Below are 57,671 nucleotides of genomic sequence, written 5' to 3'. Positions count from 1 at the left end.
ATGCGGAGCGGTCCGGTTTCGGATGACCTGGGCGCCCGCCTGTTCTGAATGAATTTTCAATGTGGTCTAACCAATATTGATTATGGCATTCCAATTTGACTGGCGCAATAGTCCTTGTAACAGGCTCTCCTGTAGGCTTTTGTTTTTAAGCCACAAACTGGTATGCGCAGAGATTGACATGGTTAGACCAAAATGAGAGTATCGCTGAAATTGGTAAGCCACTGTTTGCTTTGAACGCTGCTTTTCTATACAGTGGATAGACCAATTTAAAGCTAAAAAAGAGGGTTTTATGGCAGATCGTCAGATTCGATCATCAGCCTCAACTGTGGATACAGCAGCAACGAATTCAGCAAACAAGGCAGCAAAAGTAGCAAGAAAAGCAGTGCGTTCAGAATTGTTGGAACCGGCGTCAGCGCCGGAGCGGTCCTATCAGCGTCTGGCGGAACAGATTGCGGATCTGATCCTGCAAGGCGAGTTCAAGGCGGGCGAGCGCCTGCCGTCGGAGCGCAGCCTGGCGGACCGGTTCGAAATCAGCCGCACCTCGGTGCGCGAGGCGATCATCGCACTGGAAGTGCAGGGACTGGTGGAAGTGCGCGGCGGGTCGGGTATTTATGTCTGCGACGCGGCAACCAAGCCGGTGGGGTTCATCCCCGATGGTGGCGCCGGACCGTTCGAACTGTTGCGGGCACGCTGGGTGATCGAGTCGGAAGTGGCGGCATTGGCGGCGCAGAATCGCACCGACGCCGACATCGACAAGATCTACACGCAACTGGCGGCAATGGGGCGCAATTTCAACGACAAGCTGGCCAATGAAGCGGATGACCGGTTGTTCCACATCCGCATCGCCGAAGCCAGCGGTAACAGCGTGATGGCGCAAGTCGTCACGGCATTGTGGGATCAGTTGCGCGGCGTGTTGTGGAAGAAGCTGGAAGAGCATTTCCATACACCGCAGTTGCGCGAAGCTTCGCTGGAAGAACACCAGAAAGTTTTCGACGCGCTGGTGGCGCGCGATCCGGTCGCAGCACGCGATGCGATGCGCGAGCATCTTGAGCGCGTGATGAATGAATTCAAGAAGGCATGGCGTTAGGATTTTTTCCCGCGTCATGCTGAAAAAGAGCGTCCCGCAGAGGACGTCACACATGACGGAGACGGCAATGAAAACAATCGGCATCAGCACAACTCTGTGCATCCAGGCGTACATCCCGGTGTGCGCTTTCCCGCCCTTCACATAGGACGCGGCCTGAACTGATCAGCGCCGCGGCAGCGGCGTTCTCCCGTTATCACCACATGGCATGCAGCCGGTCGCTTCGTTGCGCGGCGCTGCGGCGGGGGCGTTGTTGCGTCTTCGATTTGTGCGTTTCAAAGATGTCAGTTGTCACACAAGGTTTTGAATCCGGTGTTGCCCCGCAGGGCCGGAATCAATTTAGGGCGGAGTCATACCAATACCGCAATCATCCGAGTAGAAGAAGAGGAGAAGAAATGAAACTACGACGCAGTTTGGCAATGGGAGGACTGGCAATTGTCGCGGCAGGCGCATCGGTGCAGGCATCTGCACAGAGCAGCGTGACGATCTACGGCGCGATCGACGATGCGCTGGTCTACACCAACAATCAAGGCGGTCTGCACAATCTGTATCTGCGCACCGGCAACCTGAACGCCAGCAAGATCGGCTTCAAGGGCGCGGAAGATCTGGGCGGCGGTTCGCAAGCCGTGTTTACACTGGAAAATGGTTTTGACGTCAATAACGGTGCTTTGAGCCAGGCCAACACCTTGTTTAACCGCCAGTCTTTCGTCGGTCTGGTCAATAACACCTACGGCAGCGTACTCATGGGGCGTCAGTACACGCCGTACTTCCAGTACGTCGGCGCCATCGGCCCGACCAGCGTGCTGACCGGCGCGACCGGCGCCCACCCTGGCGACGTTGATGGTCTGGATACCACCGTACGCATCAGCAATGCGGTCACGTACATCTCGCCGACTTTCGGCGGCGGTGCACAGATCAGCGCCTTGTACGGTTTCGGCGAAACGGCCGGTTCCACTTCTGTCGGCAACACCTACAGTCTGGCAGGCAAGTATGACGTCGGCCCATGGAATTTCGCACTGGGTTATCAACGTCTGAAGAATGGTTCCGGCCCTGCCACCGCCTGGAACTCGACGGCGTCCGGCAGCTTTGCTACTTCGGCAATCAACAACGGCTATGCGTCTTCCGACAACGTGGTGATGATCGCCGGCGCGATGCGCTACAACACCGGCAACTGGATGTTCGGCGCCAACTACGCCAACGCACAATACAAGCCAGGCAACGGCTCGCTGTTCTCGCAAAAAGCCACCTTCGATACGCTGGGTGTCATCACGACCTATCAGGCGACCCCGGCATGGATGCTGGCGGCAGGCTATAGCTACACCCGTGAGCGCGCCGCCAACGGCATCAACGATCCGGCCAAGTATCACCAGATCGCGCTGGAAGAAACCTACTCGCTGTCCAAGCGTTCGGCGTTCTATCTGCTGCAAGCGTACCAGCTGGCCCGCGGTCAGACGCTGGGTAAAGCCGGCGCAGGCAATATCGTCAACGCTGTCGCAGTGGTCGGCGATTCGCAAAACGGTTCGCCATCGTCAGGACGCAATCAGGCTGTGATCATGGCGGGTTTCCGTCATTTTTTCTAAATCAGTAAAACGTGTAAGACGCAAGTCAGCATCCCTGAAGCAGCTTGAGGTTAACATCCGGCCGGGCACCGCCCCGCCCGGATGTTTTTTTACGCAGCCTTGCCGGTTTTGCGCCATTCGCTGACGCGCGCCCGCAGCTCACGCCGGATCACCTTGCCGGTGGTCGTCATCGGCAATTCATCAACGAAGAAAATTTCACGCGGATATTCATGCGCGGCCAGGCGCACCTTGACGTGTTCCTGGATCTCGCGCTTGAGCTTGTCGTCGCCGGCGAATCCTTCATTGAGCACGATGATCGCGACCACGATTTCGGTACGCTGGGCGTCGGGCGAGCCGATCACCGCCACCATCTTCACCGCCGGATGCTGAAGGATGTTGTCTTCGATTTCGCCGGGGCCGATGCGGTAGCCGGCTGAGGTGATGACGTCGTCGTCGCGGCCGACGAAGCGGATGTAGCCGTCTTCATCCATGCAACCGGTGTCGCCGGTCAGCAGCCAGTCGCCGACGAACTTGTCCTGCGTGGCTTGCGGATTATTCCAGTACTGCAAAAACATCACGGGGTCGGGACGCTGCACGGCGATGTTGCCGTCGCTGCCGGGCGGCAGCACCTGGCCTTGCGCATCCACGATGGCAAGCGTGTGCCCGATGGCGGCGCGGCCGATGGCGCCGGGTTTGCAATCCATGATGGTGGCGCAGGACGACACCGTCATGTTGCACTCGGTCTGGCCGTAGAACTCGTTGATCGTCAGGCCGAAGGTCTTGCGGCCCCAGTCGAGCAATTCCGTGCCCAAGGACTCGCCGCCGCTGGCGACGGAACGCAGTTGATAGCGCCAACGCTTTTCCGGCTCGGCGACGGTGCGCATCATCTTCAATGCGGTCGGCGGCAGGAAGGTATTGCGCACGCCGTAGTCCTGCAGCAACTGAAAGGCCGCTTCGCCGGTGAATTTTTCAAAGCGATGCGCCACCAGCGGCACGCCGTGATGCCAGGCCGGCAGGAAGACGTCGAGCAATCCGCCGATCCACGCCCAGTCGGCCGGCGTCCACAGCAGGTCGCCTTCCAGCGTTTACCGGAATACAAAAAACAACACTAAAAATTGTCAATAGAATGATTTTTAATTTATTTCTTAATGGAAATTAATTGCCCGATTTTTCTATTTTAGCTACGTTCCTTATTTTTTTGTCAGTGTTTTGAGTGAGTGCTTGCTTTATTTCAGTCAATTTTTTTGATTGATTAGGTGCCGGGACTCTTTTCACTTTCTTCTTGGTGATTTTTGCCTTAGCGTGCTGGCTTGCCCAGATTTTTACAAACTCCTCCATCGAAATGCCTAGGCCGTCACACCAAAGTGACCATTCAGCGAAGTCAAGGCGCCGTTCAGCATTTTCTATTTTGCTAATGAAATTCTGGCGAACTCCCAATTTATCTGCCAAGTCACTTTGTCTTAGTCCAGCCTTTTCCCTCACTGCGCGAAGCAGCTCTAAGCCAATCTGATATCTCAAGGAATACTGTTTTTCATCCATCGGCGCTCCCTAATTTGCGCCGTTAGCATGAAGATGTTTTTCTTATATCCAAAATTAGGATGTCCTAAAATCGGATATACCAAGTTAGAATGCGTCTTGGTATAACATTTATTTAGAAAGAGCAGCGGTGAGTATTCGGAAGAAGGGCCTAATTCGTATAGGTTTTTAACAGTAGTAACATGAAATTCCGTCTCTAAATGAAACAGTACGGAGAAGTAGGATGTCTGCAACAGAGAGGGATATTCAACGTATGACACTAGAGGAATTTGAGATTCTTCTCGGCGAGCGTGTTAAACGCTACCGCATTAATAAGCTGCAGAAAGACCAGGAGACGCTTGCGGTCAATGCCGGAATCAGTACGAGGACACTTCGGAATCTTGAGACGGGGCAGGGAAGCTCGCTACGTACTGTTCTTGCCGTTATGTGGGCGATGGACTTGCTCCCTTCGCTAATTTCGGTAGTGCCAGATATGTCAATCCCAAGACAACTTGCTCGCCAACCAAAGCAACGACAGCGTGTGTACAGGCCTCGCAAAAAGAATCTATCAGATGGTTGAGACAAAGGAAATGTGTATCCGGAAGGAGCCTGAGAGCATTCATGATAGTCTTTATGGACGAAAACTCCATCGTCGACTTTAGCTCCATTAGAACTACACCATGAGCAATCTTATTTTGCAGCCAAAATCTTCTTTGAACGATGCTCCAGAAGAATCTGCGAGGCCGTTGATTTTTGAATACCAAATCGACGGCGAGCCCGAGTATGGCGTATCGGGAACGGGATTCTTATGTTTGGTTGACGACGAAATATTGTTTGTAACTGCTAGACATGCTGTGGACGTTGGACACGAGGAATTACGAATTCCTATTAGTCGAGGTTCTCAGGATGTCGTTGCCATAAATGAGCGATTTGATGTGAGGTTGCTCGACGGTGTTGATGCGGAATTTCTCGATATCACTTTTTTCACTCTCAAGACGTCTGCAACGCAAAAATATGACCTTCATAAAAGTGCTGTGCAGGTTCTTAGAGAAACGTCATTTGCGCAGATGTTAGAAATATGGGAGGCGAAGGGCCTCTCTCCAGTCAATATTCCGCTAACTGCCTACGGATACCCTAAATGTCATACGTATGTAGGTGAGACTATTTCAACCACTCTTCGTAACGGGCGAATGAAATTTCAAGGGCCATCGTCGTTACTAGGGAGTTATCAGGTTACTTGGGACACTGAATGGGTGGCTGAACCAGATGGCATGAGCGGTTCCCCGGTATTCATGCAAGGAGATTGGCTAAAAGAAGGCAAAGGCTCTAAGCATATTTTCGTTGGAATTATGACGAACTGCAGTAATGGCATCGGACATTTCTTGTCTGGCGACTATTTGGTGGAATTGGCCAAAAGGGCTCTCGCTCGATAGGATAGGGACCCAATAATTTCTGAGCACCAAACATACCTATTTACATGAGATTTGCTATCGGTTATTCCGATTTTTTATCGCTGTCGTGGGACATATTCTCGATTTGTGGGTTGAGCGCATCGATACTATTTGGCACGTCGAACTGCCCCTTGGCAACCCCTAAAAGAATGCCCGGCGTGCGACTCGTTCCTGATGTGATGCGCAGCAGCCTATTCGCCTGTGCGGTGGCATAGCCGCTATGTTTGCCACTAATTCGCACTCTTGACCGATATATTCGAAGTACGCTGATAGTGCCGGTGCCAAGTCCTTCACTGCGGTCGCCATTTGCCCCAACTCCCACCTAAGCTCGTCGAAGGAAATCTGAGCAGTCTGTGCGATTTTTGCTAGGTCAGGCGCATCAATCTCATCGGCAAGGAACTTGTTGCCACAGGCCATCGCCATTTGTGGAAGTAGCTTCTCTCCATAGACTCGAGTCGAGACTAGGTCGTAAAGCCGCGCCGGTATGAGCCTGATGGAAAGAGATATTTTTACCATGAGCATCGGAATTTCCAATTAACAGATTGAACAGCGCCCAACGAACGATATACATCTTTGCAGCACCACCATCGACAAACTCTGGCAATAGTCCGAATAGCTTCTCAAAACTAACGCCATGCCGCTTAGGGGGGAGGTCCGTGATGGCCAGAGGTGCATTCATACTTTAACCATCCGGGTAGTCCAAGCGCTTGGCAGCCGTCGATGACATGACGGCGCTCCACGCGTCCCGGTTGCAGAACGTCGGCGCCAGGAGCCCATCGCCTATCGAAGCGCTCAATGAGCAGTACCGGCTCCGGAGTCCGGCGGATATTCACTGGAGCCACTGGAAGGCCGACGGCTGCAGCCAGGGACATACAATAGTGCTCGTTCGCGACTAGGAAAGGTGTTCTCGAATTGCGTGTCTCCGGCTTAAGGATGTGCGTTGAAGTCAGCGAGCCAGACACGAGATAGAGCTCATTGTCATGAAGGACGACTTGCAGTTTGTCCTGAACGCCGGCGAGGCACTGATACCAAGCTCCGTCCCATTGAGCCAGAGGGACGCGGTCTCGGCAGCGAATTCGCTCAGTCAGCTCCTGGTCACTGACTTTCTTGTGGAATGCCTCCAGAGCGCTTGGCAAGGCTGAATTACTTCCATGGAATTGAAAGCTGGCGGCGCCGGCCGGCTCATGTCCGAAAATGTGCGCCAGCGTGTAGACGTTGGCTGGTGATAGCTTGTGATAGCCGCATGCCGCCACGCGTGCATCCCCCTCAGGAAGTATATTCACGATGAAGTTCGTGGTTTCCCTGGAAGTGATGCTTTCGCCGCTCAGCGCAAAATATGGAGATAAAGGAAAGGCGTCGTTTGCCAGTTGCCAATTCACATAGTAATAAAAGTCAAATTTGGAATCAAGAATGTCGCAACGGATGTTCCCGATTGCTTGGCCATAGCTGGCGACTAGCAGTTGGAGCGTGGAAGTCACAATCGATACCTACTCTTTGATGAAAACGTGACTACTCTTCGCCATAAGCGCGCCGAATTTTGTCTATTGCAATCTGAACGCCGGTTTTAACGACTGGCTCAGTGACTTCAAATGGATTCATTGAGCTGCCCAACCCAGCTACTGCCGGCTTTGGGATAAATACAACTTCGTAGCCCAGACCTTCAAGAAGTGCCATCAGCGTTGTGACCATATAGTCGTCCTCTCCGCTAAGCGCGCCAGCAATCGTGAGCGGTTCCAGTCCAGACCTTTCACAGAGTTCTTGTCCTGAAATTTGGTATTTTTCGATGGAATTGAGCAGAAAATCCGAGATGTCAGAAAGTGATTCCATACGTCGCTAACCGATTGACTGCGAGATGCCGGAATTACGCTCCCAAAAATCTAGCCCCGCATATTCTTCTGCCCCCTTCTGGTACGACCATGCAAACAGGTCTACAGCAATCGAAACATCTCCAATTGCGAAAAAAGAGGTCATTGCAGCCTGATAGTCCTCAATGGCGATGCCAGCAAAAGTCAGAGGCACGTATTTAACCTTGAACAGTGGAAAGTTGGCTGCCACGCGGCTCGTACGCCTGTTCCCGTGTATGAATGCTTGGAGGTAGGCGGTATGCAACCACAGGAAGAACGACGCTTCTATTGGATTAGTGATGGCTGCAGCCTTGGTACACATCAAATCCAGCAACTCATCCAGCTTTGCCACGTCATTGAGCGGTCGATACGTAGAGGCATCTACCTGTGTCATGACGCTCCTGATGGCCCCCAAATGGCACGATGGCAGAAGGCCAGCCATTGCATAGGTATGTGCTTGTCTGATGAAACTGCTGTGCAGGGGTGAATATGCGGCGTCAAGCCAAGCGTATCTGATGGCGTGTAGATTTTGCTTCAACATAACCACATTGTGCTCTCGGTCATAGTCAGTTTTATTGAATAGCGCGTTCGCATCTTCCACCGAAAGAGAGACGCCATCGAGGAGCGACGACGCCCAGGCGAATTTTCGAAAGAAATTCCATGCGGTGGCTCCGGCGCTTTCGGATGGCATGACCGAAGCTCGCTCTCGTCCCAGTTTGGCCAAGTCTGATGCCAAGCTACCAGGCATTAGACAACTGCTATTTGGCACATAGCATTCCAAGTCGCCGAGTCGGTATTCGGTCACAGGCCTCTGTTGCCAAGGTTCTTTCAGGTATAAAAACATTTCCTTCGCTTCGCGCGACCACGCAGGTGAATCGTGATTTTGTGTTGCGGCCTTACTCTGCTTCATTGGTCTATCCTTAAGTGCCCCTAATGCGGTCCAAATCGAATCCTGCATAGCGTTCTGCGGATTGACGATAAGCCCATGCGAATAGGTCCGCTGCTATCGAAATGTCTCCGAACTCGTAATAGCCAAGCATTGCCTTCGTATAAATCGCGCTGTCCAAATGGACGAACGTAAGGGGAGGCAGGTCCGCGCGTAGCAAGGGGATATTTAGAGCAGCACGGCTCGTGCGCTGATTGCCACCTTCAAATGCCTGTAGATAAGCCAAGTGAAGCCAAAGGAAAAATGCAGCCTCAATCGGATTCTTTATGGCGACCGCTTTCCGAATAACCAGGTCCATTATTTCGCTTAACTGCTCGGGGTCGCTTAGCGGTGTGTAAGTCGATTCATGAATTTTGACTTGGTGCCGGCGATAGGTGCCAGTTTCGTCAGATTTCAGCAATCCAAACATATGTTCTCCCTGGATGCGCTGAATAGCCTCGCTACTCAGCTCAAGACTGTAGTCGCCCCAGATGAGGGTATCGAATGCGACCCTGTGATTCACAATCATGCGAGTGTCGCTAGTATTAGGTTGCACGCCACTGGTGAAAAGTTCATAGGCATCGCATCGGCTATAGCGGTTGCCTTCCAGGCGTGCAGAGCCCCAGATGAAGTCCATCATGAATAGGCGATATAGCGAGTCCCGGTCTGTCCCCCGGCTGCGAACTGACGCAAGTCCGACCTCAAGAAGCTCTTGGCTCAATTCCAATGGAAGCAGGTGACTATGGTTTGGGCAGTAGCCGTCTACTCTTTGGCGGTCGTAGGTGACCGGTGGCCGAAAATCGAGGGATTTACTTAATCGTTCAAACAGCGCTTTCGACGTTGGCGACCACATCAAGTCACTTTGCCAGGAAGATTCTTCGCATAACAGACGAGCACCTTTTTTTAGACTCAATCGTATTATCGTCCGCAGACCTAAATCCACCGCCGCCCGCATGTCCTTCAATCCATAGGCGTTCATGACATCGACCACGAGTTCGTCGTCTATTTCAATGTTTGTGTACATGTGCTTCAGGCGTTACCAACAGTCTGGCGTATCTGGCTCAGCGTTCTCTCGGAGTTAACAGCGCGGCTTTTGAATTCTTCCGCTTTCTTTAGTAATCTCGCGATGCTGAGCCAGTAGGCGGCACCCAATTCGCCATCTTGTAGCTGCAATTCATGCAACTTTCGTAGGGCAATATCAAGGTCAATTTTCTCGTCATCCACTGACAATGGCACCTCGGATTGGTCTTGCTCGTGTGAATAGTCGCCAACCTGCACGCGTGACCTTGGTAGTACCAAAACAAAATAGAATCCGTCGTTCGAGATTGCTAAGACGCTTAGCTCCAGTCCCGTAGTCATCGCCTCAATTTGCGAAAGGTACGGGTCCACTGTGCCGTCTTCTATGGCAATTACGTGTTGCGGAAGTAAGTCTGCACGCGAAGCCAATTCTTCTTCGGTCCAACCTTTGTATTTGCGAACCTTTTTTAGGAAAGGAACGAGGTCAAAAAATGTCATGCGTTAGAGCATGCACGTCTTCTGAGAATGAAGGAAGCAATAACAATTTTTGGGACTTTTTATAAGCGGAATCATCGTTCCCGTAATCATCAAAAATTCAAATTACCGGAAAGCCTTTTCCCGTTATTGCGAAAATATGATGTGGCGTTTTTGCCACCAAATATTTTGACAGAGGGCACTGACATTTCAAGTGCAACAAAGCGTTTTTCGACGTTCAGTGTGACGTACAATTTAATCGGGCTGCGACTACCGCATGCGGTTCGCCATCACGGCTTTGAAAAAAGCGGAATACTCAATATTCGTAGTAAATGCCGAATACACATCAAACATTGTATGAACGAATTTACTGTGCAAGGTCCTGACACTCTTAGCGTGCTACTGCTGGCATATCGAAAGGAAGCACGGATGACCCAAAGCGAGGCTGCTAGGCGCCTCGGCATCAATCAGCAGGCGCTTTCTGCTCTGGAACGCAATCCGGGGGCGGTCAGCACTGAGAGGGTACTTAAGCTGTTGAACGTACTTGGTGTTGAAGTCGTCGTGCGCGCCAAGACGGAGAGACCAAAAGGCGTGTCGACATTTCCCGGTGGCCCTGCCTGGTAGGGCGATAAGCGCCTACCGATAGCTGTACCGATTCAACTGTGGTGCATCGAGAATCAGGTCGGAGACAAGGGTAAGTGGGTCAAGCCCATCTGCCTTGGCTCGTACCCATGCAAGCCAGTCCAAGTGCTCGGCCGTTAAATTTCCTTTTTGCAGCTCTTGCTGCTCGAATGCATCTGCAAATGCACGTAGTTTTTTTGCACGTTCCCAGTTTGTAGCGGACGCCTCTAGGTTCCTGAGGCGCTCAAGTTCTTCCTCTCGTCGTTTTGTGATGAGCTCGAATTTTTCCTTGGCGCGTTGATGTTCTAGTTGGCGCCGCTTGAGCTCTTGTTCGTTCGCATATTTATCTCGGGCGACCAATACAATCCCGAGCGCCAAGTCCGGTATTCGTTGCTCGAGCCGTGCTCGCGGAGTATCTTTCCAGGTCTTTGTTGGCCAGCGCCCAACTTCTAGCGTCAATATTCCAGAGGGCGTGAAATCGTAGTATGGAATATTGGGCGGCTTTGCATAAATGTTCGTGCGCACTTGGGCCGAGTATTTTTCGCGGGCCTTCTGTTCTTCGGGGGTTACTTCGTGCACAGTTCGCTTTACGCTCTCTTTGAGCAGAAACTCCACATCAACGCCGTTCTCCTTACAGCGCATCAGCGTCTTTCCGTCATTAGAATCGACTCTGACTTCGAAGCCTAATCTCTCCACCGCAGACAACAGCGCATCGCTAAGAAGCAGCGCACGGTTGAGTGCGGACTCCGTAACACTAATATTCAAAACCTCTCTTGGCGCTGACCGAACTCCACGTTCGCTCCAGCCTGTCTTCTGGTTTAATCTTTTTTTTGCAGCGAGAACTAGAAGATGGGATAGTTTCTGGGGTAACTCAGCCAACACGATTTTGCCTACCATTTCGCGCGGTTGGCTAGCCACCTCATTGACCAATTTCAAAGAAACGATACTTTCGTCTGCATCTTCGCAATAGATGCCTTTTCCAGCATCTAAATTTACAGTGCCAATCTTTTTTTGCATGTGAGTTTCTGTCCGATAGGAAAGGTGCATTTTCTCTGCAAATTACCCCTTCGAGAATCAAAATCGGTTTTTCCAGCTATTTCCGAAATATATAGCTTGCGCTCCTAGTTTAGGCGCGACTTTTCAGCGGAATTTACCTCCTGAGATGTAAGTCTAAAAGTGCATCTTCGTACGCGCCGCCAATCGCTCCGCGGTCACGTTGCGCTCCTCGTGTTTCATCCCTTCTTTGATTTCGGACTTGAAGTGGCCACCGCAGATGTAGGCATCGTACTCTAGTCCACAAATTGAGGCATACGGATTTCTTGCCTCTTCACTTGCAATTGATTTCTAGGTTAGTTGTAAATTTGTAATTGATTTTGCATTTGTGATATCGAGGGCTGACAGAACCATGGAATAGTAATGAAAGTGGGTTTGATTCAATATTCTATGAAAACCATCTTTTTGCATCAGAAAATTTGACCGTATGGCAAATATTTCAAGAAATATTGCACATTTTTGGCTAAAAATAATTACGCAAAATCCCGTAGAACGGTAAAGTTCAATTAAGTTGTAATCTCGACATTGGGCGTCGACGTGGGGACGTTGATGCAAATTCGCAAGGGGACCTTCGCTAATGACAGTGCATGTTGATGAGCATCAACCTGGTAAGCATTTCGAAAACTTATTGGGGCGTCGAAATGTTGACGCAAGGATAAAAAAATGTAGTGTCCACGAGGAGGGCTTGCCTACCGTCTCAGCGCATTTCTTATATCCCGCCTTCAAAGCGGGAAAGCCTTCCGTCTTGGAGCTGGTAAAAATGCTCATGAGGGAAATTACGGGATTTTGCGCGACGAAGCAACAGCGTCGTAGGGCCAAAGAGAAGGACGGGCTTAGTACGTACGATGCTCGCGAGACAGAAGACTTGGCTGACTGGGCAAAAGCTCTGTTCATCAAAGCCAAGGAGTCGAGTAGTCGCTCAGGGGAGGGGGGCGAACTCCTGCTTTACGTTTTCATTGAGCATTATCTGAAAGCGCCGTTAGTGTTGTCGAAGATGCGTCTTAAGACATCTCCTTCTATGCCGGTCCATGGGGCCGACGGCGTTCATGCGATGTGGGATAAAGACGGCGAGCGACTAACTATGTTTTTCGGAGAGTCTAAAATCCACGAGACTTTCGCAGGTGCGATGTCAGACGCAGCTGAATCTATAGGTTGGCTCGCCAAGAATACAAACGGGCGAATGGACAATGAGCTTCAACTCACTACTGGAAATATCGATTTGGATGGTTTCCCCGAAGAGCTGCGAGAGTACCTTCTACGTTTTCTTCATCCCTATGATACCGACGAAGGAAACCGCCGTAGCGACAGATTTGCAATTCTGATTGGCTATGACTATGTCGCCTACACAAAATTAGCAAAAAAGAGTCCAGAAGAAGCGGAAGAGTATTTCAAAGAGCTTTATCGTAAAAGCCTGAGTCAGAAGCTACGTACGGCACAATCTCACTTGGAAAAGCACGAGATTTCATTGGCTTCCGTCGATTTATTTTTCCTTCCTATGCCAGATGTACAGTCGTTCCGTGATGAATTTAATAGAGAGCTTCATGGGTAACTTCAATCTACAGTTGGCTCAGCGTGTAGCGAGCAACCAGCAATTTCAGATTGCCTACGAGATTCTGCAAAAGGAAAGTCTAGCGTCTCTTTCGGGGCGCAGTCCCAGCATTGACAACGGGGAGAGGAATAAACTGTTGCGCTCTGCTCTCATTCTGGCGCAGTCTGGAAGCAAGGAATATTCGACATTGTCTCAAGATATCGTATATGCCCTCGCAACGCTGCCCTTGGAGAGTAGTCAACGAGCCGTATGCGAACATATCTTGGCGATGTTGGGAAATTTTCCTGCGAGCGATTTCCTAAAAGGGAATGATGTTGCGCATAACAAGTTGCCTTGGAATCTCCAGCTTAGTGAGCAGGTGCGGAGAGACGAGAATTATGTCACGGTCCTCGGCAAAGACATTTTGCTGACTGACTTCCAGGCCGATGTATGGGATGAACTCAAACAGCAACAATTTCTGAGCATCGCGGCGCCCACATCCGCCGGCAAGTCTTTCCTGATTCAACTCTACTTGAAAGCAAAGCTTGATAAGTCGGACCGGTTGTTGGACATCGCGTATGTTGTTCCGACGCGTTCGCTTATTCATGAGGTGCAGGCGTCCTTAACCAAGGCGTTCAAGGATTTCGAGAATGCTCCGGTAATAAGTAGTGTTCCACGTGCAGACGAAAGATTGGCGCCGACTCAGTCGCGCATATTTGTGTTCACCCAGGAGCGACTGAGAACCGCTATGGACGAGACCGAGTTGGAGTTAGATTGTCTGATAGTGGACGAGGCACAGCAGATTGCAGATGGCTCGCGCGGCATGCTCTTACTATCGTGTCTCGAAGATGTAAATTCCCGCGCACCCGATGCACAAATTCTATTCATCACTCCAGGCTCCCGAAGCGGCGCTTCTATTGGCGCGCTTATGGGATTGGGTGAGCTCCCGTCTGTAGAGACTACACTGCGTCCAGTTCGACAGAATTTAATCTATGTGAATTTCAAGAGCGCTAAAAAAAAGCAGCATCTCCAGCTAACATTGCATCGCGAAAACCAAGAGCCCTTAGCCTTGGAGACAATCGAATTGGAGGGGGCGCCGGTTTCAAACGCCGGCGCGCGCTTTCTGACAGCAGTGATGAATCTAGGAGATGAGGGACAGAATCTTGTCTATGCATCCGGAAAGGCTGCCGCCGAAAGTATGGCGGAGGCAATAGCAGCAGCCTTAAATCGCCAAGGCGATGTTACTAAGCCGACCGACGCTCTCATTGAGCTCTCAGAGTTTGTTAAAAAACACGTTCATCCTCAATATGCACTTGTGGAGTCTATCAAGTCAGGTGTTGCTTATCACTACGGCAGTATGCCAACCACACTCACGAAGGCAATTGAAGAATATTTTTCCAACGGTGCTCTTAAATATTTGGTTTGCACATCGACTTTGCTGCAAGGAGTAAATCTACCTGCGCGAAACATCTTCATTCGCAATCCCAAGAAAGGAATGGGCAAGCCAATGGGGCCAGACGACTTCTGGAACTTGGCTGGGCGAGCGGGAAGACTGTCTAAGGACACCCATGGGAATGTGTTCCTGATTGAATACAAGAAATGGGATAGACAGCCAGTTGAAGAGCCAAGGCAGAAGGAGGTCACACCGTCTTTGAGTAAAGCTTTTACTACCTCGCACATAGAAGTAATCGAGTTCATACGCGACGAAGACCATGTTTCGGGTGTCAAAGATACTAACTTCGCAGAGAGCGTATTTGCACGGCTATTCATCGACGCAAAAGAAGGTCTGATGGAGCAGACGATTGAACGTGCCACCATGGGGATTGCATTGGAAAGCGCCGATGCAATAAGTGGTGCAATCAGAGAGCATCTGAGCAAAGTCACCCTGCCCCCTGAATTATTGAAGCGGAATGCATCTGTATCGCCTCTGCGACAGCAGGCAATGTTTGACGTTTTGTTAGCTGCGGTGAAAAAAGCGAGAACACGTCAGCTTGTGCCTCTTCATCCGCTGCAGTCTGGCGACGTCAAAGAACGTCTCGAGTTCATCATGGACTTGATTCACCGCCATTTGGAAGGCAAGGAAACTAATCAACAGAATTACTTTGGCTGGTTCGCATTAAGTTGGATGCGCGGGCAATCTTTAAGGGACATGATTGAAAAACAAATTCAATATGAGCGCAGAAAGGCAGAGAACGACGGGGTCGAGGAGCCGGAGCCGGGGAAAACAATTATCAAGGTGCTGGATGATGTGGAGACTAAACTGAGGTTTCACTACGTGCGCTACATAGGTTGCTACATTGACCTACTGAAGTATGCCGTCGAACTTGTGTCTCCAGACCGTGATTTTGACGTGCCAGCCATTCCGCTATTTTTGGAGCTCGGTGCATGCAGTGGAACGATGATTGGATGTATGGAGTTAGGACTATCTCGGATTGCGGCAAGGGAGCTAACAGACCTGCTCGGTAAAAATGACCTGGATGCTGTTGCGATTAAACAAAGGCTCAAAAATCTAAAGGGCGCGAGCTTAAGGTTGTCTCCCATTATCATTAGCGAGATTAAGCGAATCGGCTTAGAAACTGCTACTTTTTAGTGTGAGCGGGCGTATCGATATTTCCCGAAGGCCCGGCTTGGTAGACTTATGTCTGCTTTCATAGAATCACTCTGGCAATCATGTCGCCACCTGCTTGATGTCCTAAACATCATTTATCGAGCTACAATTTAATCGGGCTGTTGCAAGAGCATTTTGGAGAGGGCATAGTCGGCGGCGAGGGCCTTCACCTTGTCGGACAACGGATTCAACCGATGGTGCTCCGAACCGGTCGAAAGACTAGCTAACGAGAGGTTGCGGCTAACCCGTCCTTTTTATGACTATGTGATGGACTACTTAAAAAAAACCGACCAGCAGGTCGGCTTCAGTAATCTCGTTACTTCACAATTCCCCTATCACCAAAGCCCAAAGGCTCTATCTCCAAGGTAACCAATCTTTCTAAATGCGACTGCTTGCAGCGGAATGAATCCAAAGCTGTCTGTAACCAAGCACCATCCATACGCTCGAGCCATGTCATTCCTACGGCATCGCAGTCCTTAAGCGTTGCGTAATAGGCGTTCAAGTGCTCAGATGAGCGAGGATTTAGCATTACATCAACTGAGATTTCGTCGTGACCAATATCTCTAATCTTGACCCAAGCAATATCTCCGGTAGATAGGGGGAAATCAAAAGTGTAAGAATCGTCTTTGTCATGCGAAGGCCAACGATTGTCCCCGGGGCGAAGAGAAAACAGTCTGCGCTGCAGCGCTTCGTTGACTGCAGCGACCATGAGATTTCTCCAAGCCTTATCTCGCTTGGACTTGTACTCGATGTCAAATGAGCGCAAACATATTGTTTCGCGCATTTCAGGAACATCGTCTACTTCAAAGTAAAAGCCACTTTCGATTGCGTATCCCAGTGCATTGAGACGCTCGGTCAGTCGCTCTTCGTCAATGAAGAAAAACATCGGGTCACGACCTTGTACTTTAATTTCTTGAAGCAAGGCGGCATTCGTATTGAAGCCGAACGCATAAGCTAGGGCTTCCGAGAGATGAGCGGATTTGCACTCATCAAACCATTTGGTCAGGTCAGTTTTTACGGCCTTCACGGCCTGAGTAGTGAGTGGGATGCTCGGCATAGATACCTCAATCAGAATACGGCCGGCGTTCGTCGATTACGCACCGACCTCGGATTGAAGGTCAGAATATTCAGAAATGCTTCGCCTGTTTAACTCGACGACAAGTTTGGTCCAGGCAACCTGAGTGGAAGATTAGTCACTCACAATGTCGGTGTCAAGTAGCTTTGAGAGGTAATTCCGTCGCACGCCATATGGTTATCCCCCGCCTGTGGGGATAAGCCTGTGGATAACCCCACTGACGAGTTCTAAGGGGCTGTTGGGAGTTGACTCGAGCCTATATTGCTAAACTTTTAGGCAGAACATTTAGGCGAATTTCTTTTGATATGTATCGAAACGGCGCCCGCGATATCGGTATGGAACGTTCGTCCTAGAAGTCGCGCGCGGTTACCCAAACATTCTGCTAAGACATCTCAAAAAATGTAAAGCTATTTTCAAAAAGTTCATGCTTATGGTTTACATTAGAACTGTAGTTCGCCAATAACAAATATCAGATAGGGGAATTAACATGCGTAGACGGGCTTTCCTTACCGCCTTATCCGTAGGTTTAACCGCAGCTATGGCTTCCCGTGCTACGGTTATTCTTGGGCCTATATCAAAGGCTTTTGTAGCTAATCCTCAACACATTGCGCAGACGTGCCCCAATTGGTGCTGGGCTGCATCTGCAGCCATGATTTTTGCTGCGGGCGGTCACCCCATCAACCAGATGAATATCGTTCAAGCTACATATGGCAGTTTGGTATGTGCGACTGCGAATACGTTTAGCATCACTCAAGTGTTAAGCAAGCCCTGGGTCGATGCAAATGGCAAGTATTTTAGCCCTATCATTACTTCAGGGTATGACGCATTTGCTGGTGTTTTGCATATCAACAACGACTTCATTATTCAGGAGCTCACGAGCAATCGTCCCATCCTTTATTGCAACAAATCACATGCGATGGTCCTTGTTTCAGTTGATTTCGTTTCCACGCCAATGGGGCCAAAAATCCTCAGCGCAGGTGTACTCGACCCTTGGCCGCAAAGCCCGATATATCATCAGCTAACTCCTCAAGAATTATTTCCGGTGCATCAAGGCGGACAGATGACTTATTTAGCAAGCGTTATGGTTTGACCCATGGAGCAGGGTTACCAACATGGTTGACTTGCTAGCCCCTAGCCCCTTCCGCGAATGAAGCTAGTATGATTAGGAGAACGTGCTCACATGTTCTCGACCAAGTAGCTCAAGATATCCTTGGTACGTTGATATCCCGCCATCGTCAGTCGTCCCAGTCTTCTATGGTCGTCCGCCTCATCTTGACCAAGCGCTTATGGACAGGCTGGGCCCAAGAGAAGATTGAAGTAGAAAACCGATGTTTTTCGCCTAGGAACAATGCGCCGCACATGTACTTGACGCCCTGCCAGAAGGGCGGCTCGAAGTCCAGATGAAGCGGATACTCTGGCGGATATTTTCTACGCTCCATAAATGCCATAAATTTCAGCCCGATACTGAGAACTGTCAGCCCGAAACCGATACCGAAAGAGGTGACTAGCAACGCTGGAATATGGGGTTGGAATTTCAGTATTTCTTTCCAGTCATAAAGATAGTAGATGAGGCCCCCTGAGATGGGAGTGCCAATAATCATATTCGCCATCAAGAGAAGCATGAAAGCGGCGGCTAGCCGCTCTCCAATGCTGGCTTTCGAATAATGGTTGATGGTCAACGAATAATCGGGAGTGAAGAGCATCTGTCGTTCTTAAATTTTTAGCTGCCCTGCAAAGCGAAAATAATCGTAACCAATTTCCACATAAAAATGTTTTTCATATGGAAATTATAGAGAGTATTTTTAATAGACTGATGATTCTCTCTGGTAGGTGCGTGCATTGTCATTACTCGAGAAAAATGGCACATCTAAAGACTCAAACAGAAGGGAAATTCGAGGCGCTTTGGAAATGGATTTCATCTCAACCGGACCTCACCACTATTGACCTATCGAAAGTCCGTGAGAGAGCGGAAATGATGGGGCTACCGGTGCATTCCATCGTGATACAGAATGCAGGCACATTTCGTCATACACCGGCCATCGTGCTGTCTACAGGGGAACATACAGGTTGCTTTCCGCTTCATAAGATAGGAGCTGACCCCGAGTGGGCTACTAACCAGGAACATGCAAATCGTGAGGCCGCTCTATGGGAGAAGATGGAGTGGTTTTCTCCCCTGTGGGTGTCTCGAGGTGATATCGGGCCACTCTTGAAGGAGGCTTCGCACCGTAGCCGTGAGGACGCTCTTCGAAGCTTCGAATATCACATGTCGACTATCTATAACGTCCCTTTTCAGGCGGTTTGCATTGCGCAGCTTCTACCCAAGTCGCGCACGCTGTCAGAATTTGCGCCGTTAATTCGGGAAGCTTACCTTGGCTTTTATAGCGGAAGTCGGGCATCAAGCATTGCCGCGCTAATTCCAATTTTTGAAGGTGCCATTAAACGTATCGCCGGCGCCGGGGATGAGGCTAAAATACTGCACGAAATCGATAGGGTCGTGGACCGCGCTATTGCACTTGCTGCCAAAATTCATTTTTATGACCAATGGGTTCCTGGCCCTTACCTACAACTCGAATATTTGTTCAGCCAAGATGAGAGAGTTTTTATTTTTGAGACTTTCCGACGATGGTTGAAATCTTCGTTTTTCCAAGAGACCAAAAAGTATGACGGCCTAACTTGGTTGAACCGTCATCTCTTTGCTCATGGGATGTCGTCCAAATGGCAGGATGGAGCCAATTTTAGCCGGTTGGTCGTCGCGATTTCCACTCTTGGTGTAATCGAATCTTGGCACGACAATTCAAACCAGGTGTCACTATTCTTTCCATCTATGGATAAGGATGGTGAGCTTTTATGGCAGCAGGCCTTGTTGCGCGGTCATTTGCAGGCGACGTTGGCAGTACATGAAATCAAGAAATTCCATGAGGAGGGGCGCCTGGTCCCGGACTTGGCAACAGACGATGGCGTCACGCTTCGCGCAGCAATCTTAGCGGAAGACTGCATTAAGGATGTTGTCCGACCATTGAGAGATGCGGGATGGTCCGTGAACGTCGGGGAGCCTGATGAAAGGGCTCTGTATATCCTCGTTAGCGCAACGAGCGCTGAGGAAAAACTCGATGTGGCGCTCCTGTATTGTTGCGCTAGCGACGATGAGCTTTACAAAGAACTTTCATCAAAGGTCGATGCCATTGTGTACCGCGGTCCACCCTATAAGCAGGAGCAATTCGCCCGCGGCATGAGTATTCACGTCGGACCTGCGGCGGGATGGAAGCCACCTCGACCAAATAGGGAGCCAAGGAAAATGCGTGGCCCACGAGAGATACTCAAAAATTTGCGCAAGACGACTGGACAGCTGCTAGTCAAGGCTTGTTCCATATTCAAAAAAACACAACCATGACGTGGTCTTTCGTATGAATGCCGGTATGACTTGCGAGTCCTCAGTTTCTTCAGGCATCGAGATAGGTCTATCGCCTTCGTTCCTTCTTGCGGATTTCTTTCAGTCGTATGGCCGCGCGCTCCACGGTCACCTTCTGTTCCTTGTGCTTCATGCTCTTCCACTCCTTGATTTCAGATTTGGAGCGGCCACACCCAGTGCAGACATCGTGCTTTAGATAACAAAATGAGACACAAGGGCTTTTAACTTCTTTACTCACCTTGGATTCCTGGATGTTTCGATTGAGATATCCACAGACATGCTAGCGGAAGATAGTTTTTCAATAGTAGTACCAGAGTTTGCACAAAAATTAAGTGATTTTGACTCAGGCAAGTGAGAGTAAAGTCGCAGAGGAGGCACGTCGAATTATCCATAAGCTTTTCCATTCAAAGCAAGGATAACCAGACCCTGATAGCTCATGTAAAGAGCTGAGCAAGACATATACTGGCTCTCTAAGAAGGTGAGGCGACAGTGGCTGGATTGTCGAAATTGGGCGGAGTGACGTTGGCAATTCCTATAATGATTAAAAAATATGCGCAATCCGGACTTTGCGCAAAATGGGGGAAATGTGTTATCGCGAATTTTTTCGTATGCACCAAAATTTTTGACAGGTGGTGTCGATGCTAAAGCTGACAAAGAGGCCACGTCCTGGGCGGCGCAGAACCACACGCGCAGCTTGTATCGTTACGGCTTCATTGGGAGACAGCTGGTACGGGGAACCGAGAAACCTGTTCTCTTCGCACTAGCTGTTGCAGCAGTTTGTGGCGCTGTAGCGGGTGGAGCTGCAGCGCTGGCATGTTTCTATCACTGGAAGATTCCAGCGCCGACGAAGGGAGATTTTGATGTGCCGGCATTTATGGGCGTTGCTTGGACCGTTCAGGCTACGCTGCTGGCTTTGGTCTACCCAATCGTGCTTGCTTTTATCGCCTTGCTGTTGCAGAGAAAAGTCCATGCGACTTCGCTACTCAGGGTCTATTTTCTGGAGTCGGGAATTGTTCCCGCTGGAGCTAGTTCAGTTGGCCTTCTGATAGTCATGGGGGCTACTTACTACCTGTCCCCTTATTACCCGCCCAATCTCTTGGGGAATCCGTTTGCGTTTGTCATACTTTTCCATGCGATATGGCTGATGTTGAATATCGGGCTGACGGGGATGTTTCTCGGCCTGACAATTCGCTTTATCCAAGACGGACAACAACGAAATGCTTATGTGAAGGCGGCCGTCGATATTGCGCTCCGTGCGGAACTAAAGATGGCGTTGAAGCAGCATCTTTTAATAAAGGCGGCCCAAGATGATTGGAGGCTGCCAGGGATAGAGTCCGATGATAAGGCGCTGCCTTACGTATTCAACTTTGCGATATCCAGAGAGCCTGTTTCGGTGTCAAAAAAGCTGAAGGGGAATTCCTCATTGGACGATGTTCAGCTTAATCTCCTCCGTTACGTTGCTAAGCGATGGCATAAACGGGCACTAGCGGTAACGACCAGAGACCCGCAACGCAGAGCAGCCCTTTTGTTTCCTGCGCAGTTTGGTGACGTCCGTTCGGATAGCGTGCCATTGTGTATCATCGAAAACGGCCCCGCGTTAAAGCGTCACGAGCGTTGGTTGGTAAGGTTGGCGTATTCATATCGTTCGTCGTCTCAGAGTGGAAATGGTCTTTCAACCAAGGCGATGCTTGAGGAGTTTGGTGCGGACGTTCTCTTGGCCGCAGAACAGAGACGTTTCGACGCAGCGGAGAGCGGCATGAGACAGCTAGTCAAACTGCACAAGACGCTTCTACACGCATGCGCTGTTGAAATCGAAGGCCAATATCTCAGTGCTGCCACCATTGGTATCGCACCTGGTTCATTCCGCAATGAGAGTTTTGACCAAACGTGGCTGCAACCATACAGAGATTTAAGCCGGGTAGCTGTGAGCTATCTGGACGAAGACGAACGTCTCTTCAGATTTTTGTCGTACGTTTCTGGAAGCATCGCGAGCGAAGTATCACCAACGCCAGAACAGCTATCCATTAATGCTCAGCTTGTTGGAACTCACCTGTTTTATCACCTGGAAAAATGGTGGAAAAAGAAAATTGACGCAGCATTTTCTTTTGATAAGGAAAAATTCGTTGGACTACTCCCGGCGCCAGAGCGGGCTACATATGACCGCGCGCTGCTTGCATTCATAAGTCATTGGGGGAATCTCCGAATTTATCTTCCTAAAGAAAGTGAGAAAACCGATGCACAGAAATGGAGCGAAATACGGGGTAGGGCACTTGTCTACGCTCGTCACATAGAAAACAGCGCGACATTGTTCGTGAAGGCGATTTCTCGGCAAGATGAGACTGCCGCTGACCGCTTGTTGGACAGCTTTCTGAAATGGTGGGGAACGCGCGAAACGCATTTCGAGGTCAGAAATCTGCTGCTTAATGTGCGGTTCGCGGGAGCCAACATCGAGCTTGCGACCAAATCGTGGGAGGAAATGATAGAGGCGTTCAGAGATGGCGATTCTTCAATATCGGTTGATTTCGCCTCATCAGCTATGAGTATTGGCTTGAAGCGTTATTGGGAGGACGTTCGGCTCTTCCTAATTGCTTATTTACTCGAAAGCGCAGGTAAATCGCCTCTCGCAGGATGTCGTGAGTTGCGATATGTATCTACTCTACTTACCAGAACTCCGCAGTTTCGCGGAGGGAATGTTGGCGCAAGTTCATTAAATCAGCTCGATGAAATACTGAACGGAATTCTACGAACCTCATTTGCGTCTGTTCGTAGGGGCTCCAGAATAGATGCGTTCGCGGAGGAGCTATCGCATCTCGAGTCTGATGTTGAGGTAACTAGCTGGACGTATATGCGGTCAGGTGTGCCGAGCACTTATGAATCGATGACGCATGCCCATGCTGTATTACTCGTTGCTGCAGCAAAGATAAAGAGAAATCTCTTTTCGTCTTGTAAGACGTTTATAGAGGGTTACTGGGATGATGTAGATAAGCTGGCAGATATGGAGAAGTTTCTCGACACGCTGCGTCGTAAGATATTGTCTTCATCCTTTGTTGAAAATACCCCGGCCGTCATGCAGCTTCAAAATCTGCTCAATACTGATTTGAGAGTCAGGACGGCGCGTAGGGTGATTTCGACCGCTCTAAAAAACCTGAAGAAAACAGCGTTACGCGAGCGGAGTTTGGCTCTGCAGTCCCTCCCTCTGGACGATGTACGGGTAAATCGTATGCGTCACCAGTGTTCTGAGATTCTTTTTGATACTTCATTGCTACCGTCGGTCGTTAAGAGCCTTACCTTCTCTACCAAGGTGAATGCAGTCGCTATTTCAAGTGAGGACCACTGCTCGCGGAGACCACTACAAGCCAGGATTGGCTATGACGATAATTCGGATATCGCAGAGCAGGCCGCTAATACCATTCGCCACGATGTGTTCAAAGACTTGTTTGCGAAATTGATTGGGGACGCGGCTCTTAAATCATTTGGCCTGGATTTGGAAAATTATGATGTCGGTTGCGTCGAGAGCAAAAATTTTCTAATAGCGGTCGACACTGAATGTCAGCGGTTTCGTTCTAGGGGCGATGTTCCTTTGATTCTTTGCGGCCAATCGGCCGAGTCCTATCTCCTAGATGAAAGTGCTTGGTGGATGGGAACTTGCCCATTGCCAGCAGGATTCTCATTGAAGAGATTGGAGGACCCAGCAAGAAAAGACTTGCGTGGAACCTTCAATGACGTAGAGATTTTTGACTTTCCAACCCCGAATGGTGCTTGTTATGTCGTCGCGTCGTCAATGGTGAGGGGAATCGTTGTACAGGGACGCGATGCTAGTAGCGCCCTGACGATGGAGCTATCGGAGGAAGATGTCAATTTGCTGAAGATGAAGTTTACGCTGGTCGTCGGCTTTTCTCAGCGATAGTCGTCTTAGCTAGTCTACATTTTACTTCGGTAGCTTTTAATCTGAACCTGCAAGGTTAATATACCCTGTGGCGTACGCTTTTCTGACGACCTCCTACTTAGAAGAATTTAAGGTCAACATGGCCCACATTTACACCGAGACCATTTCTCTATTAGAGACCACTAAAACCTAGGGTTGCACGGAAGTTAAATAACGTATAGTTTCTCAGGTTACGGGAAATAACTAAAAAACACATGTATCAAACCGCATTCGCAGTCTTCGGCGGTACAAGTTTGCAGAACCTCCTATGCATGAGTTCTTCAAATCCCTAGAATTCAAAAATGCCGTGGAAACGGTACCAGGAGCTAAGGATTGCATTATCGGGGCATTCAAAAATTTGGTTTGAAAGATAAAGATTCAAAGTCTACAGAATCCGCAATTCAAGCTTAACCAAAAGTGTGGCTTTCAAATTCGATTCTAGGTAGCTGCAGAAGACCTTGCACGTGAAGCGGAAGCTACTTAAAAAATAAAGAATATGACAAAAAAAATCACCGGGGCCGAATACCCTCTCGCAAAAATTTTCAGTTCCGATTTCGATTATGTAATTCCGAGTTATCAACGGCCATATGCGTGGACTCCCACACAAGCTGGCGAGCTATTTTCTGACCTTTACGATTTTTATACAAAAGAAGACAAGGAAGATAGCTATTTCCTTGGAAGTATCGTTCTCATCAAGCAAGAGGACAAGCCCGCCGCCGAAGTAATTGACGGTCAGCAGCGTTTGACCACGTTGACCATTTTGTTAGCGTTGCTGACACACCGAGCAGCTGGGCCGATTAGGGATGCTTTTCATCGGTATCTCAGCGAGCCAGGTAATCCACTGGAAGGTCTTGCCCAGAAGCCACGCTTGACCTTGCGTGAGAGGGATACGGGTTTCTTTAAACGTTATATCCAAGAGGTTGCGTTTGACGAATTGGCATCTTTGGACCCAGCAAAACTGGAAAACGAATCGCAGCGGAATATTCGCGCAAACGCAATTCTTTTCCAACAAAAGCTTGACGCGGCCTTTGGTGCCAATGTCGAAGCGACTACACAGTTTGGAAGTTTCTTGGTCCAACGCTGCTTTTTAGTGGCGGTCTCAACACCTAGCCAACAGTCTGCTTTCCGTGTGTTTTCCGTTCTCAATAGTCGTGGCCTAGACCTGTTACCTACGGACATTATTAAGTCTAATGTCGTAGGCAAGGTAGCACCCGCTCGCCGAGATGAGTACAACGACATTTGGGAAGAGCTGGAAGTTGAAACGGGGCGTGATGGTTTTGCCGAGGTATTCGCTCACATCAGAATGATTTATGCGAAAGATAAGGCCCGCCGCGCATTGTTGGAGGAGTTCCGCGAGCGAGTCATTGATAAAGTGCCCTCAGCCGAAGAATTGGTGGATAAGGTCATTGAACCTTATGCACAAGCATATTTGGTCGCCAAGCATGCGCAATTCGTTTCCACTGAGAATGCTGCCGAAATCAATGCATTGCTAAAATGGCTGAACCGAATCGACAATTCTGATTGGCTTCCAAGCGCCATGAGTTTCTTGGCAAAGTATGACTCCAATACCGCTTACGTGAGATGGTTTGTCAAGCGCTTGGAACGCTTGGCAGCGTATATGCATGTGTGCGGTCTGGATGTTAACCAACGTATCGAGCGCTATGCGGCGGTTCTACGAGAGCTCGAGTCACCATCCACTCGGGAAGCTCCGTTGACTTCGGTTGAGTTGAATGAGGCCGAAAAGAAGAGATTCTTGAGGGAGCTAGACGGGAATGTTTACGAGCTTACAGCTCGGCGCCGAAATTATGTCATTTTGCGCTTGGATTCATTTCTGTCAGACGGGGCAGCTATTTATGACCCGTCGATTCTCACAATCGAGCATGTCTTACCTCAAACCGTTAAGACCGACTCCCCTTGGGCAACAAATTGGTCAACTATTATCGACCGTCTTAAGTGGGTGCATCGCATCGCTAATCTGGTGCCATTGAACCAACGGCGCAATTCTCAAGCACAAAACTACGACTTTGAACGCAAGAAGAAAGCGTACTTCACAGGAAAGAAAGCAGTATCGTCATACGCTTTGACTACGCAGGTACTGAACGTGCAGGAATGGACGCCGTCTGTGGTCGAACAGCGCCAAGCGGACTTACTTGATGTCCTGGCAACCGGCTGGAACCTGAAATAAGCATTGATTGAGATGTTTGAATTAAAAGAGCTTTCGTTGAAGGCTCTTTTTTGCTTCATCCAATGATGTAAAAAAGGATTCCGTAAGCTGTATCGTCTATCGACATTGTTAATATGGAGGACGCGTGGCGAGACTAGGATTTGACCGTAGAACAGGGCTGGTATATGAGGGAAGAGACGGCCCTATCTATCCCGTTTGGCCGACACCAGTTCTTGTTCAGGCCACATTGATTGAGAGCATTGGTGATATCCAAAAGGTGCCAGAAGACTTTGATAACTCTGCTTTTCATTTGATGTTTGTCGACCAATCGTTTGACCCAGCAAGTCGAATTCGTCGAGGACGTTTGTTCCAGAAATTCGGTAACATGGGCTGGGAAAGTGTACAAGTAGAGACACATCCGGCGCTCAACTCGGATATGCAACAAGTCTCCGACAGAACGGGACGCGTTAGTAAGGAATTGAGCATCTTCATAGAATGCACGAATCTGCTCCAGCAGCGAAACCGTGGCGAAGGCATGCAACTTGTCTTGGGTCAGCAGAGTAGCTATTCACTATGGCGAATTCTTCAAACCGAGCGCATCGCCACAAGCGATGTATTGGTTACTTTACGAGCTGAATCAGCATTCAGAATTATCCCGCAACTCGACAAGTCGAGAATTCATCCGGATTATCTTAAAGGTGTTGAGACTGCGCTGGAGCGTGTCCTCAACTCGGCGTACCGTGAGTTACCGCAATCAGTCGTGGACCAATGCCGCAATGCTGCAGTTATGGTCGTCTCGCGTTGGATGCAGGTCGAAACTGGCGCTACTACCCCTGTCGAGCAGGACTTGGGGCATTGGATTCGAGCCGTGAAAAACCATTTCGGCGACCACGAAATGATAGCCCTTCGTTCCGCGCTTGAATCGATAAACCGGTTGCATCCGAGAGGTAAAGACAACGAGGCAAACAAGTATCAGTTGCGCCAGGTGGAAGAATCAGATGCCGAATATGCTGTGCATACTTTAGGTTTCATTCTCCGTGAAATGAAGTGGGCAATTTAGCGAGCGTAGGTACCTATCTGCACTTGCTTTTCTTTAATAGGCGCACATCTTCAATTTCCATTCTCGCTATATTTTTTGGTAGGTTTCGGTCCATCGGTTGATGGCAATTGCGATACAACCTCTGTATCTGGCAGTTCGAGATAGCGTCTTTTCCCGCTGGTTCCGTGTGACCCTATCTATCAGGAGTGTGATGTTTTTGGATAGAAGCACAAAAACGATTTAAGGGGAATGCGCATGCGTACGTACTGCAACTTAGAAAGACAATTTGTCGAAAGAAAAACTTACGATACCGACGAAATTGTTCGTGCAAAAATCAATGGCACCCGAGTTGGATGGATTCAGTTGTTGGAGAATGCAGCTTCAATAGTTATTGCACCTGCGAATGTCGGCAAGACTACTGAGATGACACAGCAAGCTCTGGTCCTACGGCAAGACGGGCATAAATCATCTTTTCTAGCACTACGAAGGCTCGCATCTGTCGGAACTTTATTAGATGCCTTGGAAGGTGACAATCGAAAATCGTTTGTCGAATGGGCCGCATCCCGAGAAGACACGTTAACTCTATTCGTCGACTCTTTAGACGAGGCCGCCGCGCATGAGCGCGAAAACATTGATTACCTAATAGAGAAGGTAATAAAAGAGTTGGCGCTGGGGCGGGAGCGTGTGAAATGGGTGATATCAACGCGTCCAGCTATTCTTACTACAAGCCTCCTTCTAAAACTGTCGTCGTTATTAGGGACGCAACAGGCAACCCAGCAGCGCTCAGAAAAATTAGCTAATAGCAGCCTCAAAGAGATTTCAGGGGAAGATACTTCTCTCACAACTACGGTTGATGTGGCGGAGAGAGCGCGGCTGAAAGTATTCCAAATTATGGACCTGCGTCAAGACCAAGCTGTTCGCTACTTGGAAACGAAACGCCCAGATTTGAACGCAACCGCTCTCGTCGAAATGGCAAAAGAACGAGGACTTAGTGGGCTGTGCGTTAGCCCAGGTGGCTTAGACGTGTTGGCGAGAATAGACTTGCTCAATTCCCCACCAAATTCCTTGACCGATGTTTTCAATCGCGTTGCTTCAGAAGTAAGCCAACTACGCAGCGGTGACGACCGCCTCAAGGCGGTCGGCTACCCGACACCTGAAGCGCTTGAAGCTGCCGCAGAAAAAATCGCTTCAGCTTCCCAAATTTGTAGACTTCTCAACATTGAAATACCTGAGGAACGTTTTGAGGTGAATGAACTTGTGTTGTCTGCGCGGTTAATTGCCGCTCAGTCCTTGCACGAACGCGCAATAGAGCATCTTCTGTCGTCGCAACTATTCATTGATGATAGATATCACCAAGTGAAAATGTATCCTGACGAATTGGCTCCGTTTTTGGCTGCGAGGAGGCTCAACAAACTGGTCAATTCTTCCGAGCAGGCATTGCGCTTGTTAAGGAATTTTGTATGGTCCGCCGAAAGTGGCGAACAGGGTGTCTATAGGGAGTATTTAGTGATGCTCGGTTGGTTAGCAACATTAAATCATTATTGCAGGGAAGAGATACTTAAAATTGACCCACAGGTGCTGGCACTTTTTGGAGACCTACGAAATGAAAAAATACCTCTTGATGCAGCGGAGACCGCTCTACGAGAAAGCATACGCCGGATAGCGGAACAAGGCGACCGTCCAGGTCGAGGTTTTTATAACCTGACATCTGAGAACTACTGGGCGGCGGGACCCGCGCGATTAAGGGATGTTATTAGTTCTCTCTACGACAGCTATGGGGACAACTATTGGGCCCGAGAGGTCTTAATACAGATAGCTATCGCGAGCAAACTAGATGTTCTCCGTGCCAAAGTGTTGGCCCGGCATAAAAATCGATTCGAGAGCCTCATCAACGATGGCGACGACGTCTTGTATCTCATAACTCTTCAAAATAAGGCCGACGAAAAATCTCTTGCAGAAGCGCTTAAGAAAGTACCGGTTCGGGAAGGAATCGTTGGGATGGTTGTAAGCAGACTTGCATGGGAATACTTCAGTCCTTGGGACATTGCGGAGTTAGTGAGGAAGCTAGTGCTCGCTGACGACGGCATTTTTGGCATCAAATATGTTTTAGAAACTGGAGAATTGCTAAAAAAGGCAAGCGAAGTACAACGCTATGAATTAGGCAACCATCTCATATCCTATCTGATTGACGCAAGGACCAAAGCAACGAGCTCATATGACGAGTTAGGAAAAAATGAGGAGTTCTCGGAACTCGCAAGTAGAATTTTAGCGACAGTGATACATCTTGCTAGTGCTAGGACCGCTAAGGATGTCTGCCGGTTGTGCTTCGCACTTCAGTCTGCAATAGTTTCTCATCATCTGCCCAATCTGGACTTGCACGCGATTGCCGAGGCGTTCAAAAAAAATCCTGCAATACGCCGAGAATTTTTATGTTTTTTGATTAACGATTCCAGACTCGATGATGCAGCTGCACAACGTGCAATTTTTGGTTATGCAACGTTGTTCAAATTCAATGACGAAGACCTCGTATTGCTTAACAACAAAAGACTTGAATTGCTACTTGCCGCGCAAAACAAAGCCGTGGAAGAGGTTCAGAGGTCGATTCAAAAAATGACATTTAAGACACCACAAGTAGTCAAACGTGCTGTCTCCTCGAAAATTCAGAAGGACCTAGCGGCAAGAGAAGCTCAAATACGTTCGGGGGAGGATGTAAATGCGCTGCTTTGGGTTACGAACTGGCTGCTTGGAACCGCAGGCCATTCGAAGTACGGTGAAATAGATTTTTCTATATTTGTCAAAGCAGTAAAGACGCCGGTTGCCGAAGCAGTTCGAGCAGGCATGAGTAAAGTTTGGCGCGAAAGGTCTCCTCGATATGATGAGGAGGCCTTAAATTCGACATACCACGTTACGGTGCTGGGGTTACAGGCGCTTCATATTGAATTCGCAGAACGAGAGAATCTGAAAGGGCTTACGGAAAACGAAGTCCGACAGGCGTTGCGATATGCATCTTTTGAAATGAATGGTTACCCTAATTGGTATTGGAAGCTAGTCGAAACATATCCCAAATTCTCTTTGGATGAGCTTAAGAATGTTACAGATAGCTATGCAAAGGGTGCAACATCTGCCGCTCATGCAGAGCAACTGTTTTCGAATTTAGACGATGCCCCTACTTTCATAAGCGATGCGTTATTACCTCAAGCGTGGCATTACATAGAAACCAGGAAATCTTCTGATTCATATTTCCTCGAGCGAATCTTGCGGATATTCGAGAAGCATCCGAATATCCTCGAACCTTCTCGATTTGAGAAGATTGCGAAAAAGCGGTTGGAATCGATAATGTTGCCGGCAGACCTTGACGACAATATCAATGCCTTACAAGAAGATGCGGTCCTTTGGGCTTCCTATTGGCTCAAACTTTATCCAGAACGCTTTGTCGCTACTGTTGAAGAATGGGGGCCACGAGATTCAGAATTTATCTATGCTTTACTGGGAAGAATCGCCGCTTTTTTTGGGCGTGACTATGGAAGTGGTCTATACAAAATCGCAAAAGAAAGCGACGCGGGTGTTCTCGCGCTAGAGAAACTTTATCACTGGACCAAATGGGCTGTGCCAGAAGAAAAGGACATTTCACGACCTTCGGGAAAAGTGTATAGCCCGGGTCCGCGGGACAACGCTCAGACTACAAGAGTCAAATTGATAGACATTATCGCAAGTGCTACGTCACAGGCCTCCTATGATGTGCTTCGGCGGATAGGTGAGAATGCAGGCGGAGACCTTCAACAGTATCTGAAGAAGTTGATGTTCGATTTGCGAGAGCGGCAGTATTCCCGCAAGCCGATATTACAACGTGAATATGGCGATTTCGAAGGCAGCTTACAAGCCAATGTAAAAGACTCCATGGCATTCTCTATGGCGGTTCATTCTGACCTAGAACTGGTGAAATACGACATCGAACGCGGCGAGCACAGCTTGCGCTGCTTCTTTTCGGAAATTGATTTCGAGCGTGTGAATAGAAAAGGAGAAATGGGAGCGAAAGCAGGTCTTGCGCTGGAGGAGCATTTTCAAAAATTAATGGCTAGCGAATTGAATCATCACGCGAACGGCCGCTACTCGGTATCGGTCGAGTCCCAAACAGCTGAACGAAATCGCCGGGACATTCAGTGCAGCCGGAATGATTGGCGTGCGTCTATTGAAGTGAAGATGTCAGAGCGTTGGACTGTGCCTCAATATTTAGAGGCGCTAGAAGACCAGCTGGTCGGTCAGTACATGCGCAATCGCAATGCAAATACCGGATTCTTAGTATTGGTTCTACAAAAAAATAGAAAGTGGGAATGGAAGTCCGACAGTAAAAAAACAAAAATTGGTTTCGAAGAGGTTATTAATATTTTGCAAGAGGCAGCAATGGAAATACAACGGAAGAATCGCACATATTTCCTGCGAGTGGTCGGCATTGATGCCGTCAAACCTGAGAGTTTCAGAGACAAATAGGGCGAAGTCTGGGATGAACTCGAAGTTAGTACGGTAGAAGTCTAGCTACAGCAGATTACTCTGACTAAGCTATAACGAACGAAGCGAAAATATTCTCACTATAAGTAGCATCAAAGCCGCTCTCTTAATTAGCGCTACTAAGTTATCAAGCATTTTGGGTATTGGGTAGAACCGTTTGTCAACGGTTTCCCTCATTGAGGAAGTGCGGCGGAGCGAAGTTCGCAAGGCCGACTACGATGCTACTGGCATTCCCTTTTTCCAGCTGGGATGCCAATCTGATGGCAAGAGCGGGGCAATATACTTGTACGCAATTCTCCCTGTTTCAATCTGTTTTTCCTGTGCCTCTGATGCCAGTTCAGGAGTTCTCAAGCGCCGTTCAAATGCCTTGATGGCATTTGGGAAGTGCCTGTTTGAATATTCAATCTTCTTCGAAAAAATGGGCGTTCCTTCGGCCTTGTTGTTCGTGTGCTCGGTTACGGTCAAAGTCATGTGATTGAGTTCGCCGTTACGTTCATCGCCGCGGTGAACACGTTTTCCCATGAAGAAAGCAATTTTATGCGGTCCCCAGTCCGGTCGGGCAGGGGGCTTCTGATTGTTTCTTTCTGCCCCAGCTAGTACGTCGTGCCAGTGTTTGGAAATAATCTGCCGACCTTTTAGACAAAAGTGTTTTGATTGGACGATAGCGGTTTCCAAATCTGCCTCTTTAACGGAAAGGTGTTGTCCAATCAGTCCTTGGCTTTCTGTCCAATAAATCAGCGCAAAAGGCAAGTTGGATGGAATGACACCTTTGCACTTGTATCTACTTTCATCGACAAATTTCTTCACCATCCTTTCAAACAGACCCACACCGACGCTGATTCCGAGTCGTGCAGCCATTACCTCGCGGATGACTACCGCGTGGTCAACTAACATCTTGAGAATGTCTGTATTGAAGGGGGCGTTGGTGCGCGGTTCTGAAGAACTTAAACTGACCTTTGCTCTTAGTGAGCATTTGTCGTACCGCTCTTGGCTGTAAGTGATATCTAAGGCCGGCACATCAAGCTTGTAATGTTTTCCGAACGGCTGTGTAGGTGCTCGGTCGTTTTCGCCCCGAACCCTATCCAGTTCTCGGATTTCAATGGCATTTTTACATTCTGGACAAGTGGCTAGGTAAAGTGGCGTCTTCGGAGTGCTTTTTGTTTGAGTAGCCCAAGCCGGGCGCCGCTGAGTCTTTTCGAAATAGGTCTCTTCGGTGATGAAATCATGACTCAACGAGGATGGGCGGAGCGCGAAGATATCCATAGCGTAGTTTCTTTGAGGAAATCAAATAATACTGGATATCGGAATTGTTGTGTGGAGCTCGCCTTGGACGGCCGCCAATCCTCAGCAATCTTGGTTTTGACGTGAACCATCGGCATCTCATTTTATTTATTTTTTACGAGTCGATACGCTTACTTGGTCCGGTCTATTCTCGCGGAACAAACCAATATCGTGTGTGATTATATGGGTCTGGATTGCGTTCAATTTTCGGCGGAAGAGGGTCTCTGCTTCCATTCTTGAGGGCGCCTCCGTGTTGTACGAGCCGCAACCTGGATAGGAGTCGATATCGCTCATCGGTCAACGAAGATGCTGAATCAAACCACTGTTGCTCGATTGAGTTTATTGCTTCCACAAGCCGTTTTTCCTCCACAGTACGCTCCTCCTCCGAAATACAGGCGAAATAGAAGCAGACAGGATGGTCCAATGCGCAAGCCAATTCGGCGAACATACTTGCTTGGTATTCCTCTTTATAGTCCCAGTCGTTCCAGACTTGGTAAGCCAACCCACACATCTCAACGAATACAGCATCGTCAACCGTAGTTCGAAAACGAATCATAAAATTAGCAAACGCGGTAGAAGCAGGGTAGGAATGATGTAGCAGAGGTGTTTTCAGTATTGTTACCCAATGTCGCTTGTCGATTGCAGCTAGCTCATAAGCTAGAGAACACTCCAGCGATGGGTAACTGCCTGGATATTTAAGGAATGTCTTCATCCAGCCTGACCAAGCTTCGTCACTCGTCTGGGATACTTGGCGAAGTAAAGTACGCAGCAACGGCGTTTCATTATCGCTAGGGGGCGGGAGATACTGTGGACGAACATAGTTAACGACAGCGATAAATTTGAATCCCATATTTGGAACTGTCGTGGAGAAACTCAACGATTTTTCACCTAGCACCTCGCAAACCACAGCCGAGATATTAATGTCATTCTTGTGGGCGATGACCTCTGCGAGTGTTTCTGGATATGTCTTATGCAAGAGAACTACGCACGCATGAACATCCACAGGCGGGACGAATATGATGTTCCGGAAAATTGAAAATACCCGGTCAAAATCGTTTGTCATTGCGTATCCATAGATGTCGTCGTGCGCGTTGCGCATTTGTTTGTCTCGGAAGTGAGGCACAAACATGTATTCGGACAATATTTTTTTAAGTCCTTTGTGAACTTCTTTCGTAACGATTTTTGATGCCGTGTGTTCAAGTCCTTTTCCTTGGGCATCGAGCTTCAATGCAGCAACCACCAGAGCGCGCAATGCCTCAGAATTGGCGGTATTCTCTCGACCCCATTCTCTAATTCTCTGGAGCACCCATCCAATGCTGGATTCCCACGTTGCGAGACCAGGACCATCTTCACCGAGGCCCTGGAGCATCGGCTGCACAAAGGGGACTTCCTCGAGCAGAGCGTTTGATAGCAATTCAAAATCTATGGTATGCGTCGGATTGGTTTTTATTTCTTCTAGCAGTAACAGCAGCGATTCCGGAGCCTTTGGGATACCTATATCTACTCCTCGCGAGAATGCCCCGATTGCAAGTTCGTAAGCGCGCTCATTCATGATGTTTTCCATACCAAGTGGTCGACGCCATCCAGTGCATTCCAAAGGTCCAGGAATGCTTGCTGAATAAGCCCACCGTCCTGAACCTTCTGAAGGATATGGTGACTGCGGCCGAAGCTGTTGATAGATGTTCCTAAAGACCACGCGATTGCATTGCTATCCTTTGTAGGAAAAATCAGAAATCTGTCATGGAATTCCCAACCGGCGGAGCCTCGTCGAACACGATATTCAAGATTGAGACCAAATCCGTTGCCTTTGGCGCTTTCCAATCGGTCTCGCTGGACGGTCGCCCATGAAATATGGCCTTCGCTCTTAGGTTGGCTAGTCCTAATGGTATGACCTGCCGACAATGCTCTCATGTCGGCGTGTGAATGTGAATTGAAGAAGAGAGTTTGAAGTATGTCGTCAGCATCAAGAAAGGGGTCCCATAACCAAGCGCCTACATTTCCATGTTTCATAAGCAGCCAATGCAAGTCCTTGATAGCATCTTCCCGAGTAACTCCAGATTGCCCGCCGTATTGAACAAATTCTTTTCGCTCCTTCAACTGGTGGAGACTGTGGCTAAATATCCGCTGAGAACGCCAAGGCTCGCGAGGGTTGACGTGAATTGCTCCCCCAACGTATGAAGGAGTTGCCGGAGATACTGGTATCCAGGTGGACTCCAGTTCCCCTGTCTTTGAGGGAATGGAAAAGGTTCTTGCCTCACCACCAAAGGCAGAACTGTTGAAGCTCCAACCGAAAGTCGTGAAGAACGCTGTTTTTGCCGATGCGGCAAGTATGATGTCGTTGGCGTCATCCCAGACAACGAATCGAGCATTGCCTCCTAGGGAGCGAATATCGAATCTTGCCGCCTCAGTCTCGACCTTCTGTGAATCAAAGCCTTCGACGGTGGTGTCCTCGTATTTTTCACAGGAAATTCGCAGTGTCCTTGCGGTCGAAGAAGGATGCCAAACTGGTTGAATTACAAAAGCTCCATCGTTTTCATCGCTATGAGCTGCGATGCTCAAAGTAGTTACTGGTAACTGAATTAGTACGCTTCCCAATCGGTCAAAAAGGCTATCTATATTGATTTTGACATATGGATGGATGAGTGAGTCTAGCTCTTTTAAAAACGCTGGCTCTTCCAAAAGGAATTTGACGGTATCTTTGGTGCTGTCAGCGAGTTCAAGAACATGAGAGCCTGCCCAGAAATTATTCTTTAGCACTCGATTCCACGGATGAGGCGTAAGCCCGTCTGAAGGCACGAATTGCGGCGGAACAGCAATTAGTTTATTGACCTTGAGTTCTTGGCTTGCAAGAATCCACCCTTTACCATTCGCATAATCTTGAAGCGCATCGACTACACGCTGAGGCGGAATTCGATAACGCACTACTCCAAATTTCCACGGCGTATTAGCTAGCTTCAGGCGTTTTCCGTTGATGATAGTTGGCTTGCATTCGACAGGAGGAATTGCGGGCTCTGCAACCAAGATGCTGAGGAAATTGACGGGTTGCTTGTCGTGACCGTGATAGCCGACAATCTCGGTAACCTCAAAGCTTTGAAAAAAACCGATAAGTTCCGGGATTAAAAGTTTTTGTAGTTGTGAGATGTGATGATGAATGTCCCAGATTACTGGGGCTTCGCGTCTTAGCATAAGTGCATCATTCCTCAGAGTGGCCGGTCACGCGCCGCGTGTCGCGCTAATAATGGCCGATATGTATAGCGATAAATGAAGAACTGTCTATGGCTTTATACAAGAAACAAGACTAAACAGTCTTTTGTTCGCTTGTCTCAATTTCTTTAAGTGCACGCCGCATGATTTTTCCGGTGGCGGTAGTCGGTAGCGTGTCGACAAAAGCAATTTGCCGAGGATACTCATGCGCAGCTAGCTGGTTTCTGACATGTTCTTGAATATCAGCTGCCAGGCTTGGCCCAGGAGAATTTCCATCCTTTAGAACTACGAACGCTTTAACAATTTCCGTACGAATTTCATCTTTCACGCCAATGACTGCCGCAATCCGGACAGACGGGTGGCGCATGATGCATTCTTCAATTGGCGCTGGACCAATGCGATAACCTGCGCTGGTGATAACGTCGTCATCCCGCCCTAAGTATCTTATGTAGCCGTCTGCATCCATGTTGCCCAAGTCGCCCGTCAGCAGAAATTTTCCAGCGAATTTCTCTTTGGTAGCCTCTTCATTTTTCCAATAGCGTAGGAACATGACTGGGTCGGGAGCGCGAATCGCAATATTGCCTTCTGTCCCAGCAGAAACGATGTTCCCCTCGTCGTCGACAATCTGAACATCATGACCGGGAACCGCACGTCCCATACTTCCCGTGGCACTGAGGTACAACTTGGAGGAAGAAGAGACCACCATGTTGCATTCGGTCTGCCCATAAAATTCGTTAATCGTAACGCCAAGCGTTTCCTGGCCCCACGCTATGAGGTCGTCCCCTAGCGTTTCGCCGCCGCTGGCAACACTGCGCAATTGGAAAGTGTGAGCGCGGTACGGGCTACCGGCACCTCGAAGCATCTTCAGGGCGGTTGGGGGGAAGAAAACGTTTTTGATATCGTGTCGTGCCAGAAGGCTGAAAACCGCTTCTGCGTCGAATTTCTCGAGCCGGCGAGCGACCACGGGGACACCATGAAAGAGGGACGGGAGGAGGACATCCAGGAGGCCTCCAATCCACGCCCAGTCAGCTGGAGTCCAAAATTTATCGCCAGGTTGGGGAAATGTGTCGTGGGAGACTTCGACACCAGGTAAGTGGCCGAGCAAGACTCGATGGGCCTGGAGCGCTCCTTTCGCCTTGCCTGTGGTGCCAGATGTGTAAATTATGATAGCTGGGTCTTCGGCGAGGGTCTCGACAGGCCTAAAGACAGTGGAAGCTGCGTTGAGCTTGTCCCAGAAATCTGCGGTCTGAGGGAGAACGATGTCTGACTGGTCAACGCAATAAACGACCTTTAGCTCTGGTAGTGCATCTACTTTATGGACTTTCTCCATGCCCGAGCTATCGGTTACCAGCATTTTTGCTCCGCTATTCTCCAAGCGGTAACCAATCGCATCAGGGCCAAATAGGTAGAAGAGAGGGACTGTAATGGCACCCAGCTTATAGGCCGCTATGTGCGCTATTACCGTCTCGATGCGCTGAGGAAGATAGATTGCAATACGGTCCCCACGTCCTAGGCCGGAGTCGACTAAGGCGTTCGCAAACTGGTCGCTCAGAGTTTTCAATTGGTCGAAGGTATATTCTGTGACCACGCCTGTCGAGTCTTCGCAAATGATGGCCGGACGGCCTTTACCATCAGCCCATTTGTCGCAGACTTCAATGCCGATGTTAAAGAACGTGGGAATGTTCCATTTATAGTCGGCCTTCTCGTTTTTTCGATAGTGGTTGGACGTGATGATTTCACGAGCCTGGGTTCTGCTACTCATATGCTTGTCTCCTCTGTGAATTCTTGCTAGCGCCTACATTGGGCGCCAGATGGGTATATATGATAGTTCCGTTGTTCGAACCAAGTCGAAAGACTCTGAAACGAAAAAGCTGTGAGAGAAAATCAATTGCAATACCAAGTAACCCTGGATATGGAGGAACGAGATTCACTCCGTCTAAATAAGATAGTGCTGTTATTAGAATTCCTCATCACTTTCATCTTGAACGCCTTCCTGTTGCCCGGGCACATTGTGATTTAATTCTCGCAATGTTTTTGCTCCTGCCTTGATAATCTCTATAAACCCCTGCAAGTCTTCTTCTTTCAATACGTCTCCGAGCTTTAGTCTTCGAGCGGTCTCTCCCGTGATAGCTTCCAGCGACTCTATAAGTGAGCTCGCCTCATATAGTTTCATTCTGGTCGGGAGCGTTCCGTACTCTTCTTCCCATGCGTGATGCAGGTAATGCTCAAGTGATTCGACACTAGAGTGCCCCGTCCATTGCAAAATCTGCTGCACAATCGTTTTTTTCGTAAATACTTCGGTGATGAACGATACCTTGCTATCGAATTTTTTTGCTCGAAGTAATTGCCGGAAGAGACGCGTACAAAACCGATGTCTGAATGTGTGACAGCATATTTCCTCGTCCTCAATTCCGGCTTCTTTTGCAATCTTCTTTAGTTCGGAACCCATTGTGTCGGGCATGAGGGGTTTTCCCGTGCGCTCAGCAACGAATAGATAGTCGTGGTCGTTGGCTCGTCCAATAGTCTTGCGAATGATTGGCTGTCTATAGTGTTTTATAAACGACAAAATATCGTGAAGATTCGCCTCCAAAATTGGAAGGAAGCGGGTTGCATCTTTACGGCGTTTTTTTGCCGAGAAAAGTTTTAACTCCCCATGTTCGACTGCGTCAAGAATATCTTGGGTTTTGATGAATGAGATTTCAATGCGACGGCCGCCCGTAATCTCAAGAAGCCGTAGCATGATGTATCGCCGTCGCTTGCGATATTCCGACGCACTAAGTCTATGGTTTGCCTCGTGAAGTTCATCGATAGCCGTTGTAGATATCGGCTGACGTCGCCTTACACTGTTCCCCTCGGGAATACTTCGATGTGTCCAGCTGCTTACTGAGCTAACGATATTTCTCGAAGTACGGATTTGGTGTGTAACTAAATTTGCGCGAATACGACCGTTAGGGCCTATCAATTTCTGACCTTCAAAGCGTTTATCAAGATAGGCTATGAAGTTGAGAATAGTCGTGCATATCGCACGCAAATGATTCGGGCTGCGTTTGGACTTGTCTGGATTTTTAGGATGAATTTCTTCTTTGAGTCCATTGACGAACATCGTGAATCGGCTATCAGAAACTTGCATTAAGTCGATGCGGTTTGCATAACAAAACCTCACGAAAAGACTTAGATGCTTCGCCCACGTCCTAAGAGTGCCACCTTTATTTAAGATAGAAAGACCTTCATTCAGCCCGTTTAGTAAATAGAGGTTGACTAGCCAACAGATGGTGCCGTCAGGCCAGTACACCTGCGGTATGTTCGCGCCTGATATGGTCTTAACGCGTTGCTGAGTTAAATCCACGGCGGTAATAACCTTGCATAAAGGAGATGTGAGACGGACCATTGGGCTTTGCTTAGTCATTTTATGGTTCGTCACTATTCCGCGAATATTGCGACTTCAGAGTGTTGGTATCTTTGAATTTCAACATGAGCTCGGCGAGCACTTTCGAGAAAAAATCCCGTTGGCCAGAATGTGCTGCTGCGTTGAACGCAAACGCTAAAACTTCGTCCAGCCGTTGGCTCATAGTGAAAAGCTCGTCTGTGACCTGGGCTAGCAATTCTTTCGTTTGTATTAGCTCGTCCTTGTACCAAGCGAGAGTCTCCCGTTTCGGCTTTAGCTCTCGGGCCGCTTCTCCGGCTGTAAGCTTGTCTATTTTTAATTTTGTGGCCTTTCGAAGTGCGTTCAAAGATGCATATCCACCATCAAGTTCAGAGTCTGCAACTTGCTTGTGCGTATTCAAGGACATACCTGAAATCTTCTTCGCTTCGAATGAGAAGGTTGAGAATTTTCCTTGAGTTACTAGGGCCTGTGTCAATGCCTCCTTAAAATCGACTTCAACTGCGTCAGGGTCTTTGTAAAGCTCTTTGACTGCTATCTCAAGATTCTTAATTGAATCGTGAGGAGGTACGGTGCCTCGCGGTCGTCTCATATCATGCCTCGCAGACAGGGGGCTCTTTGTGGAAGACGCGATAGACTATTTTGTAGTCTTCCCCCAACGGGCCTTTGAAAAATTCAGGCTCTACTGTTGCCTCGCCACTCTTAATCAATTCTTCAATGTAATTAACAAGGATAGGCTCCTTAAGGATAGATAAATCTTTCAGTTTCACGGAAAAACGTTCGCAGACAAGATTTGCAAGTTCTTCTGCGGCGTCAACTCCAGATTTCACGAAATCTTTAGCAACTGTGGCTTTCACGCGTAATAAGACTTTTCCAGGAATAGCCTCGGTAACGTAGCGATAGGTCATGGATATGTTCGAATGTCCTAAGAAGTACCGCAGAACTTCCAAGCCTCCGAACGTACCTCGCCAGAAGAAAAGGAGCGCAAAATTGCGCCGCAATTGATGAAGTCGGACATAGTAACGGCGCCCTTGGTCGTCGAACATCGTTTCGGTGTAATCACAAAATCGATTCAGACAATGCCGAAGGTCCGTACCTTGAGAGCCAAACCAGGGGGGGCGTTTAAAATGTGGGGAAATGAGAGAGCCGAACAGGAATTGGCTAACACTGAAGCCCATTTGACTGAGTGATTCATGCAGACCCGCTAACAACAAAAGGGCCTCAGCGGCAATTGTTGGCATGGGTTTCATACGTCGGTTCCTGATTTCTCCCAGATTTTCTTTTCTCTGATTAATTCCTAGAAAATATTCTCTGCCATCCTTGATGACATCCTTCTTCATCAGTTCAGTAATTTCGGATGCTCTTCGTGCCATAAGCGAATTGGTAATAATGGCTATCGCGCCATACAGCACCTCTAGCATTTGAAAGAGACCTTCTCCTTTTCGAAAACGAGCGAAATAGTCTTCTTTGGAATCTGCTTTAATTTTCCAACCGACTACACCAAGCTGTTTTAATTTTTGGGGAATGGGTAAGGACAGAGGGGTAGGACGACTCCCAATTTTCGCTATCGCTAGGTAATAATCTACGAGCTCTTTCCCGTATTCCAAGAAAAATGCAATGGCATTTTTGAGTATCGTATTTGCCAACTCAAATGGCAATGTAGTGAAACGTAGGGACTGCTTCGTGCGCTCCGATGTAATTAATTTTCTGCTGTCTAGCGCCCGAAATTCGCTTTCGCGTATCAACTGAATGCTATGGTGGCTAGCGAGACGCATAGAATTCAGCGCATACAGGAATCCAGCTAGGTGGGCCTCGTGAGACCTATTGTCTTCATCATGGTTTGAAACAGGGACCGGAGTGCACTCTAAATGAAAGGAGCCATATTCGCCCACGTCCAAGCCATCAAGTATCAAGCCGTCAAATTTTAGGTTGCCTAAAACATGTTGCCCAATAGTGATTTCGAGCAGCCTCTTTCGCTGAACAAAATAGAGAATATGGGTCGGCGCCATCAGCGAATTTGAATTGTTACCCGCATAAAATCCATGGAGATATAGCCAGACACGCGCCCTTATTAGTTCATCGGAGGAAAGTTCTAGCTCCGTCACATTGTCAGAAGAAAATAATGAAAGATGTGTCTTTTTCAGTTCTTTAATTTGTGCATTCGAAACGCTAACTCGTTTCAAAAAGGATTGAATTGCTTCTATAGGTTTATAGATAAGAGCCTTAATCGAGGCATGTTGAGAAATGTCATCTACAAGATTCGATATGTCATTCGCGGTCACGGCACTGAAGCCGTTGCCGCCCAAATTGAAATGGTGGTCGCGAATTAGAAAATAATCAATGATTTGAAGGCAGTAACTAATACGGAGTCGAATGGTTTTGTTCGCCAGTACCACCCCACCTGTCAAAGCGGGATGCGTTTGGAAGCAAAGTAGTTGTTTGATACTTTTGAGTAGATTTTCGTTTTTTGGGCTGACAAGAGAACTGCCATCACTAAGACGTTTGTCGAAATCGATGTCAAAATTACCGACGCCCTCTAGGCGGCACGACCAAAAGTTATCCGTAAAGGGACAATCTCGCCATTTTGCGTCTTCAAACTCATTTTCAGCAATGAAATAGTCATTGATAAAACTGAGTTCCGGAGGGAGATTTTTATACACGAACAACTCCCGCATATCCGTCAGGAGCCATTGCTGCTTCAGCAGAAACTATTAGCTTTTTGATTTCGCGGTCTGTGTATTTGGCGCTCATAATGAAGGCTCGCAATTTTTCCCAGAATGAGGACCAGTAAATGGCTGTAGGTGTAGTTTTGTGGCCTTGCGTTTTTGCCTGGTTGACTGCCTCAGTTAGGGACGCAAGCATGGTAAACACCGCGAGGTCTGCGACTACAAGCAATTCATTCGGTGTTTTCTTTTGCTTCGGGTTACGTTTGGATTCGTCAAATTGCGGAATGAGCGCACTTACTACATGTGTCTTCAAAAAAGCGTCCATTTCTGCAGGGGTACTGAAGTGCACTGCTTGCTGCATGTATTTGGTGTCTCGCGTTGCCTCAACGATTTGCAAGTTCTGGAAGATGCGAATCCAACGATTCACAAAAAACTCCCAAAGTGCCGTGGGCAAGTAGTACCGAAGTGACGTGTCTTCTCTATTGCCAAGTTCTTCGGCCATCGCTTTGATGTCCATCGTTTTCAGAAACTTGAGGACGCCTCGTGTCGCTCTAATTTTTGAGATGGTCACTGTCTCTACTAACTCGCCTAGCTCCGATTTGAAGACATTCGAGAATTGTCGGAAAGGTGAGAACAAACTGGCATGACGAGAAAAAAACGCTGGGTTACCTAGAGGCTGACTTGTGTATATGACGAGATTTTGCCACCCTGCGATAGCATTTTTTTTCATGTATCGGCGTAAGGGGGCGCTTACCACAATCCACTTGCGTACATTGTCGGCCACTTCTCCTTGCAAGGTAACAGAAGTCCATCCGCCCTTTTTGTTGCGCTCTTTGAGCACTGATAAGACGATACCCCTATCTGTTTCGACGGCATTGATGCGCTTCCCATTTATATCAAGAAGTTTTGCATCCAATAGACCTGCCTCGGTAAATTGACCACTGTGAGATACGAGATATGCGATAAACGCCATCGCCTCTGGACGTTGAGGTATTCCAAGATACTCGGAGAGTTCTTTCTTGGATATCCTTGAACGAGCCGCAAGGTCAGGGTAAACCGGTGTGGGAACCTTGGAGGTGTTGGTGTATCCCCCGAATCTCTCTTGAAAATGCTTAATTGCGATAGGTATTCCTATCTCCGGTGTCCTGTCTGAAGTCGCCAGGTAGACCCTGTCTTCATCAAGGCGTTCTGTGACAGCCGCTGCAATTAGCTTTCCTGTTTCATACTTATCGAAAAATGCGTTCAGGTAATTGGTTAGCCATTTCTGAACAATCAGAAAATCCTCTTCGATTTGTACAAACAAATACTTTAATGCGTCTTCATCAGACAAGTGGAGTGGCACTTCTGTGAGAAGTTTGTTTGTTGATAAAGAAGATGTTCCATCCTCGGCAATTCGAACTTTCCGATGATTGATTAATGTCGTGTTTAGTAGGCTTGGTTTTCCGGCTGGGAAGACGCCTAAATGAGCTGCTATTACACCGTCTTCAGCTAAGGCGGACCAATAGTTCTCGTAGCGACGCCACAGTTTTTGGAGAGATGCGAGAGCCCCTTCTGGAGCGAGGCCTTCATGCTTTTGATATTTGAGAAAGTGAAACCCCATGAAATCTGCAGTTAGGAGATGCGTAAGGGTTGGGTCGCGTAGCTTTTCAACTGTTATCGGGGCAACTCGTGAAGTGTCACTGCAAATGAATCTGCAAAAGGTGTTTGCAAAATCTCTTAGGGCGCTATCGTACGCTTTAGAACTGGCAACTTTTTGCAAACTGTTGAGAAGTTTGCTACCGAATGCCTCTCCATGTATGGCATATACATTCTCCAGTAGCACTCGATAAGAAACATTGTTCTTGTCGGAGAGGAGGTGCGGCTTAAATTTTTTAATTTCTACTTCACAGAGTTCTAGTGCTTCGAAGGTCTCAATGTATTTTCTTTCGATTTCCTTCGCGGAGGATGGATGTTCTGGGAGCAGAGAGACAGGGCAATATTCTTGTGCACGTTCAAATAGCGAATGTAAACAGTACGCATGTGTTTGCCGGGTAGTTGTTGCACATTCAACAAAACGGGTAGAACCCATTGCTCCGCGAAAGTACGCTTGCAGTGTTTTAAAGCGCTTGGTCACGAAAAAAGACCGAGATGTAATCGGGGGCTCGTCAATCACTCGGAGCATGTAATCGAACAAGACGAGGGCACGAGTTAAACGCCACCTTGTGTCTGAGTTCGTGGAAAGCGCTGCAAGCAACACTTCTAAAGCGTTGCCTTTGATACGTTCAAAATTTCTTTCGGGAAACCTCCAATCCTCTGCGCTTATACGGACGGCGTGTTTATTGATAATTGTCAGGTTTGAATTTCCCGTATATTTCTTTCCGCCCACGATAACATCTCCTATTTGAAAGACTTATAGGTCGTTTGAGCATAATATGACAATTTACTGTAATCGGGTAAAGCGGGGGAAACAGATTATGTGAGAGCTCCACGCCCGGCAGATGGCCCAGCAGTACGCGATGCGCGTGCAAGGCGCCCTTGGGTTGGCCGGTGGTGCCGGAGGTATAGATGATCACGGCAGGATCGTCGGCTTTGGTTTTGACCGGCGTCAGGTCGCTGCTGGATTGCTTCAAGGCCTGATGCAAATCCACCGTGCCGTCGAAGGCGCCATCGATGGTGAGGATGGTTTCCAGCTCCGGCAGGCGGTCACGGATGCCGGCCAGCTTGGCGGCGCCGGCGGCGTTGGTGACGACCACGCGCGTGCCGCTGTTGTGCAGGCGGTATTCCAGCGCCTCGGCGCCGAACAGCGCAAACAGCGGGATCGCAATCACGCCGATCTTGTAGGCGGCGACGTGCGCCATCGCGGTTTCGGGCGCTTGCGGCAGCAGGATGCTGATACGGTCGCCGATTTTTACGCCATAGCTCAGAAACAGATTGGCGAGGCGGTCGGAGCTTTCCTTGATCTCGCCGAAGCTGTAGCGGCGGCTTGAACCATCGGCTGCGACGTGAATCAGAGCAAGCCTGCCCGGATCGGCTTCGGCCCATTTATCGCAGACATCAACGCCGATGTTGTAGTACTCGGGGATATTCCAGCGGAAGGCGTTGTTGATTTCCTGGTAAGGCCGGGCTTCGGTGGGCAGCATGGTGGAACGGGTCTCCTGAGGTGATTGGCAATTTCACGGCACGTGAACGGCGGCGGCGCCGCAATTCTTTGCTCTTGTTGGCTTGCTAATGTACCTCTGTACCCCCATATTGGCGATGCCGATATAACAAGTTTCCTCGCGGCAAGGCAGTTTTCTCCCGTTTTTCCAGCACTTTTTGGCCGCTTTTTCTTATTAACGGCGCTTTCCCCCGATTCGGCCCGTCCGGAATGGGGGTAAGCGCCCGGCGCAATGCTAAAATGCGGGGCTATTTTTTAAACAACCATTTGGAGCGACACGTGTTTATTACCGATGCAATTGCACAAACCACTGCTGCAGGCCCAGCCGGCCTGATGGGCAATCTGACCAGCTTCCTGCCCATCATCCTGATGTTCGTTGTGCTGTACTTCCTGATGATCCGTCCTCAGATGAAGCGTCAAAAAGAACAAAAGGCCATGATGGAAGCGCTCGGCAAGGGCGATGAAGTTGTGACTTCCGGCGGTTTGCTGGGTCGCATCGTGAAGGTAAGCGATGCTTACATCACCATTGAAGTTTCCGAAGGCAATGAAGTCGTCGTGCAAAAAGCAGCGGTCACTACATTGCTGCCTAAGGGCACTATCAAGGGACTGTAATCGGTCCGGCCGTATGGCTGACATGAGCGCATTCCGCCATCGGCGGGTGCGCTCATTCGCTTTTGCTGCAAACGAATCCATCCTGGATGTTCATCATCAACGCTGAATCAATATGAATCGTTATCCTCTCTGGAAGTACGTCCTAATCGTCATAGCCTTGCTGTTCGGCACGCTCTATACGCTGCCAAACTTCTTCGGCGAATCGCCTGCAGTGCAGATCAGCAGCGCCAAATCCACCATCAAGGTGGACAGCTCGGTCGCCGAGCGCGTGCAGCAGCTCCTGCAACAGGGCAGCCTTGCGCCAGAGAGCGTGGTTTTCGATAACAGCAGCACCGCGCCGTCCGTGCGCGCCCGGTTCGCCAGCACCGATACCCAGTTCAAGGCCAAGACCTTGCTGGAAAAAGGCCTGAATACCGATCCTGCCGATCCGACCTATATCGTCGCCTTCAACCTGTTGCCGAACACGCCGCAATGGTTGCAAAGCCTGCACGCCTTCCCGATGTACCTCGGTCTGGACTTGCGCGGCGGCGTGCACTTCCTGATGCAGGTCGACGTCAAGGCAGTGATGAACAAGCGTCTGCAAGGTTTGCAGTCGAGTGTGCGCAGCGTGCTGCGCGACAAGAACATCCGTCATAACGGCATCAACCGCAACGGCGACCAGATCGAAGTGCTGTTCCGCGATGCCGACACCCGCAACAAGGCGCGCAACGTGCTGGCCGGCGAAGTTTCCGAACTGGCATTGCAAGACGCCGGCGCCGGTGAAGACCTGAAGCTGATCGCCACGCTGCGTCCTGAAGCGCTGAAGCAGACACAGGAAGACGGCGTCAAGCAAAACATCTCGACCCTGTCCAAGCGCGTCAACGAACTGGGCGTGGCTGAACCGATCATCCAGCGCCAGGGCGCCGACCGTATCGTGGTCCAGCTGCCGGGCGTGCAGGACGTTTCCCGCGCCAAGGACATCATCGGCCGTACCGCCACGCTGGAAGTACGCATGGTCGACGATTCCGTGACCCGCGGCACGGAAGAGACTGCAACGATTCCTTTCGGCTCCGAACTGTTCAAGGTCGGCAAGGGCGCACCGGTCGTGCTGTTCAAGGATCCTGTCCTGACCGGCGACTACATCTCCAACGCCTCGGCCAGCTTTGATGAAAACCATCAACCGGCCGTCAGCATCGATCTGAATGGTGACGGCGGCCGCAAGATGCGCGACGCCACCCGTGAAAAGGTCGGCAAGGCGATGGCCATTGTCCTGTTTGAAAAAGGCAAGGGCGAAGTCCTGACCGTGGCGACCATCCGTTCCGAGCTGGGTTCGCGCTTCCAGATCACCGGCATGGGTTCGGCGGAAGCCTCGAGCGATCTGGCGCTGCTGCTGCGCGCAGGTTCGCTGGCTGCTCCGATGGAAATCATCGAAGAACGCACCATCGGCCCGCAACTCGGCGCAGAAAACATCCGCAAGGGTTTTGACGCGACGCTATACGGTTTCGCCGCCATGGCCGTGTTCATGATCGTGTACTACCAGTTGTTCGGCCTGTTCAGCGCGCTGGCGCTGTCGGTCAACGTGCTGCTGCTGATCGCCGTGCTGTCGACGCTGCAGGCGACGCTGACCCTGCCGGGTATCGCTGCGATTGCGCTAGCGCTGGGTATGGCGATTGACTCCAACGTGCTGATCAACGAACGCATCCGCGAAGAACTGCGCAACGGCAATTCGCCGCAGGCAGCGATCAGCATCGGTTTCGACCGTGCGTGGGCGACTATTCTCGACTCTAACGTGACGACGCTGATCGCCGGTCTGGCGCTGCTGATTTTCGGCTCGGGCGCGATTCGCGGTTTCGCGGTGGTGCACTGCCTGGGTATCCTGACGTCAATGTTCTCGGCGGTGTTCTTCTCGCGTGGCCTGGCTAACCTGTGGTACGGCCGCAAGAAGAAACTGACCAGCCTGGCGATCGGCCAGATCTGGAAGCCGGAAGGCAACAAGGCCGACGTGAAGTCGGACGTCAAAGTCAAATAAGCGCAGCGAACAGAATCCCGTGCGCCTTTGCCCGACAGACGGCAGAGGCGCAGAACTGAAAGGTATGTGATGGAATTTTTCCGCATCAAAAAAGATATCCCCTTCATGCGCCATGCGTTGATATTCAACGTCATCTCGGCGCTGACCTTCGTGCTGGCAGTGTTCTTCCTGCTGAGCAAAGGCTTGCACTTCTCGATCGAATTCACCGGCGGCACCGTGATGGAAGTCGCGTACACCAAGCCGGCCAACATCGAAAACATCCGCAAGTCGGTCGAAGGCCTGGGCTTTACCGACACGCAAGTGCAGAGCTTCGGCACGGCACAGGACGTGATGATCCGTCTGCCGGCGCAGCATGGCGTCAATTCCACGCAGCAAAGCGAAAAAGTCATCGCGGCACTGACGGCGCAAGACCCTGACGTCAAGCTGCAGCGCGTGGAATTCGTCGGCCCGCAGGTCGGCGATGAACTGGCGCACGACGGTCTGATGGCGCTGGGCATGGTGGTGATCGGCATCGTGATCTACCTGGCCTTCCGTTTTGAATGGAAATTTGCGGTCGCGGCCGTCATCGCCAACTTGCATGACGTGGTGATCATCCTCGGCTTCTTCGCCTTCTTCCAGTGGGAATTCTCGCTGACCGTGCTGGCTGCGGTACTGGCGGTGCTGGGCTACTCCGTCAATGAATCGGTGGTGGTGTTCGACCGGGTGCGCGAAGCTTTCCGCGATCGACGCTACGGCAAGCTGTCCGCGCCGGAAGTGTTGAACCACGCGATCACGAGCACGATTTCCCGGACCATCATCACCCACGGCAGCACCGAAATGATGGTCTTGTCGATGCTGATCTTCGGCGGCCCGACACTGCATTACTTCGCCGTTGCGCTGACCATCGGCATCTTGTTCGGTATTTATTCGTCGGTGTTCGTCGCCGCAGCGATCGCCATGTGGCTGGGCGTCAAGCGCGAAGACCTGATCAAGCCTGCTAAACCTAAAGACGAAACTGACGGTGCGGTGGTGTAAAAACCAGAAGCGGTTTAATCGTTAGAATTGTTGTCTTGCAGGCTGTTTCTCAGGAAACAGCCTGTTTTACTTTGTTATCCGGATAACTCCTATGTCCAACCTTCAACCTGTTGCTGCTACCAGCGACGCTGATATCGATTTCGACCGCCGTTTCGGCGGCATCGCCCGTCTGTATGGCGCACAAGGCCTGGCGCGCTTCCGGGCGGCACACGTGTGCGTGGTCGGTGTCGGTGGCGTCGGCTCGTGGATTGTCGAAGCGCTGGCGCGCAGCGCCATCGGCAAGATCACCATGATCGACCTCGACAACCTTGCGGAGTCCAACGTCAACCGCCAGATCCACGCATTGACCGATACGCTCGGCAAGGCCAAGGTCACGGCGCTGCATGAGCGCATTATGCAGATCAATCCGTATTGCGAAGTCACCGAGGTGGAAGACTTCCTCACGCCCGACAACGTTGGCGAGATGATCGGTGTCGGCCGTTTCGATTATGTGGTCGACGCCATCGACAACGTACGCGCCAAGGTCGCGCTGATCGCCTATTGCCGCGAACACAAGGTGCCGTTGCTGACCAGCGGCGGCGCCGGCGGCCAGATCGATCCGACCAGGATCGAGATCCGCGATCTGTGCCGCACAGAGCAGGAGCCTTTGCTGGCGAAGGTGCGTAAGCGCCTGCGCGCGTGGCACAAGTTTCCGCGCGGGACCAAGAACAAGTTTGGCATCGATGCGGTGTTCTCTACGGAGCCGTTGCGTTTTCCCGAGGGTGAGGTTTGCGAGGTGGATACCGATGATGCGGCTGACGGTTTGGATACCGTCGATGCGGACGGCCGTCGTCAGGAGGCTGGCGTTACCGGCTTGAATTGCGCCGGGTTTGGGTCGGCGATGGTGGTGACGGCTTCGTTTGGGTTGGTGGCGGCGGGGTTTGTGTTGAGGAAGATTGTTGAACGTCCTTGATGGCTCTTTATTCCAACTTCACGTTTTTTGGTAACTTTGCCTTTCTTTCTTCGGACTACCGTGGTTGCCGGGGGCGGCCCGGCAGCCGCTCACTTTCTTTGCTTCGCCAAAGAAAGTAAGCAAAGAAAGGCGACCGCGATTCTTCCCCCGTTCGGGGTTCCCGTTGGTGCCGCACTCAAATCGGGAAGGGAAACAAACTCGCTGCGCTCAGACAAGTTTCCCTTCTTTATCCGATTTGAGCACGTCACCAACGGCGACTCATAAGCGAAATTCTTTTTTCGGCTCGCTTAGCATTGCCTTGGGTGGCTCGGCTTCGGCATCGTGATGGCCTCCTCTCATCGCTTTTTTAGTGATAGCGGAGAACGAGGACCGTGGTTCCACCTCAGTACCCTGGCGATGCGTAGCGAGCCAGTCTGGAAGTCCGCTTGCGAGTAGCCGGTGGCGGCAGGTGCAAGTCGGATAAAGAGGGGAAACTTGTCTGAGCGCAGCGAGTTTGTTTCCCCTCCCGATTTGCGCCTGACGACGCCGGGCACCCCCGCAGGGGGCTACGAACCAGCGGTCGCTTCTTTTGCTTACTTTTCTTGGCGAGACAAGAAAAGTGAGTAGCTGCCGGGCTACCCCCGGCGAAGGGTTGATCGAAGAGAGAGCAGCATCAGCAACAACACACAGTAAGTGGGAACAAAACAAAAAAAAGCAGCCAATAAAAAATGCCGCCTGACTTCCACCAGGCGGCATTTTCGTTTTTAAAAACTACAACTAAACCATCAGAACCCCAGCGTACGTCCATCTGGATTACGTGGATCCGAATAGCCATAAAAAGCGCCATCCTTGATCTGGATAGTCTGCGTACGTCCCATCGAAGGCTGCACGCTGATCTTCTGACCCTTGTCCTGCAGGATCTTGATTGTATCGGCGCTGATGCCCTTTTCGATGCGCAGCTGATCCGGCGCCCACTGGTGATGGATGCGCGGTGTGATGGTTGCTTCGGCGACGTTCATGTCATGCTCGATCACGTTCAGGATGGTTTGCATCGTGGTCGTGATGATGCGGCTACCGCCCGGGCTGCCGGTGACCAGGAAAGGCTTGCCGTCTTTCAGCACGAAAGTCGGCGACATCGAGCTCAGCGGGCGCTTGCCTGGGCCGACGGCGTTGGCTTCGCCACCGATCAGGCCAAAGGCGTTCGGTACGCCCGGTTTGGCGGAGAAGTCATCCATCTCGTTGTTGAGCGTGATGCCGGTGCCGGTGGCGACGATGCCGCTGCCGAAGTTCAGGTTCAGCGTGTAGGTCGTGGCGACCAGATTGCCTTCCTTGTCGGCGACCGAGAAGTGCGTGGTCTGGTCGCTTTCATACGGTTGCGGCTTGCCCGGCTTGATTTCCGAGGAAGGCGTGGCGCGATCGGGATTGATCTTCTTCGCCAGTTCGTCCGCGTAGCCGCGCGAGGTCAGGCCCTTGACCGGCACCTTGTTGAAATCCGGGTCGCCCAGGTATTCCGCGCGGTCGGCGTAGGCCAGCTTCATCGCTTCGGCCATCAGGTGGATGGTCTGTGCGCTGTCGGCGCCGTATTGCTTCAGCGGATAGCGTTCCAGAATGTTCATCATCTGAATGATGTGGATACCGCCCGAGCTTGGCGGCGGCATCGACATGACCTGATAGCCGCGATAGTTTCCGACCACGGGTTCACGTTCGACGACCTTGTAGTTCTTCAGGTCGGCGGCGGTGATCAGGCCGTTGTGCTTGTCCATTTCAGCGACGATCTTTTGCCCGATCTCGCCTTCATAGAACACCGAAGGACCTTTCTTGCCGATCAGCTTGAGCGATTTGGCGAGGTCTTTCTGTACCAGTTTTTCACCGGCTTGCAGCGGACGTCCATCCTTGAAGAAGATCGCCTTGCTGGAGTCCCACTGACCGAGGTGGTCGCGTTCTGCAGCCAGGATCAGCGCCAGGCTTGGGCTGACCGGATAGCCTTTTTCCGCCAGCTTGACGGCAGGTGCGATGACGTCGGACAGTTTCATCGTGCCGTATTTTTGCAGCGCGTGGGTCAGGCCCGCGACCGTGCCGGGAACGCCGATGGCCAGATGGGTGTACAGCGAGCGGCCGGGGGCGACATTGCCCTTGTCGTCCAGATACATATCGCGGCTGGCTTTGGCAGGCGCCATTTCGCGGAAGTCGAGCGCGACGTTTTTGCCGGTCTTCGCATCGTGAATCATCATGAAGCCGCCACCGCCGATATTGCCTGCATTCGGCAGCACGACCGCCAGCGCAAAGCCGACTGCAACGCCGGCGTCAATTGCATTGCCTCCACGCTTGAGAATATCGAGGCCGACTTGCGTCGCCAGTTCCTGCTCGGAAGCGACCATGCCGTTCTTCGCCATCACCGGGCTGATGATGTCATAGGTCAGGTCGTACTTGACTACCGGTGCAGCAGCCGGAGCGGCAGTCTGGGCGTGGGCAGGCAGGAAGGCGAGGGAAGTACAGAGGGGCAGCAATGCCATGGTGGCCGGCTTGAGCAAGCCGTTGATTTTCCGCATGGGTGATTCTCCTGAGGTTGTCTGAGTCTAATTATGGTGATGCGTACTACGTGCTAAGCGCGCTTTTGCACCCGACGATTGTAGCCTCAGGAGATGTCGTGTCTATAGAATTTATTGATAAATTTTAGGTGCAATACAGCATGCGTCGCGCTCGCTTCATCAATCTGCTGTAGGAGAAGATGATTGATGAATTTGATTGATGAGCGGCGTGGGGCGAAGCCCCGCCCTCAGCGAACGTTCTAGGTACTTTCGCGTACGGCCAGTTGGAAGCCGAGATCGAGGCGCGCCTTTTCGACAGGCTCACCCTTGAGTTGACGGATCAGCAATTCCGCCGCCTTGTAGCCGATATCGTAGCGCGGCGTGATGATGGTGGTGATCGACGGCGTCGCGCAGGCGGCCCATGACAGATCGTTGAAGCCGGCAATCGCCATTTGCTGCGGCACCTTGATGCCGCGGCGCTGGCATTCGAACAGGGCGCCCAGCGCCAGATCGTCGTTGCAGCAAAAGACCGCATCGCAATCAGGGGAAATTTCGAGCACGCGCGCCAGCAGTTGCGCGCCCATGTCCACCGTGGTCGGCGTCGGCAACAAGACCTCGACGTTCGGATCCAGTCCTGCTTCGGATAGGCCCTTGCGGAAACCCTCGCGGCGTTTCATCATGCGCGGATCGAGCTGCGCCGCCAGAAAGGCAGGGCGCCGGTAGCCGCGTTCAATCAGATGCTGCGCCACCGCATAACCGGCCTTGGTCTGTGAAAATCCAACGGACATGTCGGCATTGCTTTTGCCGAGGTCGAACATGCGCACCGCAGGGATGTTATTGCTCACCAGTTGCTGACGCAGCAATTCATGCTGGTCCGAGCTGGACAGCAGAAAACCCGCCGGCGCATGCGCCAGATAGGTGGAGATCAGCCGGCTTTCCTTCTCTTTCGAGTAGCCGGTCTCGCCGATGAGGAACTGATAGCCCGCTTGCGAGAGATAGTCGCGAATGCCGCTGAGTGTTTCGATGAACACCGCATTGGTCAGCGACGGCACCAGCACGCCGATCACCTGCGACCGCGCGGAAGCCAGCGTACTGGCGGCCTGGTTGGGGATGTAGCCGAGTTTCCTGATGGCGGCGGCGATACGGTCGCGTGCTTCTTGCTGGACCAGTTCCGGCGTCTTCAGTGCGCGCGATACGGTCATCGGGCTGACCCTGGCTTCGCCGGCGACGTCGACGATAGTCACGCGGCCCGTGGCGCGGCTTCCTTTGACTGTTTTTACTGGTTTTTCGGCAGCGGCTTTTTTGCTCATGATGGGGCGTAATTTTCTGTTCCCGACATCATACCTGAGCACTCTTTCCCCAGACGATTTCATCGTTGCCACCACTCATGCTGCGCCGCCGCATCGCAGGCGTGGCGGTCTTCTCCGGCGACAGATATTCACACAAATGATTTGACACATAATTTTTGGTAGCGTTATCATCGCGGCCAATGTTAACGCTAACATCTGAAAATGTAGTCGGCACACAGACAGCGTTTAACAAAATATTTCTCTTAATAAACCTTATAAACACTACGCAGATAGTGGGCACGGCAGCCTGGATGCAGCACTGAGCAGCAAGGCGCGTCGTCGAGACAATGTAAAGACTCCGTAGTGGATGGCAGGCATGGTGTTGACGGCGTGGCAATGGCGGCTCTTGCATTCTGAATGCCCGTGCGCACTATCGACCCTGGAGACATCCTCATGTTCGGATTGAGTAACGAAGCAAGTCTGCTGTTGAACGCCTTCCTCGCCATTGTGGTGCTGATCATCATGATCACGCGCCTGCGCATTCACCCCTTTATCGCCCTGATCATCACGTCCGGTTTCCTCGGCCTGATTTCCGGCATGCCTTTGCCCAAGATCGTCAAGTCCTTCCAGGACGGCTTCGGCGGCGTGCTCGGCTTCGTCGGCATCGTGCTGGGCCTGGGCACCATGCTCGGCAAGATGATGGCCGAATCCGGCGGCGCCGATCAGATCGCGCAGACGCTGGTGCGCGCCTTCGGCAAGCAGCGCGTGCACTGGGCCATGATGATCGGCGCTTTCCTGGTCGGCATCCCGCTGTTCTTTGAAATCGGCTTCGTGCTGCTGATTCCGCTGGTCTTCATCGTCGCGCGCCGCTCCGGCGTGCCGCTGTTCAAGATCGGCATGCCGATGCTGGCCAGCCTGTCGGTGATGCACGGCCTGGTGCCGCCGCATCCGGGCCCGCTGCTGGCGATCGGCATCTTCGGCGCCGATATCGGCAAGACCATTTTCTACGGCCTCATCGTCGGCCTGCCGACCGTGATCATCGCCGGTCCGATGTTCGGCGCCTTCATCGCCAAGTATGTCGACATCAAGCCGTCCGACGAACTGATGGAGCAGCTGGCGCGTGAACCGCAAACCAAGGAACTGCCGGGCTTTGCCATTACTCTGATTACGGTGTTGTCGCCGGTTTTCCTGATGTTGCTGAAAACTTTCGTCGACGTCACCTTGCCGGAAGGCAGCGCCATGCGCGACCTGATGGATTTCATCGGCAACCCGATCGTGGCCTTGCTGGCGGCGCTGCTGCTGTCGCTGTACACTTTTGGCGTGGCGCGCGGTTTCACGCGCCAGCAAGTGTTGAAGTTCGTGGATCAAAGCCTGGCGCCGACCGCGGCCATCGTGCTGATTATCGGCGCAGGCGGCGGTTTCAAGCAGATGCTGGTCAATAGCGGCGTCGGTACGGCCATCGGTCAACTGGCCGTGCATGCGCAGATTTCGCCGTTGCTGCTGGCCTGGTTCGTGGCAGGCGTGATTCGCGTGGCGACCGGTTCGGCGACTGTTGCAACGATTACCGGCGCCGGCATCGTGGCGCCGCTGGTGACGCTGATCCCCGGCACCAACCGTGAACTGCTGGTGCTGGCTACCGGCGCCGGCTCGCTGATCCTGTCGCACGTCAACGATGCAGGCTTCTGGCTGGTCAAGGAATACTTCAACATGAGCGTCGGCGAAACATTCAAGACCTGGACGGCGATGGAGACCATCATCTCGGTGGTGGCGCTTGTCTTCATCATGTTGCTCAACTTAGTCGTGTAAACGCACCTGCGTTTTTCACGGCCGCAGTAAAAGGAAATACTCATGTCGCACTTCATGCTCGGCGTCGATATCGGCACCACCAGCACCAAAACTGTCGTGTTCACGTTGGACGGCCAGGTCGTTGCCCAGCATGCAGTCGAATACCCCTTGCTCTGCACCGTGCCGGGCATGGCGGAGCAGGATCCTTTGCAGATTTACGACGCCGTGCTGGCGTCCATCGGCCAGGCGGTGAAAGCAGCCAAGGCCAGTGCCGGCGAGATCGCGCTGGTGTCTTTCAGCGCGGCAATGCACAGCGTCATCGCGATCGACAAGGATGACCGCCCGATCACCAACAGCATCACCTGGGCCGACAACCGCGCCAGTCTGTGGGCGCGTCGCATCCGCGAAGAGCACGACGGCCAGGCCATCTATCAGCGTACCGGCACGCCCATTCATCCGATGTCGCCGCTGTGCAAGCTGATGTGGCTGCGTTACGACCATGCCGATATCTTCGCTCGCGCCGAACGTTTTGTCGGCGTGAAGGAATACGTGTTCTTCCGTCTGTTCGGCCGCTGGCTGGTGGACTACTCGATTGCTTCCGCGACCGGTCTGTTCAACCTGCAGGAACTGAACTGGGACAAGGGCGCGCTGGCCTTGCTCGGCATCGACGCCGCGCAATTGTCCGAGCCGGTGCCGACCACGCATCACATCGCCGGATTGCCGGTTGAAGTCGCCGCGCAGCTGGGACTGAACAGCGACACGCCGTTCGTCCTCGGCGCCAATGACGGCGTGCTGTCCAACCTCGGCGTCAACGCCATCCATCCGGGCCAGGTCGCGGTCACCATCGGCACCTCGGGTGCAATGCGCACCGTGATCGACCGGCCGATGACCGATCCCTCCGGCCGTACCTTCTGCTATGCGCTCACGCAAAAGCACTGGGTCGTCGGCGGCCCGGTCAATAATGGCGGCAATATTTTCCACTGGGTGCGCGATGAGCTGGCGACTGCCGAATCCGAAGCAGCGCGCAAGGCCGGTGTCGATCCTTACGACGCCTTGACCGACATCGCCGAAAAAGTATCGCCAGGCGCCGAAGGCCTGCTGTTCCATCCCTACATGGCGGGCGAACGCGCGCCGCTGTGGAATGCCGACCTGCGCGGCTCCTTCTTCGGCCTGGCCTTGCATCACCGCAAGGAACACATGATCCGCGCCGCGCTCGAAGGCGTGATCTTCAATCTCTATACCATCTTGCCGGCGGTCGAAGATCTGATCGGTCCGACTCAGCGCATGATGGCTACCGGCGGCTTTGCGCGCTCGGCCTTGTGGCGGCAGATGATGGCCGACATTTTCAATCGCGAAGTCGTGGTGCCGCAAAGCGTGGAATCCTCTTGCCTGGGCGCCGCCGTACTCGGCCTGTTTGCGCTGGGCATGATCCGTTCGCTGGATGTGATTTCCGACATGGTCGGTTCGACCAACCGTCATGTACCGATCGCGAAGAACGTCGCGATCTACGAACGCCTGCGTCCGATTTTCCTGTCGATTCCGAACAAGCTGGCTGACGAATACCGGGCGTTGTCGGAGTTCCAGCGCTTGAGCGTGAAGTAAATAATAGTACAGCAACAACACCACAGTACAACTCAAACAAGGAGACAGAATGACCGCAACATTACCCGCAGGTCTGCAAAGTTTTTCGCTGGCCGGCAAACTGGCATTGATCACCGGCTCCAGCGGCGGCATCGGTCTCGCGCTGGCGCGCGGCCTGGCGGCTGCGGGCGCATCCATCGTGCTCAACGGCCGCGATGCCGTCAAGCTGGCCAGCGTTGCGGCGAAGCTGCGCGAAGAGGGTTATACCATCCACGAGTCTTCATTCGACGCCACCTCGTCGGCATCGGTGGAAGCGGCGGTGGCGAAGATTGAAGCCGATATCGGCCCGATCGAGATCCTGTTCAACAACGCCGGCATTCAACGCCGCGCGCCGCTGGAAGACTTCAAGGAATCCGACTGGAACGACCTGATCAGCACCAACCTCAACAGCGTTTTC

At 50.9% G+C, this 57,671-nt stretch carries 40 protein-coding genes and 2 pseudogenes (1 of these 42 running past the window's edge); 19 read left to right on the top strand and 23 right to left on the bottom strand.

What is annotated here, in order from left to right; translation table 11 throughout:
• Window positions 1-289 precede the first annotated feature (289 nt).
• Both AC1RN6_RS04860 and AC1RN6_RS04855 read left to right on the top strand, forming a co-directional pair.
• Window positions 290-1,087 (top strand): FadR/GntR family transcriptional regulator, encoded by a 798-nt coding sequence (locus tag AC1RN6_RS04860; protein WP_493003426.1) that lies wholly within the window; start codon window positions 290-292, stop codon window positions 1,085-1,087.
• Between the two features lie 392 nt (window positions 1,088-1,479).
• Entirely contained in the window at window positions 1,480-2,664 is a 1,185-nt protein-coding gene (locus AC1RN6_RS04855; protein ID WP_493003424.1) for a porin, read from the top strand.
• 89 nt (window positions 2,665-2,753) lie between these two features.
• On the opposite strand, the pseudogene AC1RN6_RS04850 reads toward AC1RN6_RS04855, so the two are convergent.
• Together AC1RN6_RS04850 and AC1RN6_RS04845 are read right to left on the bottom strand one after the other, a co-directional pair.
• Window positions 2,754-3,713 (bottom strand): annotated as a pseudogene (locus AC1RN6_RS04850) (AMP-binding protein); the annotation flags it as partial.
• Window positions 3,714-3,798: 85 nt separating this feature from the next.
• Entirely contained in the window at window positions 3,799-4,182 is a 384-nt protein-coding gene (locus tag AC1RN6_RS04845; RefSeq protein ID WP_493003423.1) for a helix-turn-helix domain-containing protein, read from the bottom strand.
• Between the two features lie 656 nt (window positions 4,183-4,838).
• On the opposite strand from AC1RN6_RS04845, the gene AC1RN6_RS04840 reads away from it, so the two are divergent.
• Window positions 4,839-5,591 carry a S1 family serine peptidase gene (locus AC1RN6_RS04840; RefSeq protein WP_493003421.1) on the top strand — a complete coding sequence of 251 codons (753 nt, stop codon included), beginning with the start codon at window positions 4,839-4,841 and terminating at the stop codon, window positions 5,589-5,591.
• 403 nt (window positions 5,592-5,994) lie between these two features.
• Here AC1RN6_RS04840 and AC1RN6_RS04835 read toward each other — a convergent pair whose 3' ends face one another.
• Genes AC1RN6_RS04835 through AC1RN6_RS04810 form a run of 6 tightly spaced genes read right to left on the bottom strand, consistent with a single transcriptional unit; the run spans window position 5,995 to window position 9,893 of the window.
• On the bottom strand, window positions 5,995-6,288 hold the full coding sequence (locus AC1RN6_RS04835; protein WP_493003420.1) for a HipA domain-containing protein: 294 nt from the start codon (window positions 6,286-6,288) through the stop codon (window positions 5,995-5,997).
• The gene (locus tag AC1RN6_RS04830) at window positions 6,251-7,087 is read right to left on the bottom strand and encodes a HipA domain-containing protein (RefSeq protein ID WP_493003419.1); all 837 of its coding nucleotides are present in this window, start codon (window positions 7,085-7,087) and stop codon (window positions 6,251-6,253) included. The genes AC1RN6_RS04835 and AC1RN6_RS04830 overlap by 38 nt, the downstream gene beginning before the upstream one ends.
• Before the next feature lie 31 nt (window positions 7,088-7,118).
• Window positions 7,119-7,436: a hypothetical protein gene (locus tag AC1RN6_RS04825; RefSeq protein ID WP_493003418.1), complete on the bottom strand. Its 318-nt coding sequence runs from the start codon at window positions 7,434-7,436 to the stop codon at window positions 7,119-7,121.
• Between the two features lie 6 nt (window positions 7,437-7,442).
• On the bottom strand, window positions 7,443-8,363 hold the full coding sequence (locus tag AC1RN6_RS04820; RefSeq protein WP_493003417.1) for a Fic family protein: 921 nt from the start codon (window positions 8,361-8,363) through the stop codon (window positions 7,443-7,445).
• 10 nt (window positions 8,364-8,373) lie between these two features.
• Complete coding sequence (locus AC1RN6_RS04815) at window positions 8,374-9,402, bottom strand: type II toxin-antitoxin system VapB family antitoxin (protein ID WP_493003415.1); 1,029 nt, start codon at window positions 9,400-9,402, stop codon at window positions 8,374-8,376.
• 5 nt (window positions 9,403-9,407) lie between these two features.
• Window positions 9,408-9,893: a helix-turn-helix transcriptional regulator gene (locus AC1RN6_RS04810; protein ID WP_493003414.1), complete on the bottom strand. Its 486-nt coding sequence runs from the start codon at window positions 9,891-9,893 to the stop codon at window positions 9,408-9,410.
• 27 nt (window positions 9,894-9,920) lie between these two features.
• On the opposite strand from AC1RN6_RS04810, the gene AC1RN6_RS04805 reads away from it, so the two are divergent.
• A complete protein-coding gene (locus AC1RN6_RS04805) occupies window positions 9,921-10,493 on the top strand; it encodes a helix-turn-helix domain-containing protein (RefSeq protein ID WP_493003412.1) in 573 nt (190 codons plus the stop codon).
• A gap of 12 nt (window positions 10,494-10,505) precedes the next feature.
• On the opposite strand, the gene AC1RN6_RS04800 is transcribed toward AC1RN6_RS04805, so the two are convergent.
• A complete protein-coding gene (locus AC1RN6_RS04800; protein WP_493003411.1) occupies window positions 10,506-11,507 on the bottom strand; it encodes a hypothetical protein in 1,002 nt (333 codons plus the stop codon).
• A 613-nt stretch (window positions 11,508-12,120) separates the two neighbouring features.
• On the opposite strand from AC1RN6_RS04800, the gene AC1RN6_RS04795 reads away from it, so the two are divergent.
• A complete protein-coding gene (locus tag AC1RN6_RS04795; protein ID WP_493003409.1) occupies window positions 12,121-13,092 on the top strand; it encodes a HamA C-terminal domain-containing protein in 972 nt (323 codons plus the stop codon).
• Window positions 13,085-15,661: a DEAD/DEAH box helicase gene (locus AC1RN6_RS04790; RefSeq protein ID WP_493003407.1), complete on the top strand. Its 2,577-nt coding sequence runs from the start codon at window positions 13,085-13,087 to the stop codon at window positions 15,659-15,661. Before AC1RN6_RS04795 ends, AC1RN6_RS04790 begins: the two co-directional genes overlap by 8 nt.
• A 334-nt stretch (window positions 15,662-15,995) precedes the next feature.
• Here AC1RN6_RS04790 and AC1RN6_RS04785 read toward each other — a convergent pair whose 3' ends face one another.
• Window positions 15,996-16,736: a hypothetical protein gene (locus AC1RN6_RS04785; RefSeq protein ID WP_493003405.1), complete on the bottom strand. Its 741-nt coding sequence runs from the start codon at window positions 16,734-16,736 to the stop codon at window positions 15,996-15,998.
• 505 nt (window positions 16,737-17,241) lie between these two features.
• On the opposite strand from AC1RN6_RS04785, the gene AC1RN6_RS04780 reads away from it, so the two are divergent.
• On the top strand, window positions 17,242-17,844 hold the full coding sequence (locus tag AC1RN6_RS04780) for a C39 family peptidase (RefSeq protein WP_493003404.1): 603 nt from the start codon (window positions 17,242-17,244) through the stop codon (window positions 17,842-17,844).
• 145 nt (window positions 17,845-17,989) lie between these two features.
• Here the strand turns inward: AC1RN6_RS04780 and AC1RN6_RS04775 are convergent, their stop codons facing one another.
• Window positions 17,990-18,457 carry a hypothetical protein gene (locus tag AC1RN6_RS04775; protein ID WP_493003402.1) on the bottom strand — a complete coding sequence of 156 codons (468 nt, stop codon included), beginning with the start codon at window positions 18,455-18,457 and terminating at the stop codon, window positions 17,990-17,992.
• Window positions 18,458-18,612: 155 nt separating this feature from the next.
• Between AC1RN6_RS04775 and AC1RN6_RS04770 the strand changes: the two genes are divergently transcribed.
• Entirely contained in the window at window positions 18,613-20,145 is a 1,533-nt protein-coding gene (locus tag AC1RN6_RS04770; RefSeq protein ID WP_493003401.1) for a hypothetical protein, read from the top strand.
• Window positions 20,146-20,212: 67 nt separating this feature from the next.
• Here the strand turns inward: AC1RN6_RS04770 and AC1RN6_RS04765 are convergent, their stop codons facing one another.
• Window positions 20,213-20,401 (bottom strand): DUF1289 domain-containing protein, encoded by a 189-nt coding sequence (locus AC1RN6_RS04765; protein WP_493003399.1) that lies wholly within the window; start codon window positions 20,399-20,401, stop codon window positions 20,213-20,215.
• A gap of 312 nt (window positions 20,402-20,713) precedes the next feature.
• On the opposite strand from AC1RN6_RS04765, the gene AC1RN6_RS04760 reads away from it, so the two are divergent.
• The 4 genes from AC1RN6_RS04760 to AC1RN6_RS04745 all read left to right on the top strand — a co-directional run bounded on the left by AC1RN6_RS04760 (window position 20,714) and on the right by AC1RN6_RS04745 (window position 31,779).
• Complete coding sequence (locus tag AC1RN6_RS04760; RefSeq protein WP_493003398.1) at window positions 20,714-24,070, top strand: hypothetical protein; 3,357 nt, start codon at window positions 20,714-20,716, stop codon at window positions 24,068-24,070.
• A gap of 514 nt (window positions 24,071-24,584) precedes the next feature.
• Complete coding sequence (locus AC1RN6_RS04755; RefSeq protein ID WP_493003396.1) at window positions 24,585-26,273, top strand: DUF262 domain-containing protein; 1,689 nt, start codon at window positions 24,585-24,587, stop codon at window positions 26,271-26,273.
• Window positions 26,274-26,397: 124 nt separating this feature from the next.
• A complete protein-coding gene (locus AC1RN6_RS04750; RefSeq protein WP_493003394.1) occupies window positions 26,398-27,312 on the top strand; it encodes a hypothetical protein in 915 nt (304 codons plus the stop codon).
• Between the two features lie 234 nt (window positions 27,313-27,546).
• Window positions 27,547-31,779, top strand: a complete 4,233-nt coding sequence (locus AC1RN6_RS04745) for a hypothetical protein (RefSeq protein ID WP_493003393.1) — start codon at window positions 27,547-27,549, stop codon at window positions 31,777-31,779.
• A 231-nt stretch (window positions 31,780-32,010) separates the two neighbouring features.
• Here AC1RN6_RS04745 and AC1RN6_RS04740 read toward each other — a convergent pair whose 3' ends face one another.
• From AC1RN6_RS04740 to AC1RN6_RS04700, 9 genes and pseudogenes are all read right to left on the bottom strand, one after another.
• Complete coding sequence (locus tag AC1RN6_RS04740) at window positions 32,011-33,060, bottom strand: hypothetical protein (protein WP_493003391.1); 1,050 nt, start codon at window positions 33,058-33,060, stop codon at window positions 32,011-32,013.
• Window positions 33,061-33,223: 163 nt separating this feature from the next.
• A complete protein-coding gene (locus tag AC1RN6_RS04735; RefSeq protein WP_493003390.1) occupies window positions 33,224-34,630 on the bottom strand; it encodes a hypothetical protein in 1,407 nt (468 codons plus the stop codon).
• Window positions 34,627-36,264 carry a VPA1262 family N-terminal domain-containing protein gene (locus AC1RN6_RS04730; RefSeq protein WP_493003389.1) on the bottom strand — a complete coding sequence of 546 codons (1,638 nt, stop codon included), beginning with the start codon at window positions 36,262-36,264 and terminating at the stop codon, window positions 34,627-34,629. The genes AC1RN6_RS04735 and AC1RN6_RS04730 overlap by 4 nt, the downstream gene beginning before the upstream one ends.
• A 112-nt stretch (window positions 36,265-36,376) precedes the next feature.
• Window positions 36,377-38,044, bottom strand: a complete 1,668-nt coding sequence (locus AC1RN6_RS04725; RefSeq protein ID WP_493003387.1) for an acyl-CoA synthetase — start codon at window positions 38,042-38,044, stop codon at window positions 36,377-36,379.
• A gap of 195 nt (window positions 38,045-38,239) precedes the next feature.
• Window positions 38,240-39,688, bottom strand: a complete 1,449-nt coding sequence (locus AC1RN6_RS04720; RefSeq protein ID WP_493003386.1) for a tyrosine-type recombinase/integrase — start codon at window positions 39,686-39,688, stop codon at window positions 38,240-38,242.
• 1 nt (window position 39,689) lies between these two features.
• The gene (locus AC1RN6_RS04715; RefSeq protein WP_493003385.1) at window positions 39,690-40,256 is read right to left on the bottom strand and encodes a hypothetical protein; all 567 of its coding nucleotides are present in this window, start codon (window positions 40,254-40,256) and stop codon (window positions 39,690-39,692) included.
• Between the two features lies 1 nt (window position 40,257).
• Window positions 40,258-42,324 (bottom strand): site-specific integrase, encoded by a 2,067-nt coding sequence (locus tag AC1RN6_RS04710; protein WP_493003383.1) that lies wholly within the window; start codon window positions 42,322-42,324, stop codon window positions 40,258-40,260.
• Complete coding sequence (locus AC1RN6_RS04705; RefSeq protein WP_493003382.1) at window positions 42,317-44,695, bottom strand: hypothetical protein; 2,379 nt, start codon at window positions 44,693-44,695, stop codon at window positions 42,317-42,319. The genes AC1RN6_RS04710 and AC1RN6_RS04705 overlap by 8 nt, the downstream gene beginning before the upstream one ends.
• 76 nt (window positions 44,696-44,771) lie before the next feature.
• Window positions 44,772-45,449 (bottom strand): annotated as a pseudogene (locus AC1RN6_RS04700) (AMP-binding protein); the annotation flags it as partial.
• 296 nt (window positions 45,450-45,745) lie between these two features.
• Between AC1RN6_RS04700 and yajC the strand changes: the two are divergent.
• The 4 genes from yajC (at window position 45,746) to tcdA (ending at window position 50,052) form a co-directional block, all read left to right on the top strand.
• On the top strand, window positions 45,746-46,078 hold the full coding sequence (gene yajC, locus AC1RN6_RS04695; RefSeq protein ID WP_493003381.1) for a preprotein translocase subunit YajC: 333 nt from the start codon (window positions 45,746-45,748) through the stop codon (window positions 46,076-46,078).
• Between the two features lie 112 nt (window positions 46,079-46,190).
• Complete coding sequence (gene secD / locus AC1RN6_RS04690; protein WP_493003380.1) at window positions 46,191-48,086, top strand: protein translocase subunit SecD; 1,896 nt, start codon at window positions 46,191-46,193, stop codon at window positions 48,084-48,086.
• Between the two features lie 69 nt (window positions 48,087-48,155).
• Entirely contained in the window at window positions 48,156-49,100 is a 945-nt protein-coding gene (secF, locus tag AC1RN6_RS04685; protein WP_007877763.1) for a protein translocase subunit SecF, read from the top strand.
• 91 nt (window positions 49,101-49,191) lie between these two features.
• Window positions 49,192-50,052 (top strand): tRNA cyclic N6-threonylcarbamoyladenosine(37) synthase TcdA, encoded by an 861-nt coding sequence (gene tcdA, locus AC1RN6_RS04680; RefSeq protein WP_493003378.1) that lies wholly within the window; start codon window positions 49,192-49,194, stop codon window positions 50,050-50,052.
• A gap of 764 nt (window positions 50,053-50,816) precedes the next feature.
• On the opposite strand, the gene ggt is transcribed toward tcdA, so the two are convergent.
• Together ggt and gntR are read right to left on the bottom strand one after the other, a co-directional pair.
• Window positions 50,817-52,580: a gamma-glutamyltransferase gene (gene ggt, locus AC1RN6_RS04675; protein WP_493003377.1), complete on the bottom strand. Its 1,764-nt coding sequence runs from the start codon at window positions 52,578-52,580 to the stop codon at window positions 50,817-50,819.
• Window positions 52,581-52,819: 239 nt separating this feature from the next.
• A complete protein-coding gene (gene gntR / locus AC1RN6_RS04670; RefSeq protein WP_493003375.1) occupies window positions 52,820-53,869 on the bottom strand; it encodes an HTH-type transcriptional regulator GntR in 1,050 nt (349 codons plus the stop codon).
• Between the two features lie 432 nt (window positions 53,870-54,301).
• Here gntR and AC1RN6_RS04665 point away from each other — a divergent pair, with 432 nt between their 5' ends.
• The 3 genes in view from AC1RN6_RS04665 to AC1RN6_RS04655 are tightly spaced (at most 49 nt apart) and all read left to right on the top strand, a layout consistent with a single transcriptional unit that may run on beyond the window.
• Window positions 54,302-55,654, top strand: a complete 1,353-nt coding sequence (locus AC1RN6_RS04665; protein WP_493003374.1) for a GntP family permease — start codon at window positions 54,302-54,304, stop codon at window positions 55,652-55,654.
• 42 nt (window positions 55,655-55,696) lie between these two features.
• Entirely contained in the window at window positions 55,697-57,235 is a 1,539-nt protein-coding gene (gntK, locus tag AC1RN6_RS04660; protein ID WP_493003372.1) for a gluconokinase, read from the top strand.
• 49 nt (window positions 57,236-57,284) lie between these two features.
• Window positions 57,285-57,671: the start of an SDR family NAD(P)-dependent oxidoreductase gene (locus AC1RN6_RS04655; protein ID WP_493003370.1), read on the top strand. The gene runs 399 nt beyond the window's last position; only the first 387 of its 786 coding nucleotides appear in the window; its start codon is at window positions 57,285-57,287; its stop codon lies beyond the right edge, outside the window.

The sequence above is a fragment of the Herbaspirillum sp. GW822-FHT03A08 genome, from assembly GCF_058801885.1.
Note: the sequence above shows the minus strand (reverse complement) of the source record. Positions and strands in the feature narration are given on the sequence as shown.

Coding starts and splice junctions, on each gene's coding strand:
- AC1RN6_RS04860 (WP_493003426.1), top strand. CDS start 290: ATGGCAGATCGTCAGATTCGATCATCAGCCTCAACTGTGGATACAGCA.
- AC1RN6_RS04855 (WP_493003424.1), top strand. CDS start 1,480: ATGAAACTACGACGCAGTTTGGCAATGGGAGGACTGGCAATTGTCGCG.
- AC1RN6_RS04845 (WP_493003423.1), bottom strand. CDS start 4,182: ATGGATGAAAAACAGTATTCCTTGAGATATCAGATTGGCTTAGAGCTG.
- AC1RN6_RS04840 (WP_493003421.1), top strand. CDS start 4,839: ATGAGCAATCTTATTTTGCAGCCAAAATCTTCTTTGAACGATGCTCCA.
- AC1RN6_RS04835 (WP_493003420.1), bottom strand. CDS start 6,288: ATGAATGCACCTCTGGCCATCACGGACCTCCCCCCTAAGCGGCATGGC.
- AC1RN6_RS04825 (WP_493003418.1), bottom strand. CDS start 7,436: ATGGAATCACTTTCTGACATCTCGGATTTTCTGCTCAATTCCATCGAA.
- AC1RN6_RS04820 (WP_493003417.1), bottom strand. CDS start 8,363: ATGAAGCAGAGTAAGGCCGCAACACAAAATCACGATTCACCTGCGTGG.
- AC1RN6_RS04815 (WP_493003415.1), bottom strand. CDS start 9,402: ATGTACACAAACATTGAAATAGACGACGAACTCGTGGTCGATGTCATG.
- AC1RN6_RS04810 (WP_493003414.1), bottom strand. CDS start 9,893: ATGACATTTTTTGACCTCGTTCCTTTCCTAAAAAAGGTTCGCAAATAC.
- AC1RN6_RS04805 (WP_493003412.1), top strand. CDS start 9,921: ATGAAGGAAGCAATAACAATTTTTGGGACTTTTTATAAGCGGAATCAT.
- AC1RN6_RS04800 (WP_493003411.1), bottom strand. CDS start 11,507: ATGCAAAAAAAGATTGGCACTGTAAATTTAGATGCTGGAAAAGGCATC.
- AC1RN6_RS04795 (WP_493003409.1), top strand. CDS start 12,121: ATGACAGTGCATGTTGATGAGCATCAACCTGGTAAGCATTTCGAAAAC.
- AC1RN6_RS04790 (WP_493003407.1), top strand. CDS start 13,085: ATGGGTAACTTCAATCTACAGTTGGCTCAGCGTGTAGCGAGCAACCAG.
- AC1RN6_RS04785 (WP_493003405.1), bottom strand. CDS start 16,736: ATGCCGAGCATCCCACTCACTACTCAGGCCGTGAAGGCCGTAAAAACT.
- AC1RN6_RS04780 (WP_493003404.1), top strand. CDS start 17,242: ATGCGTAGACGGGCTTTCCTTACCGCCTTATCCGTAGGTTTAACCGCA.
- AC1RN6_RS04775 (WP_493003402.1), bottom strand. CDS start 18,457: ATGCTCTTCACTCCCGATTATTCGTTGACCATCAACCATTATTCGAAA.
- AC1RN6_RS04770 (WP_493003401.1), top strand. CDS start 18,613: ATGGCACATCTAAAGACTCAAACAGAAGGGAAATTCGAGGCGCTTTGG.
- AC1RN6_RS04760 (WP_493003398.1), top strand. CDS start 20,714: ATGCGCAATCCGGACTTTGCGCAAAATGGGGGAAATGTGTTATCGCGA.
- AC1RN6_RS04755 (WP_493003396.1), top strand. CDS start 24,585: ATGACAAAAAAAATCACCGGGGCCGAATACCCTCTCGCAAAAATTTTC.
- AC1RN6_RS04745 (WP_493003393.1), top strand. CDS start 27,547: ATGCGTACGTACTGCAACTTAGAAAGACAATTTGTCGAAAGAAAAACT.
- AC1RN6_RS04740 (WP_493003391.1), bottom strand. CDS start 33,060: ATGGATATCTTCGCGCTCCGCCCATCCTCGTTGAGTCATGATTTCATC.
- AC1RN6_RS04735 (WP_493003390.1), bottom strand. CDS start 34,630: ATGAATGAGCGCGCTTACGAACTTGCAATCGGGGCATTCTCGCGAGGA.
- AC1RN6_RS04730 (WP_493003389.1), bottom strand. CDS start 36,264: ATGCTAAGACGCGAAGCCCCAGTAATCTGGGACATTCATCATCACATC.
- AC1RN6_RS04725 (WP_493003387.1), bottom strand. CDS start 38,044: ATGAGTAGCAGAACCCAGGCTCGTGAAATCATCACGTCCAACCACTAT.
- AC1RN6_RS04720 (WP_493003386.1), bottom strand. CDS start 39,688: ATGACTAAGCAAAGCCCAATGGTCCGTCTCACATCTCCTTTATGCAAG.
- AC1RN6_RS04715 (WP_493003385.1), bottom strand. CDS start 40,256: ATGAGACGACCGCGAGGCACCGTACCTCCTCACGATTCAATTAAGAAT.
- secD (WP_493003380.1), top strand. CDS start 46,191: ATGAATCGTTATCCTCTCTGGAAGTACGTCCTAATCGTCATAGCCTTG.
- secF (WP_007877763.1), top strand. CDS start 48,156: ATGGAATTTTTCCGCATCAAAAAAGATATCCCCTTCATGCGCCATGCG.
- tcdA (WP_493003378.1), top strand. CDS start 49,192: ATGTCCAACCTTCAACCTGTTGCTGCTACCAGCGACGCTGATATCGAT.
- ggt (WP_493003377.1), bottom strand. CDS start 52,580: ATGCGGAAAATCAACGGCTTGCTCAAGCCGGCCACCATGGCATTGCTG.
- gntR (WP_493003375.1), bottom strand. CDS start 53,869: ATGAGCAAAAAAGCCGCTGCCGAAAAACCAGTAAAAACAGTCAAAGGA.
- AC1RN6_RS04665 (WP_493003374.1), top strand. CDS start 54,302: ATGTTCGGATTGAGTAACGAAGCAAGTCTGCTGTTGAACGCCTTCCTC.
- gntK (WP_493003372.1), top strand. CDS start 55,697: ATGTCGCACTTCATGCTCGGCGTCGATATCGGCACCACCAGCACCAAA.